This is a genomic window from Nocardia sp. NPDC041819 (assembly GCF_055590505.1).
Genome location: NZ_JBVJAP010000006.1, coordinates 288,358 through 345,059, shown reverse-complemented (window position 1 = coordinate 345,059; position 56,702 = coordinate 288,358). Strand labels below are relative to the sequence as shown.

Below are 56,702 nucleotides of genomic sequence, written 5' to 3'. Positions count from 1 at the left end.
GCGCCCGACTGGGCAAGGATTTCCGAGGCGGCGAGTACATGAGAAACGGACATGACATGCTCCTTCTCCAACGACTGGGACGTGGCCCATCCTCTCCGCCGCACCCGCTTCCGTCGTCCTGCGCGCGCAGGCACTTCACGCTGCCGCCGAGGGCGTAGGAAACCAGAGGGAGTACCGCCCGCGCAGTAGACGGTGATCATTCCCGTGCACGACGTCCCCACGCGGACATGGGGTTAGGGTGCACCCATGGAACGGCTTCGGGACTGGGCGATCGCCGTGGGCATCGCGGTATTCCAGCTCGTCTCGGGGTTGTCCGGGCCCGCGGTCGGGTGGGTGCTGCTGGTCGCAGGCGGGCTGTCGTCGGCCGCGAGCCGCCGAGCGCCGGTCATGGTGCTGGCGGTGACGGGGCTGACGGCGTTGGCGTACCAGGCCCTCGGGGTCGACGTGCCCGCGGTCGCATTCTTGTTCGCCGTGTACGCGGCGTTCCGTGCGGGGCACCGGGTGGCGGCCGTGGCGGGATCGGTGATCATGGTGCTCGTCATGCCCTTCGCGTTGCTGATCTCGCCGCGCGGACTGCTCATGGGCGAGGCGTTCGCGGAGACCCGGGGCGTACTGCAACTGGCGTGGCTGGTCGCCGCGGGCGCGGCGGGTGAAGCGCTGCGGCAGGCCGAGCGGCGGGCCGAGGAGGCCGAGCGCACCCGTGAGGAGACCGCACGGCGGCGGGCCGACGAGGAACGGCTGCACATCGCTCGCGAGTTGCACGACTCGTTGACCCACCAGATTTCGGTGATCAAGGTGCAGGCCGAGGTGGCCGTACACCTGGCCCGCAAGCGCGGCGAGCACGTGCCAGAGGCGCTGCTGGTGATCCTGGCGGCCGGTCGCGAGGCATCCCGGGAGCTAAGGGCCACCCTGGAGGCCCTGCGCGACGATCGCGCACCGTTGCACGGGCTCGATCACGTGCCGGAGCTGGTGGAAAGGGTCCGCGCGACCGGCCTGGACGCGAGATTGACGGTCGAGGGGCAGCGTGCGGCCCTGCCTTCGGCCGTGGACCGGACCGCCTACCGGATCGTCCAGGAGTCGCTGACCAACATCACCCGGCACGCCGCCGCCGACACCGCGTCGGTCCATATCGAACACCGCCCCGACGCCCTGGTGATCCGGGTGGACGACGACGGCCGAGCCACACCGGACACCATGCCGGTGCCGGGTGTGGGGCTGCTCGGAATGGGAGAGCGGGTCACCGCCCTCGGCGGCCGGTTACACACGGCGCCCCGCGGCGGGGGCGGTTTCACCGTCTGTGCCGAGTTGCCCGTGGAGCGGGCGCCTTGATCCGCGTCCTGCTGGTCGACGACCAGCCGCTGATCCGTAGCGGTTTCCGTGCACTGCTCGGCGTCGAGGACGATATCGAAGTGGTGGCCGAGGCCGCCGACGGCGCGCGGGGCGTCGAGCTGGCCCGCGAACTCCTGCCCGACATCGCACTGATGGACATCCAGATGCCTGTCGTGGACGGCATCGAGGCGACCCGGCGCATCGCGGCCGACCCGGCCCTGACCGGGGTGCACGTGGTGATACTGACCAACTACGGCCTGGACGAGCACGTCTTCGACGCCCTGCGCGCCGGTGCGGCCGGGTTCCTGGTCAAGGACATCCATCCGGAGGACTTCCTGCACGCCGTCCGGGTCGCGGCCCGGGGTGACGCACTGCTCGCGCCGTCGATCACGCGCAAACTGATCAACCGGTATGTCAGCCGGCCACTGGATTCCGGTGAGGCTCCCGGTCTGGCCGGGCTGACCAACCGCGAGCGGGAGGTCGTCACGCTTGTTGCCCGGGGCCTGTCGAACGACGAGATCGCCGAGCACTTGGTGATCAGCCCGCTGACCGCCAAGACCCACGTCAACCGGGCCATGACCAAGCTCCACGCCCGCGACCGCGCTCAACTGGTCGTCCTGGCTTACGAATCCGGCTTGGTGACCCCGCGCCGAGCCTGACCGCCGCGTCGCCTCGCTCGGCCGTCCGCTGAGCCTATGCCTCGAAGCCATCGCTGTTCGGGGCCACATACGGCCGGGCGTTGCGACCGCAGGCGTTCGCTTCATCCGGCCGTCCAGGGCTGCAATTTCTCCGGATTCCGGATCGCCCAGATGCGGGTGATCCGGCCGTCGGCGACGTCGAAAGCGTAGACCGTGACGATGGCGTCATCGAGCCGTGCCACCAGGCCGGGCTGGCCGTTCACCGTGCGCTCCAGCAGGGTCACCGCAGGGCCGTGGGTGGCGATTTCCATCCAGGCGCGGGCGATCTGCTCGCTGCCGTGGATCGGGTCGAGGAAGGCCAATGCCAGGCCGCCGCCGTCGGCCGTCGCGGTCGCCTGTGGATCGAGCAGCCCGATCAGGGCCTCGATGTCCCCTGTCTCCCATGCTCGTTTGAAATCCCGGACCACCTCGGCGCGTTCGGTGCTCGACGGACCCCGCGTGGTGTCGATGCGGCGCCGGGCGCTGGAGGCGAGCTGGCGACAGGCCGCGGGAGTGCGCCCGACGATCTCGGCGACCTCGGCGAAGGAGTAGCGGAAGACGTCGTGCAGAACGAACGCCACGCGCTCGGCCGGAGTCATGGAATCCAGCACGACGAGAAAGGCCATGCTGATCGACTCGTCGAGGGTGACCCGGTCGGCGGGATCGACCGAGTCGGGACCATCGAGCCATTCGGACCGGCCGGGTACCGGCTCCGGAATCCATTCGCCCACATAGCGTTCCCGCCTGGCGCGCGCCGAGCCGAGTAGATCGAGGCAGATCCGGCTGGCAACCGTCGTCAACCACGCGCCGGGCGCCTCCACCTTCCCGCGTTGCGCCTCCGACAGCGCGTACCAGCGCGCGTAGGTCTCCTGCACCACATCCTCGGCCTCGGCCAGGGAGCCGAGCAGACGGTAGGCGAGGTTGATCAGCTGTCGGCGTTCACTGATCACCGCGCGCAGGTGCGGGTCGGTCATGGTGGTCTCCTTCGGTATGTGCGTCCTCACCGAAACCGACGAATCAGCGAACCGATTTGTGAGGCGGCCTGACATTCCGGACGGCTGCGTCGTCGGAAGTTTGTGACACCTTCAGCAGAGCAGGAGTTCCGTAAATGACCAGGATCGGCATCATCCTCGGCAGTACTCGACCCAACCGCAACGGCTCGCAGGTCGCCCGGTGGGTCCTGGAAACGGCATCGCAGCGTGGCGACGCCGAGTTCGAACTGATCGATCTGCGCGACCACCCGCTACCGCATCTGGACGAACCGGTGGCGCCGATGTTCGGCCCGTCGAGCAACGCCCATACCCGCGCCTGGGCCGAGCGGATCGCCCCGTTCGACGGCTTCGTGGTGGTGACCCCGGAGTACAACGGCGGGGTCCCCGGTGTGCTGAAGAACGCCTTCGACCACCTGTTCGCGGAGTGGACCGACAAGGCGGTCGGATTCGTCTCCTACGGCGCGGGCGGCGGCGCCCGCGCGGTGGTGCAGTTGCGGACGGTCTGCGGCACGCTGGGCATGGCCGACGTTGGCTATCAGGTCACCATCTCGGTGCTCACCGATTTCGAGAACTACACCACCTTCGCACCCCGCGACCACCATGGTGCCGCCCTCGACAAGACGCTGGATCAGCTCATCGCCTGGAGCACCGCATTGGCGCCGCTGCGGACCGGCACCGAAACCACTCTCGTGAATTCCTGAGGAGCCGATTATGACCGGAATCAACAACTTTCAGTCAGCTGACACCGAGGCGGATGAAGTCGAGCTTCGCCGAACCATCGACAAGGCGGTCGAAGGGCTGCGAGTCAAGGATCTCGAGGTCTTGAAGCAGCTGTACACGCCCGACGTCGTGTCCTTCGATGTCGAGCCGCCGCTCCAGCATGTCGGGATAGCGGCGAAACTCGAGAACTGGGCGAAGGTGTTCCTGTTCTTCGAGAGTGTGACCTATGAGGTCCGCGACCTGACGTTCAGCGTAGGCGGGGATGTGGCGTTCGGGCACGCCTTCGCTCGGCTCAGCGGCACGCTGAAGAACGGAGCGGCAACCAGCGGTATGTGGGTCCGGGTCACGTACGGCATGCGGAAGATAGACAACACCTGGCTGATCGCTCACGACCAGGTCTCGGTACCGCTCGATATCTCCAGCGGCAAAGGCGTGGTCGACCTCGAGCCATGACGGTCGCAGAAACGTTGTCGAGAACCTGACGCATCGCTCGAGACGTTGCGGTGCGGATATCCGGTCGCATCGAAGGCCCGGGGCCGCCCACCACAGCGGCCCCGAGCCCCGCCCGACGCCTTGCTTCTTCTGATCGGCCCCCGCAGCCGGCGGTGTCGCTGCCCGCCGCGACCAGTGGCGTCGGACGAACCGGCCGCCTCCACGGAGAGCCCGCGTGGCGGATGCCGGATCGGACAGCAGGGTGCCTGCGGGTGATCGGATGACGTAGCCCTAGGTGAGCGCAACCTATTCGATCGCTTTGGAGATGATGTCGTCGGCGAGGGGAGCGACCGCCGCGATGATCTCGGCCGTGATAGCCGGTGGCGTACCAGCCGCTTGGAGGGACTGTGTCAGATGTTCGGCGACGCGGTCGAAGTGGTGCCGGGTTATGCCTCGCCCTTGGTGGACCTGCTTCATCCGCGGTCCGGTGTACGGTGTCGGTCCTCCCAGTGCGGCGGCGAAGAACTCGACTTGGCGGCCCTTCACTCGCGGCATGTTGACGCCGGTGAAGAACGGCGCCAGTTCCTCGTCGGCCAGGATGCGGGCGTAGAGGTCTTCTACGACGATTTCGAGGGCAGCGTGGCCCCCGGCCCGGGCGTACAGGGTGCGGTCGTAGGGCGTGGCCGACGTTGTGTCCACGGTGGGCTCCTCGGATTGCGGGCGATCAGATGTGCGTTCGGAGACGGCGACTCGGCATCTCGGCAATGACGACGGATTCGGAGCTGACGAACGGCGGGGGCCGGTCAGGGTGACATCTCGCTGAATCCGCTGGGGAACTCGAAGATTCCGTAACACCTTCGGTTCTGACGCCACCGCTCAAGCCAACCTCCGTACTCGCACGGCGCCACGGCGGTCGCACACCAGAGCGCTGCCCTGCTCGCTTCGCCGCACTCGATGCCGCCCAGATATGTTAATGCATATTCTGCAGAATAGTCGACTGTCCCGGGCGCTGATCATCCGGCGTGACACTCGATTTCAAACCACACGAAAGTGCAGTTAGAACGACGTGAACTGCATGGTTCGGCGCCTATCTCACAGATGGCAAGCCAGTCAAGTAAGTTATTTACTATGCTGCTGGGGAAGGCCGGTGCTGCGGGCGACGAAATCACGATGCCCGACAGTAGGGTGATACCCGCTGCCGGCCGGGCTCGGCGGGACCGCAGCGCAGGGTGCCGCGCCATCCGGTGTCCGGTGTCGAAGCGCGAAGTCGTCCACGCTAGGTACCCGGCGGCACTGGCCACGGCGGCGCGAGGACTCGGACGGCAGTGTGGCGAAGTGACCCGCTCCGTGGGCGGTGGTGACGGACTTGCGATCGCCGCGTGGACTGCGGAGGACCATAACGCCCCGGCATCGGGGCCGCGCGATCGGCCGTCCGCGTGGTGCTCGCTCGGTAGGCTCGCGCGTGGTATCGGCAGACGATATCGGGAGGCGAGCGCCGATGGCGGGAACGGATCGCTGGTCATGGCGGCGTGCCCTCGGTGCGGATGGCCCGGCGGCAGCGATCTGTATCCGGTTGGCGGTGGGGCTGGTATTTCTCAGTGAGGGGATCCAGAAGTTCCTCTATCCGGACAAATTGGGCCCCGGCCGGTTCGAAAAGATCGGTATCCCAGCGGCGACCTTCTTCGCGAACCTCGACGGCGTCGTCGAGATCACCTGCGGCCTTCTGATCGTCATCGGACTGCTGACCCGCTTTGCCACGCTGCCGTTACTGGTCGATATCGTCCTGGCGATCGTGCTGACCAAGTTGCGTGAGCTGCGCCCGGGCGGGTTCCAAGGAGTAGAAGGCATTTGGGGGATGGCCCACGACGCGCGCACTGATGTCGCAATGCTGCTCGGGCTGATCTACCTGCTGTGGGCCGGGTCCGGCCATTGGTCACTGGACGCCCTGCTCACACGGCCGCAACCACCAGGCCGCCGACGATCGAACCGGTGACCCCGAGGCAGTCCCTCGCCAGGTCCCGCAACCTTGCCTCAACGAAGCAAGGTGATCATGACAGGATCTTGATCATGCCGATTTCCACCAGTTCGTTCGACCATGTTCGCTTGACAGTGACCGACATCGACAGATCCCGGGCCTTCTATGACGCCGTCTTCGGTTGGCCGATCGCGTGGGAGTGTCCTGCGGATGCGGACGAAGCCACCCGTGCGCGATTCGGGTTCCTCTTCGGCGGTGTGATCTACCAGATGGGTGATGCACTGCTCGGGCTTCGCCCTGTCGCCAGCGACGAGTTCGACGAAGATCGAGTAGGACTCGACCACCTCGCCTTCGCCCTCGCCACTCGGTCGGATCTCGATTCGGCGGTTGCCTTGCTCGACGAACTCGGCATCGCACACGAGGGGGTGAAAGATCTCGGTGCCATGTACATTCTGGAATTCCGCGACCCGGACAACATCGCGCTGGAGTTGGTCGTACGCAAGAAGTGATCGCTCCTTTCCCGGAAAGCCTCGGCCTGGGGATCCGCGGTGGCACGGCGCATGGAAGTCGTCTCGGTCTGAGCCGTCTCAACAGGTGGCGGGGACCGTGTCGCCCGCGAGCCGGAACTCGAACCGGATCGCGCCCGGACTCTGCGCGGGCAGGACGATGGCCGCGCCGCGCCCGGGTGTCCAGGTCCAGGGGACCAGGATGTAGTGGTCACCGATGCGGCTCAGTGGCGCCAGCCCGTCGTAGCGGAACCGGTAGGCGGATCCGGTGGCGGGATCGGTGCCGCAGGACGCCATGCGGACATCAGGCCCGGAAAGGTGGAGCTCCTTTTCGCTGTAGATGACGACCTGGGAACTGGTGGGCAGTTGCGCGGCCCATTCCCGCGCCCGGGTCTGACCGACCGCGACCGAGTAATCGGTGGCGATCCAGAACAAGTTGATGCCGACCATGAGGAACAGGATCACCCACTCGGCGACCGCTGCCGCCTGTGACGGCGGCGGTGCTGTCGCGGGGAGGCTTTCACGCAGACGCTGACGACGCAGCACGACCAGCAGCCAGAAGATCAGCACTCCAGCGATGATCGACACCGGTGCCACGCACAAGCCCTTGTTGAGCGGTGTCACGACATATATCCGGGAGACCCCGTTGAGGAGGACTGCCCCGGCGATCACCGCGATCACGGAGGTCGCCCACCGCCCGGGGCGACGGGCACGGACCGACTCAGGAAGCGCGACGTATCCCCACAGCACCGCCATGCCGATGAGACCGACGAGTGTCAACGGCACGAACAGCGCGTCGACGGTGCGCATCAGGTATTCGCGGATGCTCGGATTCAGCGTCGTCGAGTCGACACCGAAGTAGTTGAAGTACCAGTAGACATGCGCCCAGCCGAAGTAGAACAGCACAGCGGTCAGCAGTGTTGTCCGCGCGACCAGTTGCCCAATGGATTTCGCGACGTGAGCGAACCCGTCGAACACCGATACCGCCGCGGGTGTGGACGCCTGCTCATCTGGTGGTTGTGACATGTGGCTTGCTCGTCGCCGTCTCGGTTGGCGTTCGGGTTCGGGTGGTCGAGTCGGTTCCGGTGGGGGAGGCGGTCTCGGTGGAAGAATCGGTCTGCGATGTCGTCTTCGGTTCGAATCCTTCTGTGTCGCAGGGAAATTTCTGCGAGGGCAGTGTCCCGGTGAGAAGCGTCAGTGTCGAGCCGGACGCACATCTAGTCGCGTTTGCCGGTCCCCGAGTCGCGGTGGATTCGGACGAAAACGTCAGTTGTCGTGGATTTCGACCTCGCACATTCCGCACCACCGCCGAATCCGACCAATCCACAGAGTATTTCCGGCGAGGAACATGCCGGGTCAGGGATTGCGTGCTGTGGCGACGATCGTGGGCACGATGGCGAGTGCCAGGATGCCGCAGCCGATGGCCAGCGTGGGGTAATCGGCAGCGGCGACGACCAGTCCCGATGTCATGCCACCGGTGGCGCCGGCGATGGCGATGGTGACGTCGAGGATGCCTTGCGTTCTGGCGCGGGTCGCCAGCGGCACGGTCTCGGTGATGATCGCGGTGCCCGCGACGAGGCCGAAGTTCCAGCCGAGCCCGAGCAACGTGAGTGCGGCCGTCAACAGGGGGACGGAGTCGTCGGGGGCACAGGCGGCGACTGTTCCGGCGCCGAGCAGAGTCGGCGCTGAGGCCGCTGCGATGGTGAAGTGGCCGAAGCGATCTACGAGCCAGCCCGTCAGCGGCGATGGCAAGTACATCGCGCCGATATGGATGGAGATGACCAGACCGGCGGCGGCGGTGCTGTGGCCGTGGTCGCGCATGTGGACGGGTGTCATTGTCATGACCGCCACCATCACGAACTGAGTGAGCACCATGACAACTACACCGACCCACACGCCGGAGCCGCGCTTTTCGACCGCAGGACGCGCCGGAATGTCGGCATCATCAGGCTGCGCGACGACCCGGTCGGCCTCGCGCGTGCGGGCGAGTAGCAGCGGGTCGGGACGCAGCCAGATGGCCAGTACCACTGCCGCCGACGCGTATGCGGCGCCGGCGAGCAGGAACGGTCCGGCCAGGTGGGGGATACCGAGTTCGTGTGCCAGGTCGCTGGTCGGCGTGGTGAGGTTGGGGCCGGCCACGCCGCCGAGTGTCGTGGCGACCAGCACGGTGGACACGGCACGGGCGCGGTGGGCGGAGTCGGCCAGATCGGCTCCGGCATACCGGGCCTGCAGATTGGTGGAGGTTCCGGCGCCGTAGACGAACAGCGCGGCGAACAGCAGGGTCGGATTGTCCGCGATAGCGGCGGCGATAATTCCGACGCTGCCGATGGCGCCGGCCAGATAGCCGGCGACCAGGCCGGTGCGGCGGCCGCGGGCTTGCGAGATTCGTCCGACGGTAACGGCCGCCAGCGCGGAGCCCGCGGTGCCGAGCGCGCTGGGCAGACCGGCGAGGCTGGTCGAGCCGAGCATGTCCTGCGCGAGCAGTGCACCGACGGTTAGGCCCGCCGCCAGTCCCGCACCGCTGAGGGCCTGCGCGGCGACGAGGACGAACAGGGTGCGACGCTGCGCCCGGGCGCCGGGGGCATCGCCGATGTGGGCAGGTACCGAAGTCGTCACGACGGGCTCAGGCCCTCTCGCCGAGGTCGAGGCGGTCGCGGAGTCCGGCGGCGGTGAAGGCGGCGACCAGTTCGGCCCGGCCTTCGGTGAAGTGTGCCCATCCCTCGTAATGAACGGGAACAACCCGACGCGCACAAAGGATCTCGGCGGCCGCGGCGGTCTGGGCACTGTCGAGAACGATCGGCGCGCCGTCGAAGAGAACGGAGAAGCGGGGCGCTCCAGCGAAGAGGATGGCTGTGTCCACCGGCGCGAAACACTCGGCGATCTGCTCGACCGCGGTGAGTGAGGCGTTGTCGCCGCTGACATAGATGGTGGGCAGGCCGTCCCCGGTCAGCACGAATCCGACGACCTGGCCGGTGATCGGTTCGACCTCCTCGCGTGTGCCCGGCCCGTGGATCGCAGGCACACCCGTGACCGTGATCGTGCCGCCACCGGGGCGATCCAGCTCGATCGACTCCCAGTCGGCCAAGCCTTTCGTCCCGTTCCCGAGGCGTTGCGCGCCGCCAGGTGTGGTGAGGGTGAGCGGCACGTCGGCGAGCAGTGCACGGCCGGAGTCGTCGAGATTGTCGGGGTGCTCGTCGTGCGAGAGCAGAACCACGTCGACGCGACCGAGGTCGGCCGGGGCGGCGGAGGCCGGCACGGTCTTGGTCAGCAGGCCGCCGGGCTGCGAAAAGTCGCGGGGCGCATCGAAGGTCGGGTCGGTGAGGAACCTCAGCCCGCCGTATTCGAACAGGGCGGTCGGCCCGCCGAAGACGCGCACGCAGACATGCTGGTCGGTGGGGTTTGCGGGGGATGCCACGACGAACTCCTCACGGATGAAATTCCATCTATCCGTGAGGAGAGTAGGTTGTTCTCATGGATAAAAGCAACTTGTAACATGAGAGTTGTGGAAGACGTGCGAGAGATCTCGACCGGTGGGTCCGCCTTGCCGTCCGCACCGGGCGCCGAGCAGTACCTCGCCCTCGATTTCGCCGACAGCGCCTATGCGCTCCCCGGGGGGCACTTCATCGACCTGCTCGGCACTCCGGCATCGACGAACCGGTGGCTCGCCGAACGCGGCCTCGCCCCCGCCGATGCGGGAGTGCAGGAAATGTGCGCGACACAACTGCGCGCACTACGCGAACACATCAGGGCATTGTTCGCTGCCCGCGTCGCGCGCCAGCCCGCGCTACCGGCAGCACTGGCCGCCGTCAACGATGCGCTGAGCAGAACCCCGACAGCCCCTCTGCTGAAATGGGATGACACGAACGGCCCCTACCGCGCCGCGGTGTGTCCACCCGACGAGATCCTCGACCGCGCGCTCGCGACGCTCGCCGCAGACGCCGCCGACCTGCTCACCGGTTCAGACGCCGATTCCCTGACCACTTGCGACTCCATCCCGTGCAACCGCTACCTGATCCGCCACGGCCGTCGTCACTGGTGCTCCACGCGCTGCGGCGACCGCGCTCGCGCAGCCCGCGCCTACGCCCGCGCCAAAGCGAACTGAGCGTGCCGCCGATCTCCCGAGCATTCATTCATGGTCTTGACCAGTAAAGATATGACTGAAAGCGCTGTGCTCGTGCTGATTCGGCGGTAGCATCCTGGCCTGGAGAGGCGACTCCGAAGAGACCGTGTCCGGGGAGGAACGTGGATCTTATGACGACCAGCGATTTGATACCCACTCCGCGTCGCACGCTGCTGCGTATGGCAGTAGGCGTCGGAATAGTCGCTGCTGCCGGATGTCTGGTCATGGAGAACGCTGCGCCGGCTTCGGCCACACAGCGCCTTTGGAAGAGATGTGCGCGTTGCAGCGGTCTGTGGTTCTCGGGCAACAATACCCGCGGTGGCTGCCCAGCCGGCGACATCTTCGACGGCGGCCATCACGACGATGGAACCAGCGACTACATCCTGAAGGAAGACCCTGATGGTGGCCAGGGTCAGTCCGACTGGAGGTGGTGTCGGCAGTGTCAAGGGCTCTGGTTCGAAGGGAATTTCGGCTTTCACGGAATATGCCCTTCGCCTCAGTTCAGCGAACAACCCGGTCATGTGGCTTTCGGATCCGGCAACTATCGACTGGAAGATATGACCAATCGGGACGGGGTAGGAGGGCTACCCAAGTGGCGCTGGTGCCGCAAGTGTTCGGGTTTGTTTTACGACGGCCATACTCCGGCAGCCTCGGGTGTTTGCCCGGCCGACCATCAGCACCACGACATCATAGGCAGCGGTAACTACATTCTCCGCGCGGCGGATTCCACACGCCTACCGTCACCACCCTACTGATCTGTCAGGCGAACGCATGCGACGATGATCTTTTCCCGCACGGCGGGAATCGTCGGCGTCGAATCGGCCGAAGGCAATGAGCGAATTGCGGGAAGTCGCGGCGAATGCCGGTGGCGCCGCAGCCGGCCTACAGGCACCAGATTGTCCCGCATGGCCTCGGCATCGGTCGTTCGGTCGACAATGGGCGTGTCGAGATCTATGGGATGGCAGTCTGTTTCGCGTGCCCGGTGTGGAGACTGGTGTTGTCGTGCGCGTTGTCGCGGCACTGATCAAACCATTGACGATGTTGTGGCAGCTGTGGCGGCCGAGAACCGACAGAGTGTCGGTCGCGGCCTTGGTCGATGATCTCGCCGAGGCAGTGCGTCAAGAGGAGCAGCGGCTGCGGGAGGGGCTACGGGCGGGGCCGGGCTCGTTCATGCATGTCGGATTCACCGCCACCGCGAAGGCGCAGCCCGGTGAGGTGATCGAGTCGGCCGCTGTATCCGACATCGCGACCTATTTCGAGTTGCTGACGCCGCCACGGCGGTTGGTCGTGCTCGGTGAGCCGGGTAGTGGAAAGACCGTGGCCGCCGCCCATCTGGTGCTGGGTCTGCTGGAAACTCGACGAGACCTGGTCGACACCCGCCGTGCGGGACAGCCGGTACCGGTACGGGTCAATGCCGCGGGCTGGAACGGGAAGGAAGACTTCTCCGGATGGCTCGCCACACGGCTGAGATACGACTACCGCCTGCGCCCCAGGAGCGCTCGGGCCCTGGTCGATGCGGGGTTGATTCTGCCCGTGGTCGACGGCCTCGACGAGATGGACGCCCACGACAGCGAGGAGTCACGGGCACGGGCGGTGTTGAACCGTCTCAACGAAACCCCCTGGGGCAACCGGCCGGTCGTAGTCGTATGCCGCAGCGACGAGTTCGACGAACTGACCCGCCTCGGCGAGGACAACGGGCTGCACGGCTCGACAACCATCACACTGCGCCCCTTCACCCCCGGTCAGATCAGTGACTATCTCACCACTTACCAGCACCGGATCGGCGCCACCCGCCCGATTTGGACGGCGGTTACCACCCGGATCACCGCCGAGCCCGAGGGGCCGCTGGCGCGCGCGCTGAATACTCCATGGATGCTCGGGCTCGCCGCCACCGCCATGCACCACGACCCGCACACTGCCGGCCAGCTGACCGGCTGCTCCGACACCGACGCCGTGCGTGATCTGCTGTTCGCCGCGCAGATCCCGGCGGCGGTGGCCGGAACCGACCGCACCGGTCGATTTCGTGGCTACACCAGCGACAACGTCCGGACCTGGTTGCTGTCACTGGCTCGATGCCTCGACCAGCGCCGTGATCTCGGGCAGGACGGCACCACCATCCGTCTCGACGAGATCTGGGAGATCGCCGGATCTGTCCGCTGCCGCATACTGCACGGGCTGACCGTGGGCATCGCCGTGACGCTCGTGATCGTGGCCGCGGTGGGGCTCAGGCTCGGGCTCGTGTTCGGGCCCGCGATCGGGCTTGTCTTCGGGCTCTCGGCCGGGCTCAGTCGGTCTCCTCGAGCGAATCGGATGGCTTGGCGTGTGCCCGCACGGTCTCGATGGCGTGGCGGACTCACCTACGGGCTCGCGGCGGGACTCACTTTCGGGCTGACGGTCGAATTCGCGCTGGGAACCTGGCTCGGACTCGCAGCCGCGATCACGGCCGGGCTCACGGTCGGGCTCACGTTCGGACTCGAAGCCGATGCGGAAGACCAGTTGGGTCTCGCGGTCGATGAAAGGCGGCTGATCCGCGATGATGTTCGAGTCGCGGTCTTCACCGCCGGTGTGGTCGCATTCGCCATCGGGCTCGCGCTCGGGCTCCCGACCGGGCTCCTCGGCGGACTCTCGGGTGGACTCGTGAACGGACTCGCCTTCGGGCTCGCGGCCGGCGCCGTGGGTGGGCTCACCTTCGGACTCGCGCTCGGGCTCATGCGGGGGCTGGCGGCTACGCGATATCTCATTGCGATGCTGGTCTTCCGGTTCACCTCGCCGTTTCCGTCCCGGCCGGGATTATTCCTCGACTGGGCTCGTCGCAGTGGTCTCCTGCGCGTAACCGGCACCGGCTACCAGTTCCGGCACGAAACCTACCGACAGTGGCTTCAGCAACCCCGCATAGGACGCACAGAGCGATAACCTCCCTTCGGCCCGGACCGTTGGCACATCGGCATGCGCGTGCGTTCGGCGTCCATGCCCGCCCCATAGGGTGGTAGCCGACGGTCCGGTCCGTCGAGAGGAGTTGCCGATGGATGCCGAACACTTCCTGCCGTTCCGCAAGAGCGCGGTGATCTCTTTGTGCGCCGACGAGGTTCCCGCCGCGGAACGCGAATCGTTCGCCGAGTTCGCGCGGCTGCTGGCGGCGGTGGTGCATCACGAGTTCCATGTGCGTGGTGAGACGGTGCTCGACGCCTATCACCTGGTCGACCCCGCGGAGGATGAAAGGGCCATCCGTGCCGCAACTCCCGAGGACCGGGCGGCGGCACGGGCGCGGGTAGAGGCTGAGCTCGTCGCGCTGGCCGAGGCGGCGGATTTCACCCGCATCGATGCCGCTGAGATCGAGCGCGCGTTCACCGAGCACTCCCTGGTGAAAGTGCGGTTGGAACTCGACGAGGAGGACATCGATACCGCGATGTTCTTCCGGCGCGGGGTGTCACAGCGCACCGAACAAGTTCGGTGGCTGTTCGGGTTACGGCGGCGCAGCGTCGAATTCACCAGTTACGGTAAAGTTCTCGTATACATCGCGTTCGCTGAGGGTCCGGAGGAGGTCGCGGGTCGCCCCAACGGCGGTGTGCTGCTGAAGCTGTTCGGGAACGTCCCGAGAAACGACCTCGAGATGCTGTATCCGATCGTTCGGATCCGGATGCGACCACTGGACAAGCTGCTGATCGGCGTGCCCGCGGTGGTCTCCGGAATTATCGTGGTCGTCACGAAGCTGGTGGCTTCGCTGGGGCCGCTGGTTCTCTTGCTGGCGTTCTGGCTCGGGCTGCGCGAGGAATCCGTGCGGTTGGATCAGGCCACGCTGCTCACCTTGGGCGCCGGTGTGGCGGCCTTCGGCGGTTACCTGGTGCGCCAGTTCTCCAAGTTCAAGAACCGCAAGATCAAGTTGATGAAGACGCTGTCGGAACACCTCTACTTCCGCAATCTCGACAACGACGCGGGAGTGTTCCACCATCTGCTCGGCGCTGCCGAGGAATCGGAGGTGAAGGAAGCCGTCCTCGCCTACCACTTCCTGCGCTCCGCCGACCGGCCGCTCACCGCAACCGAACTCGATCAGCGGGTGGAGGAGTGGTTCCGTCGGCGGTGGGAGGCAACCTTCGACTTCCGGATCCGCGACGGGATCAGCAGGCTCCGGAAGTGGGAACTGCTCGTCGAGGACGAGCACGGCGCACTGGAGGCGGTGTCGCTGACCGAGGCGAAACGTCGGCTGGATCGTCACTGGGACAACTTGTTTCGAATCCAGCCCGAAACAGGTGACACCGCCGCTGCGCGGCGAGTCGGGGTCACCGCTGGCTGAGACGTTGCCCACGAATCGACTTCTCAGCAGCGAAGTGCGCTCGGTCGGCGGGCCTGTCTCACCGGTTCGCTCCGTTCACGGCCGAACGTCTCGAAATGCAGCTCCGAGCGCACGACGCAGTCCGTCACGCCAGTGGGGGAGTGGCATGAGGCCGCAGTCGATCCACGATGATTTCGACAGAACGGCATTCCGCGGCCGGGCTGCGGCATCTCGGAACTCCGATGTGCGGCAGGGCCGCAACAGGTCCGCATCGAGCCCCGCCACTTCGATGATCGCCCGAGCGAATCGGTATTTGGATGCGGCACCGCCTCCGGTCGCGTGGAGCAGGCGCGGTGGATTCGGGTGCGCGACGAGGTCGAACAGTGCGGATACGAGATCATCGACGTAGGTTGGGGAGGCGATCTGGTCGGTGACGACCGCGACGTGCTCGCCCCGGGAGCATCTCCGCACGAGCGCGGCCGGGAAATCCCGATCGGTCCCCGAGTACAGCCACATGGTGCGGACGATCCGCGCATCGGGCAACGCTGCTCGGGCGGCCTCCTCACCTGCCAACTTGGATCTTCCGTACACGCTCGAAGGATTAGTGGGCGACCAGGTTTCCCATGGAAGCGACGCCGTCCCGTCGAAAACGTACGCGGTCGAGATGTGCAGCAGTCGCGCTTCCTTCTTCGCGCAGGCTCGGGCCAGTAGTCCCGGACCGACCGCATTGACCGCGAACGCCTTATCGGCTTCGGTCTCGGCGGCGTCTACGCTCGTGTACGCCGCGCAGTTGATGACCACATCGCCGGAGCCGATGGTGTCGGTCACCGCCGTTTCATCGGTGATGTCGAGTTCTTTCGATCCAAACCCGAGCACCTGTCGATCAGCGCGACGAAATGGGCTGGTCACCTTCGTGATCGCGCTCCCGAGCAGTCCGTCAGCACCTGTGACCACCAGCCTGCTCACCGCTTGTCCTCGAGGGAGGTCCGCACGAGCCGGACCTGGGAGCGCCGGTAGCCGGAGACATACTCGCGGACCGAGGCGATCATGTAGTCGGTCATCTCGTCGGTTATACCCGGGTACACCCCGACCCAGAACGTGTTGTCGGCGACGTAGTCGCTGGCCGCCAGGCTTCCGGAGATACGGCACTCGATGTTCGAGTACGCCGGATGGCGGAGGAGATTTCCGGCGAACAGGCCTCGGGTCGCTATTTTGCGGCTTTCGAGAAAGTTGACGATGTCGATGCGGCCGAAGGGCGCGTCCGGCAGCACCGTGAGGGCGAATCCGAACCAGCTCGGATCGCTACCGGGGGTGGGTTCCGGCAGCCGGAGATGGTCGATCCCATCCAAACCTTCGCGAAGCCGACGCCAGTTGTGACGCCGGCGGGCGCAGAAATCGTCCAGTCTGGCCAGCTGGGAGAGTCCGAGCGCAGCTTGGATATCTGTTGTCTTCAGGTTGTATCCGATATGCGAATAGATGTACTTGTGGTCGTATCCGTAGGGAAGGTCGCCCAGCTGTTGAGTGAACCTCTTCCCGCATCTGTTGCTTTCGCCCGGCTCACACCAGCAGTCGCGTCCCCAATCGCGCAGCGACTTCACGACGCGAGCTGTGGTCAGGTCGTTGGTCAGCACACATCCGCCCTCACCCGTGGTCAAATGGTGTGCCGGATAGAAGCTGACGGTGGCCAGATCACCGAAGGTTCCGGTAGGGCGCGACTGGTATGCCGATCCGACTGCGTCGCAATTGTCTTCGATCAGGAACATGCCGCGCTCCGCGCACAACGCGGAGATTTCCGCCACCGGAAACGGGTTACCGAGCGTGTGCGCCAGTGCGACGGCCCGGGTTCTAGGGCCGATCGCCGCTTCCACGGCTTCCGGTGTCGTGTTGTATGTGGTGGAGTCGACATCTACGAAAACCGGTTTCAACCCGTTTTGTAGTATCGGGTTCACTGTCGTCGGGAAGCCGGCGGCAGCCGTGATGACCTCGTCTCCGGGGCGCAGCCGGGTATCACCCAACTCCGGGGCTGTTAATGCGCTGACCGCCAGCAGGTTCGCGGAAGATCCGGAGTTGGTGAGCCGCGCCTTGCGGAGTCCCATTTTTCGGGCGAATTCTTTTTCGAATCGATCTGCCAGGATTCCGGCCGCGATACGCATATCCAGCGCGGCCTCGAGGACTGCGACCCTGTCGTTGTCGTCGAGGCAGGCACCGGATGATTGGATCTCGGTGACGCCCCCGACGAAGTGGTGCTCGGTTTGCGAATTGTGGAATTGCCGGATTCTCGTGAGCAGATCTTCTCTATCGTTCACTCTATTTCTCCCGGTACGAGCCTGAAAATAAGATCTCCGAGGTCGTCGGTGAATGCGGACTGTGGCGGCAGTGCCCACATATGCCGCTTGAGTGCACGCGCGGCCTGCCGGTAGGCGGGATCGTCGAGTATTCGCCGGCAGGCGGTGAGAACATCCGAGGCGGTGACGGTCATGGGGTCGAGGTGGATGCCGGTGCCGAGGGCTTCGCAGCGTACTGCATTTCCGGGATGATCGGCGAAGAAGGGAAGTACCAGGTGCGGGACTCCGTAGGTTATCGTGTCGCGCATCGAATTCAATCCACCGTGTGTGATGAACAGGTCCACGTTCGCCAATACGAGCGACTGGGGGACGTACGGCAGAACATGGATGTGTGCCGGTAGCGACCGGAATATATCCTGGTACAGCGACGGCAGCGAGACGACGGCGGTACATCGGAGCTCGGCCAGAGCCGCGAAGACCTCCCTGTAGATTTCGGCCATCCGATCCCGGAACCTCGGTGAGAAGGGGCCGATCGAGCCCAGCGAGAGGTAAACGATCGGCCTATCACCAGGCACCGACGTGAACACGTCCGGAAGCAGCTGATCATTGTGGCGTACTGGTGGTTCGTGCCGGTAACGGACCAATGGAGCGCGGAGATCGGCGTTGTTGAACTCTTTCGGCGTCAGGGAGACCGTGAGATGCCGGAGTATTCCCGGTACCGCTGGTTCTTCCGGAAGTCCGAGTTTGGCCCGCTGAGTGGTCAAAGCGGGCCGGATCAGGTCTTCGTGGAGATCTCGCACAAGCTGCAGCGGGCCGATATCGACCGTGACGTGGGGTATTTCGAGCACTTCCGCGGCCAGGTAACCGCCGAATTCCGAGCACTCGTGCAGGACGACATCGGGCCGCCACCGGTCGGACAGATCCAGTACGTCTTCCGCGACACGCAGGGCGATCCGGTCACCGAGGAACGCCGTCATGTACATCCGGTCGAACGCGGCTATGTCCCGGTCGAGCAGAAGCCCGAAAATCGCTGCATCGAACTCGCGGTCGGCCCATCGTATTCCCACGTCCACGGTCTCGACGCCGTAGTTGCCGTGCAGCCAGGCGCCCCACTTCTCGGGTGCCGCAACGCGGACATCGTGGCCATGTCTGCTCAGCGCGTCGGCCAGTGTGACCAGTCCGCGGAAGTGGGATTCGAACTGGTTGACGGTCACCAGCACGCGCACGCGATCTGCCCGCGAAAATGCCATGTCCGCAGCGTGACACATTGGGGCACAATGCCGTAGGCGTTTCCGGGCAACTGGACCGGCGACGGTTTCAGCTCGGGCGGGTCGAGTGAATCGCCCGGTGGAAGCCGGGCTGCCACAGTGCGTCTCGGCGACTGCCGCGACCCGGTGCCCCGGGCTGGGCGAGCGCGGAAGAGCCGCGCGTCGAATCAGCCGAGCGGCGCGTGCGCGGTCCGGCACCCATCGGTGCGCTCGTTAGAACTTGCCGGTGTGGTGTTCGATTCGGTGCCCGAGGCGGGTGGCGAATTCGGTGATGAAGTCCTCGGTGAGGGGCGGCCAGCCCCAGAAGTCGAAGGCGAGGGCGCCCAGGGCGAAGCCGTCTGTCCATTGCCAGGTGGTGATGGGGCTCGGTGTGGCGCAGGAGGGGCAGATCGCCGATCCGGTGCCTGTTCGTTTCCAGGTGTCGATCGCGTTCGAGAACGGCTGCCATACGGCGGGATCGGCTTCCCATTGTTGCGGGTAGTCGATGATCACGGTGGTGGCCTGGCAGCGTGGGCATACCGCGGAGGTCGGTTCGATGCTGCCCTGGCCGGGATAGTGGTCGTGGCGGCCGGTGATGACGGCAACGGGGCCGGGGATCCAGTCGGCGCCCCATTCGTGGGTGATCTGCGGCCAGTCGGGGCCTGGCAGATAGCCTTCGTCGGCGTGGAGGCTGTACATCGCGTCGCGCGAAGTCTCCCGAAGCAGCCATCGCCGCGACACCATCCAGTCCACCATGTGCTCGGCCAGCGTGCTCGCGTCGGCCGAGGTCACCTCGAGGTCGACGATACGTTCGAAATAGTCACCCACACCCGCATCCTGCCACCGAGGACCGACGCCGGTACCCGTGTCGGATGGGCGCCCAGTGGCCTGCCTCTGGTCGGCCTGCCCTCCCATGCCGAAGCGACCTCGCCGTCCCGGCCCAGCCAGGCACGCGGCACCAGGTTTCCGGGGTGAGTTCGGGGGTGTCGGCCTTGCCGATCTCGTGAATGCGGGTGGAAAAGGTGCGGGCCCCGTCGGCGGGCGTCGGCACTCGGGATGAGAAGCTCATCGTTCATCCGCTGTCGCCCGAGGCGTGGCGGGGGAACGGATCATCGCCAGGTACCGTTGGGCGGTGAACCCAGCTGACACGCGAAGCCTCAAAGACGGCGATCTCGAGACTCGCGGAGCAAGTCTGCGGCGGCTGCTCGTGCGGGCCGCTGACGGGGACACATCCGCCAAGGAAGCACTGCGCGCGCTCGTCCGCGACTATCCCGACTACCACCGGTCGCTGTACAGCCGGGCGTTGAACCAGGCGGCGGTCTTCGGCGACGACACCCTGAAGGCACCCCTGCTCGCGTCACTGGCCGACACTCGGTATAACTGCCAGGCATGGGCGGCGATGGGCTGCGCGGCGCTCGGCTTCCGCGACGCGGTTCCCGGCTTGATCGCGATGTTGGACCATTCGCAGGAAATGGCTCGAGAGCAAGCGGTGATCGCTCTGGGCACCCTCGGCGACGAATCGGTCGTCCCGGCACTCACGCCCGTGCTGCGGGACCCGATCGGAGGAATGCGCGAACGGGCCGCCGAGGCCCTCGGCATGATCGGCGGTGATGCGGCCTCGGCCGCACTGTGGGACGAATTCGAGAACCGCCGGTACTTCCGCATCGGCTATATCGCCAGCGCGTTGGCCAAGTTTTCCCCGGACATCCTCCCGAGGCTGTGCGCGGCGGCCGACAGTGACGATCCGGACCAGCGATATTGGGCGGCTGTCGCGCTCGGTTCGACCGGCGATGATCGTGCCGTACCGACGCTGGAACGGCTGATTGCCCACGATCGGGGCTCCACCGTCTTCGACGGCATGGTGAGCGTCGCCGCGAAGAAGGGCCTCCGCACGCTACGACGAATCCAAGCCGCAATCGCAGCCCGCGAATCCTGAAAGGCCACCGGACCGCTCGCCGCCAACCCGACGGGCGATCGGTCCGAGAACGCACGACCGGCGATCGGTGGGTGTGCCACCGATCGCCGGTCTTACTCATGGATTTGTCATCGTGAGAGCGAGTTACGCAGATCGGTGATGGTGGCGCGGCGCTCGTAGGCGATCCAGGCGAAGATCGCGGCAAGCACCAGTGGGAATATCCCCATCAAGGGCTTGTCGGCGATGAAGGCCTGCGTCCCGGCAGCGAGCACGGTGAGAACGGACAGACCTGCGGCAGCCAGGGCACTGAGCCGTGGCACCATCAGGCCGATACCACCCGCGACCTCCGCGACTCCGATGAAGATGAGCAGCCCGAGGGGAATGGTGAGATTCTCGGGGGCGTTGTCCATCAGGGCGTTCGGCATAACAAGCTTCGGCCCGCCGGAAGCGATGATGAAGAACAGGCCGAGCAGGATCTGCAGGGTCCACAGGACGCGGTTGCGGACCTTGCCGGGGCGACCGGTGACGTCGTCGGAGAACTCGGCGGTGGGGTTGGCGGTGGTCATCTCTGGTCCTTCTGGTCGGTCGCGCCGGGTTGGTAGCGCGTTCAACGGATAGGACGGAGCGCTGTCCGAGAATTCATCGCTGTCGGCGAAGATTTCCTGGCGGTGCCTTCAGGAGGTCAATCCTGAGAAGCGCCGCCCCGATCGGTCGGTACCGCCGATGGCCGGTACCGCCGCGTCGGGGCGTTTGTGCATCTGCCAACCAACCGCCCTCGAGGAGGGCCGGGGCCTGTCCTCGATGAGCGGTGTCGGGCCGACAGTTCCTATCGTCTGCTGCCGGCCTGACGGCCCGGCCTCACTTCAGGTGCCGGGCGAAGAACCGGTTCGCGTCGTCTCCTTCGAACGCCGGAACGCCGGTGTGCCCGCCCATGTACCTCGGGTCGCGGCTGTCCGGCGGGTCCGCCGGGCAGCGGGATGACCTCGAGCGCCTGTACCGAGTGCCGCTAGCGAATTCCCGGTGTCGCCGGGTTGGGGCCGACGCAGCCGAGGATGAAACAACCCGCCGGCCAATTCGCGAACGGCGCGGACATGGGCTTGCCCAAGCAGGACAGCGGGTTGCATCCCGGGTAGGCCATCGGGCCGATACCGAGTGCGGCGAGAGTCGCGTCCGGATTCGAGATCATCGGATCGGACAGCTGGACATCCGATTGCTGTTCGTACGGTGCCGCGGCGGGTATGCGGGGTTCCAGGAAGGCGGCGCCGACCGCACGCAGGACATCGTGCGGGAAGCTCAACGCGCTCCCCGGAACCGTCACGCCGGTCCAACCGACCATCAATCCGAGGCTCGGCACGATGAAATTGTCCTGGCGCATCATTCCCGACATCTGCATCGCATCCGGCGGCAGACCAGGAAAGTAGTTCGCGCATTCCGGCCCGTTCACTACGAACAGGAAGCCGTAGCACGGGTTCGTCGGCGTGGGCCGGCCGGCCCACGCGAGATAATCCGCGGAAATGATCCGGTGACCGCCCCACCGGCCGCGATTGGTGAGCAGTAGACCCAGCTTGGCGAAATCGTCGGGCGGCAGCAGCAGATGCGCGTAACCGTAGGTGTTGCCACTGCGGTCCCGCCCCCAGAAGTAGTCGGTCGGCGGAATGCCCAACGGATCGAACAGCTTTCGTTGCGTGTACGCCTGGAAGTCCTCGTCGACCGCACGCTGGATGACGTACACGAGCAGATCGACGGCGCGCTGGCTGTAGCGCCACTCGATGCCTTGCTGTTGATCGATCGGCATCGCCAGCGCCTGGGCGACCACATTCGGGTCGATCTGCGCCAGTCCGGTGATGCCCTCGGAGGCCACCGCCACCCGCATGCCGCTGGCTTCGGTGAGCAGATTCCGCACGGTGATCGCGCGATGTGCGGCATCACCGAGTTCGGGCGGCAGATAGGCGCCGATCGGGTCATCGAGCCGCAGCCGCTGCTCGTCCACCGCGATCCCGGCCACCATCGAAACCACGCTCTTGGTGCTGCTCCAGAGATTCCACGGCACACCGGCGGCCCGCGCGTGGTTCGGGCCGGTCGCGATCAGGCAATTGTTCCGGAATATCTGCAGCGTCGTGCGCGTCGAATCCGCCGCGAGCGCCACCGCGCGGCGCAGCGCCGCCGAATCCAGTCCGACCTCCTCCGGCGTGGCCGTTTCGGGAACTCGTCCGCTGCTGACCGCGCAATGCTTCAGCCCGTCCGGCTCGGCATGCGCCAGCACAGGTGCACCAATCCCGAGCATCGACGCGGCCACCGTAATGGCAGCCACCGCAATGCTTCTCATACCTCGACCCACGCAGGCCTCCGCTCTCGACGAACTCCACCTGGCTCATCGCGCCCACCGCACACCCGGTTACTTCCTCGGGCGCCCCTACTTGTAGGGGGCGGACCTGCACCGTCATCGCAGCTGCCTGCTCAGAGCGACGTGGAGGTCCGGCTTCGAAAACATGACGGCACGCCCAGCACGCGTTCGCGGTCCCGAGCGAAGACCGCGACCGAAACGGTGCGCGACCGCGCAGTACTGTGAATCGTTCACCTGCGGCGACGGGTGTCCGGCTGGACGAGAGAACTGACTACACATGAGCGACGAGCAACAAATCCTCACCCCCGGCGACACCTGCTGGCAGATCGCGCGGGCCGATCGGCTGGCGTGCATTGTCGATGCGGCGGACTATTTCCGCCATGCCAAGTCCGCGATGTTGCAGGCCCGCAAGCGCATCGTGCTGATCGGCTGGGACTTCGATACCCGAATCAAGTTCGAACCGGGGGAGAAGACCCTCGAAGGGCCCGATCGGCTGGGTAAATTCCTGTCCTGGCTGCCGAAACAGCGACCAGATCTCGACATCTACCTGCTGAAATGGAATGTCGGCGCGTTCGCCGCGATCAGCCGCGGGATGACACCGATCTTCGTCGTCAATTGGATAACCGATCGGCGGTTGCACCTCGAGATGGATGGCGCGCACCCGATCGGTTCGGCACACCATCAGAAGATCGTGGTGATCGACGACGCGCTCGCGTTCTGCGGTGGTATCGACATGACCGTCGATCGCTGGGACACCAGCGACCATCGGGACGACAACCACTACCGAACCGAGCCCAACGGCCGCCGGTACGGACCATGGCACGACGCGACGACCGCCGTCGACGGCGATGCGGCGAAGGCGATCGGCGAATTGGCCCGGGCCCGGTGGAAGGCGGCGACGGGACAGCAATTGGCCGCGGTCGACGAGATCACCGGTGACACGCCGTGGCCGGAGGGGCTGGAGCCGACGATGCGGTCGGTGGATGTGGGTATCGCGCGGACCTTCCCCGAGCTCGCCGACCGCGCCGAAGTCCGGGAGGTCGAGGCGTTGTATCTGGCGGCGATCGCGGGCGCCAGGCGGTCGCTGTACATCGAGAGTCAGTACCTGGCCTCGCGCACTCTCGCCGAGGCGATCGCCGCTCGGCTGCGTGAGCCGAACGGTCCGGAGATCGTGCTGGTGCTGCCGCGGCACGCCGATGGCTGGCTCGAGCAACAGGCGATGGACGGGGCGCGTCGCCGCCTACTGCAGCTGTTGTGGAAGGCCGATACCGAGAACCGGTTCGGCGTCTACTATCCCGTCACCGAGGCCGGCGCGCCGATCTACGTCCACGCGAAGGTATTGGTGATGGACGATCGGCTGCTGCGGGTGGGATCGTCGAACCTCAACAACCGTTCGATGGGCTTCGATACCGAATGCGATCTGGCCGTCGAGGTCACCCCCGCCACCGCCGACGGTGACCTGCTACGGGAAACCATCCTCGGTATCCGCCGCCAGCTGATCTGCGAACATCTCGATGCCGAACCCGCGAAGTTCGACGCCACACTCGCCGAGACGTCGTCGCTTCTGCGTACCGTCGAGAGGTTGCGCGGCAACGGCCGGACCCTGGTGCGGTTCGAGCCGGGGACCGTCGAGGACGAGGACAGCCCGCTCGCGGAGAACGAACTGATGGATCCCGAACGCACGCCGCCGAGCCTGCGCGAGAACCCGTTGCTGATCCGGGGTATCCGCAGGCTGAAGACAGCGGTGGCGGTGCGCTGATCTACGGGGGACTCACAGGGCGTTCGTCGACCCTTCTTTCTCGCGGTCCTCTGGCGGTGTATCGGAAAGGGAGGCGAGCAGCTGCGTGAGTGCGCGGCGATCGTCGGCGCATAGCCGGTCGGTGTAGGGGGCCAGGGCCGCGCGGATCTCTTCTTGCAGCCGTCCGGCGAGTTCGCTGCCCGTCGGAGTGATGAACACATCGACCACCCGGCGATCCTCTGGCGATTTGCCTCGTGCCACGAGACCTCGGCGCTCGGCCCGCTCGACGAGCCCGGACATCGTGGACTTGTCCAGCCCAAGGAATGCCGCCAGATCGGTCATCCGCGGTCGGCGGTCGCGCAGGAAGCCGAGTAGCCGCAACTGTGTGAGGGACAGGTCGTGCTCCGAACCGATGCGGGTGAGCACGGCCGTCACCCGGAAGGACGTCCGAACGAGGGCATCCTCGAGCGCATCGTCAGGTCTCATGCCGTAATCGTACTTGACATAGTTTGTATTACCAACCAAACTCGGATTAGTTGGTAATACAAACAAACCGAGGAGTCGCCATGCACGCCGCCGTTGTCACCAGCTTCGACGCTCCACCCCGGTACAGCGAGTACCCCGCCCCGGTCGCCGAGGGGGAGAACGAGATGGTCGTGGACGTTCTAGCGGCCGGTTTGCACCACCTGGTCAGGGCTCGGGCCAACGGCACGCACTACAGCAGCACCGGCAGGCTCCCGTTCGTTCCCGGCGTCGACGGAGTCGTGCGCGACCGGCACGGAAACCTCAGGTACGCGGTGCTGGACGACAGCGACCTGGGGATGTTCGCCGAACAGACGGTGATCGATCCCCGTCGCAGCGTGGTACTACCGGGCGACGTCGACCCGGTGCACATCGCCGCCGCGATGAACCCGGCGATGTCGTCGTGGGTCGCCCTGCGCTGCCGCATCGCGTTCCGAAAGGGGCAGCGCGTCCTCGTCCTGGGTGCGACCGGCAGCGCTGGACGCATGGCGGTGCAGATAGCGAAGCAATTCGGTGCCGCATACGTGATCGCCGCCGGACGCGATGCTTCCCGGCTCGCCACGCTGCGCGACCTCGGCGCGGACGAGACGGTGACGTTCGAGCAGACCGACCGCGCCGCCGACGTCGACGTCGTCCTCGACTACGTGTGGGGAGAACCCTCCGCCCGTGCGATGACCGCGGTGATCACCGCACGCCGCGACCGCTCCGCCCCGCTGGACTGGATTCAGATCGGATCCGTCGCCGGCCAGGCGAGTCCCCTCGACTCCGCGCTGCTGCGCGCATCCCGGCTACAGATCTGCGGTAGCGGCATCGGCTCGGTCTCCTCCCGCGACATCCTCGCGGAGCTTCCGGAACTCGCCGTCGCGGTGCACACCGGCGCGATCGACGTGCAGCCACGTCCGGTGCCCCTCGCTCGGATCACCGAGACGTGGAGCGCGGAGACGGAAGACCGCATCGTCTACGTCCCCTGACACGAGGCCCGCCAGAATCCACCGACCCACGGAGAGTCCGCGCCGACAGCGACAAGCTTTGCCTCCGGAAGCGGTCTCCGCTGTCAGCGCTTTCAACCAACCACATGCCCCAGTGGCCGGCGATTGCCGCATGGAGTGCATGGTCGGCTCCGTATCCGGGTTGCTACTGGCGCAGATTGCGGTCGAACAGGGCCAGTAGTTCGCGGTAGTGCCGTTCGGCAGCTTCGGGGTCGTGGGCGGAGGTGTCGGCCTGGGTGTAGCCGTGTCGGGCCCCTTCGTAGACCTCGGTGCGGTAGCGGACGCCGGCGGCGGCGAGTGCCTTGTCGAACCGGCCGATGTGTTCGGGAGTCATGTGGTCATCCTCGCCGGCGTGGGCGAAATACAGCTCCGCGCTGATGTTTCCGACGACAAGGTGCGGACTGTCCGAGGTATCGGTGACGAGCGGGCCGCCATGGAAACCGGCCACCGCCGCAACCCGATCGGGGAACATGGCAGCGACCAGCACTGCCAGCCGCGCCCCCATGCAGTAGCCGGTGACGCCGACCTTCCCCTCGGAGACATGCGGCGAGGCTGCCAGCCACTCGAGGTAAGCGCCGGCATCGGAACGCAGAAGCTCCGGTGTCAACTCGCGGATCATCGGGAAGACCTGCTGGAAGATCTCCGGCCGCTCCGCCGGGTCGATAAAGTCCGGCAACTCGATTACCGGCGCCCGCCCGTGCCGGTAATAGGCGTTCGGAAGCAGGACGGTGTAGCCGTGGGCGGCAATACGATCAGCCAGCGTCCGCAGACTGGGCCGCAGTCCGAAACCGTCCTGAATCACCAGTGCTCCCGGATGGGCGGCACCATCGTCGGGGTAAGCGAGATATGCGTCGGCGACACCATCGGCTGTCTGCACCTCGACCGGCGTACCATGCGTTGCAGTCATCGTTGAATCCTTCTGTCGTGGTTGATGTCTTGTGATCAACACGACGAAGGCGGAGGCCGCGCAATACCGCGGAAGCCTCGATCGACAAGCCGGCCGACACCGGCTCGCGCGGCGTTCAGAACAGCGCCGGGTAACCAATCCGTGTGTGGCGCATCGCCGTCCCGGTAGTCATCGCCTCACACCGTAGCCCACCGGACAGGACATATGTCAACTCTGAGGTCGTCATCGCCACTCGGTGACCTCGCCGCCTGACTAGCGTCGACGGCCTCGCGGTGCGTCAGCGTGGCCCAGCCGGTCCGTCCACCCATGGAGAATCGGGACCCCCGCCGGGCTCCCCTTCGGTGCCTGATCCTTCGCCGCCACTTATTTCGATTCGCCGCGGTTTCACCATGCGCCGGATGCCGGCGGCCGGAGCATCGTCACCCGCTCGTTTCCGCCGCAGCGCGTCGAGATCGACGACATTCCCCTCAGGCTCGGCGCTGCCCGGATCACGCACGGCGGCGGGGTGGCGTGTCGCGCCTGGGTCGACCGGCCACCACCCTGTCTCCCGCTGCAGTTCCGATCGCAGTACGGGCTTGGTCGGTGCAGGATCATAGACGGAGCCACCTTCCGAGCGCCAAGTCTTCTGAAGACGCTCGCCGGCCTCTTCCGCTACGCGCCGCGGGCGACGCGGTAGCCGGGTGACGTTCGACGTGCCGTTTCCGGCTCCGGGGGTCTCCACAGCCCTGCTTCCTTCTTCCGACTTCCTGCGCGACTGTTCCAGCTCGTCGAATCTCTTCCCGCCGGGCCCTGTCGAGGATTCCCGTCCCGGCACCTCTCGCTCCGACATCGAACTAGCCGCCGACGAGTGCCACTGCACCCGTCGGCGCCATGACCGCTGGTAGGCCGAGCTGATGTTTCCACTTATCGCTGATTGCGTCGCTCACGTCCATATTCTCCCTCAATAGGAAACCACTGAGGGTTCTCGGGCACGCCGGGTGGCCCTGGCTTGCGGAGGGGAGGAGTGCGGGCTCCCGGAGGGACCGTCCGGTTCAGCTTCGGATGCCGAGCGTGCCGGTCCAGGTGGCCGTGTCGAGACCGGCACGCGCGGCCAGGGTGAACATGGCGGTGAGGTCGTCGTCGGTGCGTGGTCGGGGATCGTCCTCGGGGTAGTGCTGTGCCTTCAACCGCACCATCGTCTCGGCGAAGGATCGAAGCACGGTCTCGGTGACAGCGCCACGCTCGGCGTCGTCGAGCAGTTGATCACACAACTCCGGCATCCCGGTGTCGGTGTTGTCGAACTCCAGCCGTTCGGCGATCTCGCCGACGGCGCCGGCCCGTGTCGTCAGAGCCGAGATGCCACAGTCGAGCCCGTCGTCGACCAGATCGTCGGGGTAGGGGGCCCGGTGCCAGGCCCCCTCGTCGAACCAGTAGATACAGCCGACCATGTAGTCATCGATCAGGTCCCGCAGGTAGAGCCGAGGTAACCATTCCGGTGCTCCGGCCAGCAGGTCGATGGCGGGCTCGTACCCCTTGACCCGGCTCGACTCGTCCTCTCCGACGAGCACGGCACGGCCGTCGCCGAACCACTTCAGCACCCACCAGGTACAACCGCAGTCGTCCCAGTGCAGGCCGTCATCGTCGATCCAGTATCCCGAACGATGCTGCTGCGGCTCGCGCTCTTCGTCGCGATCGTAGGTAGCGACCGCTACGGCGGCCCACCGCGCCCACAGCAGCCGCGCATCCGGCAGATCCTCAGGACGCCCGGGCCGGTGTAGCTTCGCCAATATCGTTCTCCTGGTTCGTGTTCGATGTCAGCTTCCACGGTCGATGTCACGCAATCGGCTCCCCGGCACGGGGTTTCGTGTCGATTGATAATATTCGAGCCGCTGTCGGGCCACTGGATCGGCGGCGGGAAGGGGGCGTTGATGGAGGTGGAGGACGTCCACCACTCATACGGCAGACGGTCGGTGCTGCGTGGCATCGACATCGTTCTGCCTGCGGGGATGCTGGTGGGCATCGTCGGTGAGAACGGGGCGGGTAAGTCGACACTGTTGAAGGTTTTGTCCGGAGAGCTGCGACCGGACCGGGGTACGGTCCGGCATCGTGGGCGGTTCGGTTACTGCCCTCAGCAGGTGATCCTGAACGACGCCTTGACGGTGCGTCAGCACCTGAACTTCTTCGCCGCGGCCTATGCGATCCCGGACCTGCGCCGCGCCGAGGAGACCATGGAGATCTTGCGTTTCTCCGAGTATGCCGGTGAGCGGGTCGGGACGCTCAGCGGCGGCACGCGGCAAAAGCTCAACCTGACGCTGGCGGTGATGCATGATCCGCAGGTTTTGCTGTTGGATGAGCCGTATCAGGGTTTCGATTGGGAGACGTATCTGCGTTTCTGGGATCTGGTAGCGGAATTCCGTGACGCCCGCCGATCGGTCCTGGTTATCTCGCATCTGGCTCACGACATCGACAAGTTGGATCAGGTGTGGAGGTTGCGCGACGGCGTCTTGCGCGACGGACAGGAGCAGGCCGATGCGTGATAGTTTGCGACTGTTCGTGATCGCGACGCGCTACGACCTCATCCAGCATGCTCGTAACCGGTTCGCCATGCTGTTGGTGGCCGTCTTCCTTCCCATATTGATCACTGTGGTTTGCGTCGCCGTCACGGACCTCGAGGTGCCGTTCCGGCTTCGAGACACCGGTTTGGTTCTGCGCGCCAACGGTAATGAGCTCGCTCAGGTCAGCGGCGCCCTGATGGCGGTCTCGCTGATCATAGGGTTCATGATGTTCGCGGCCACTTTCGGCAGCGGCGCATTCGACCGGCGTCTGACGATGGCCGGGTACCCCCGGGTCGCTTTGGGTTCGGCGAAGATCGCCTGTCTGGTGGTGGCCTCGCTGGTGGTCTGCGTGTACGCCACGGCGGTCATCTGCTGCTACTGGTCGCCGCGGCAGCCTGCCCTGCTCGCCGCGGCGCTTTTCGGCGCGGCGATGACCTACGGGGCGTTGGGTGTTGCCCTCGGCGCTCTGCTGCGCCGCGAGGTGGAGGGGATGTTCGCCATCGCGATGATCAGCTGCTTCGACATGGCCGTACAGAACCCGATCGCCAGTGCCGGGGCCGACAGCGAATTCGTGCGCTGGCTGCCCTCCTATGGGGCAATGCAGGCTTCGACCACGGCTGGTTTCTCCGACGCCACGCCACTGACGGGATTCGCCGTACAACTGGCCTGGTTCATTGCGAGCGCCCTCGTCGGTCTGATCGCTTTCCATCGGCGCACCCGCTCCTCTCTTCGACCTACTACGTGGATGCGCATCCCCCGCCCGATGTGGTCCGGACAGCCGGCGAAGCACTGACGAGGCATCCCGCGCGACCAGACGGTGGAGGCGCGGGACATGACCCCGCTCGTGCCGGCTGCGGGCTTACGACGCCGTAGGAGCCGGTTCGGCGGCCGGGAGGTAGACCTCACGGCGCAAGCGTTCGAGATCCGGCGCTGCGGTAACGGAGGTTTGCGTGTACCGATCGCTCTCACGCCCCCAGAGCCCGACGCTCGTGATGTTCACATACATCTCCGCGTAGTCCTTCCCCTCACCCGCCAGGCCGGGAAGGACGCGCAGGAGCGCGGGGACGTAGTGGATCACCGCCTCGAGCTGGGCGCGTTGATCCGCCACTTGGCGCCGCACCTGGTCCACGGCTTCGCTGCGAGTGCACCCGGTTTCGTGATGGACTGCCCGCACCAGGTTGTAGGGAACTCGGTCTGCCTCGTCCTGATCCAGTCCCACCAGGTCGTTCTCCACGAAGGTGACCCAGAAGGCGAGTTCCTCGAGACGGCGGATCACAGGGTGTTCCCGCAGCGTCGATGGCAGTTCCCGGTCGTGGTACACCTCCATGCAGGCGATGGCGGTTTCGATCCCACTGGTCGACATCCGCATCGGCAGGTAGTCGGCCGTGGAAGGGATGTAGCCACTGATGCGATGGTGCGCTTCGCGTTCGGCGGCTTCGAACCACTGCTCGACACCGTCGAGGAAACGCTTCTGCCAGCGGATGGTCCGGCCCTCGCGCAAGCGCGGCCATATGCTCGCCCAAGCCGTCGGAATCGCGCCGGGCCGCCACGGTTTCTCCGGGTCCTGGCGCAGCGTCGCCACCATGCCACGTCGCAACGCGGTCACGGCTTCCGGGTCACTCAGCTGCGGATCCTCGAAAAGGTCATCCCAGGCGAGGACCAGCACGGCCATCGCGTAGGCGGTCTGTTCACGGACCGCATTCGCTGCTGGGGCCAATGTGTGCGTAGGGATCTGGATCGCCCCTGTCCACCGGTGGTAGTCCGCCTCGGCGGAGGAGGCGGCAAGGCCGGTGTCCAGCAGCCAGTTCCGCAACCATCGCGCGAGTTGCGGCGAAAGCCCATCGCCGTGAGTTCGAGGTGCCCGCGTCGACCGCCGGGGGACCGAGTGACCAGAAGTTCGCCGGTCGAGGATGGACCGGGCGTAGTCGGTGACCGCGCGGCGAGCGCGCGGGTCGACGGGCAGAGTGGCGAGCTGACCGGCGGCCCGGTCCATGAACTCGTCGGCCACCGCCTGTGCTTCGTCCACGGCGCCGCAGGCGATGACGAGCTCGCGGGCACGCGCAGCTTGCTCGAGCGTCATTCTGCTTTGCAACAGGGCAGCAAGGCTTCGGTCGCGGGCGGCCGCGCGGATCACGGGCAGTGTGTAAATGCCCGCGGACAGGTCCGCGTTGACGGGCTTGCCCATTTCTTCGGCGGTGGAGGTCAGATCGAGGATGTCGTCATACAGCTGGTAGGCCAGCCCGAAGTACCGGCCGAACTCGGCCGACGCCTCTTGCTGATCGTCAGGCCGGCCGGTCTGCATCGCGCCCACCCGGCATGCCAGCGAGAGCACCGCCGCCGTCTTGCCGTCGATCGCGTCCAGGTAGGACTGCTCGCTGCGGGACGCCACGTGGAGGTCGGCGGCCTCGATCACCATGCCCGCGCACATCTGCTCACCGGCGATTGCCCCCGACAGGACCTCGCGCCGACCGAGTTCGGCCAGCATGCGCACACTTGTGAGCATCACGGAGTCCCCACCCAGCACGGCCATATGCGAACCCCACACCACATTGGCACTGGGACGGCCTCGTCGCTCGTATGCGTGATCGATGACATCGTCGTGGTAGAGCGAGCCCAGATGCAGCAATTCGACGGCAGCGGCGGCGCGAACCACTCGCTCGTCGGCCGGGGCCGCGGAATCGGTGAGCAGGTAGTACGACAATAGGGTCAATGTGGGGCGGACCAGGCGGCGGGAGGTGTCCGGCCCTTCGTCTGTGAGTGCGGCCAGTTGAGGCCTACCCTCCAGCCGAACGGGTCCGAGAACGTCACGGACACGGTCCAAGTCCGCGTCCAGATGGGGGAAGACAGCCGAATCTATTTCACGTGGCACGCGGGCACTCCTGACTGGTCGCATCGGTCATCCAGAACACCGCCGATCAATGGCAATTCGACACCAGTCGCAGCGGAAGATGTTGGGATCGGCCAAAATTGACGCGTGCTCCGTGGTTGCGGTGCGGCTCGAATTCATTTTGATCGAAGACTCCGTCGACGGCGAAACGTTTGCCGCGGTGCGGCTCTGATCAGCGGGGATGCAGGGTAATCCTGGCGTTGTGGGCGGGGCTGAGGCCGGTGTGATAGCGACGTGGGGGTTCGACGGGACCGGTGGCCGCGCCGATGCGACGGTGCTCGAGGATGGTGCGGAAGAGGATGCGCGCTTCCGTCAAAGCGAATTGGGCGCCCAGACAGCGATGCGCGCCGGCGCCGAAGGTCAGCCAGGTGCGGCCGTTCGGTGGCTCGTCGAGGAAGCGTTCGGGGCGGAAGACCATCGGGTCCGAATAATGCCGTGGTGATTCGTGAATGAGGAGAATCGGGACTATGACGATGGCCCCCTTGGGCACGTGGACGCCGTTGACCACGGTGTCGCGCAGCGCGCGACGCCCGGTGAACGGAGACACCGGGCGGATTCGCATCGTTTCGGCGACCACGGCGTCGAGGTATGTGTCGAGCCGGGCGCAGTCGCCTGCGTCGACCGCCGCGTCGAGCTCGGCCATGGCTGCCGGGTGGGCGGCCAGCATGGCGGCGATCCAGCCGAGCGTGATCGCGGTGGTCTCGTAGGCGCCCAGCAGGATGCCACGCATATTGCGGGCCAACGCGGGGTCGTCGTGCTGATCCAGTTCGGTGCCGACATACCGCGACAGCACATCTTTCCGGCCGTCCCTGTCACCGGGCGTGGACCGGCGCGCGGCGATTTCCTCGATGATGAGGGCGTCGACCTCGGACTGGCGGCGGCTGAGCGGCGGGTAGGGCAACGTGTAGCCACCGACCAGCGGTGTGAGCAAGGTGACGGCGAGAAAACCGCGACTTTCGATTTCCCCGAACCACCGGATGATCGCCTCTTTCAGCCGGTCCTTGCGGGGCGGAGCCACGTCGCCGAAGACGACGCCGAGCAGCACCCCGATGGCCAAGTCGTAGCCGACCTTCAGAAACTCGAACGGTTCACCAACAGGCCAGGTCGGCAGTTCGCGCTGGACCACCTCCACCATGAGATCCTCGTAGGACCGGAGTGCCTTGCTCTGGAACGGCGGCGCGAACAGTTGACGTTCGCGACGATGGTCGTCACCGTCGAGGAAGATCAACGTCTGCTTGCCGAACATCATGTCGTGGCTGGAGAAGCGGCTCAGCACCTGCCCGACCGAGAAGTCGTCGTGGTTGGCGAACAGTCCTCGCACATCGTCCATGTCGTAAGTGACCAGCATGGTCGGAAATCCCGGCGGCGAGACGACGAACCGTTCGCCGAATTCCAGCAAGGGGGATCGGTGCGTACCGGGGCGCATCAGTCCACCGATTTGCGCGATGTGGCGGGTGCGTAGCCGTGGGAGTTCACGCAGAGATATCGGGGTATGCGACATGTAGCCATCCTTGACCCGTTGCTCGACGACTCGCAAACCTGAAATCCCCGCAGTGGCAATAGATACCGCTGACTCCGCGCGGCGGCCCCTTCCTTACGCTGCGAAGCCCAGACCGAGCGCGACGGCGACCGGAATCAGGTAGAGCATCGGAAACGCCACGGTCTTGTACGAGCGGGCCCGCAGCACGACGATCACCGCGCCTGCGAAGTACAAGATCAGGCCGATGGCCGCGGCGATTCCGATCGCGGGAATGAAGAGGCCGGCGATCAGCCCGAGCGCTCCAGCTGCCTTGGCCGATCCCAGTGGCGTCCACCACGATTGCGGCACGCCGTATTCCACCAGCGGGTCCACGACGAACGCGGCCCGGCGCAGCAGTGAGACCGCCGAGAAGCCGACCCAGGCGGCAGCGACGATGGTGACGACGATGTATGCGGTGTTCATGGGAATCTTCTCGGTTTCTCTTCGGTAAGTCCTGGCCCGGATGGGTTCGCCTCGATGACGACGCAGCGCGCCGGGGTGTGACATCGGGCAGCGCTCGTCGATGATTTCGCCGGTTCGCACGCAGGCATCGGCGGTCGGCGCCAGGGCTTTGTAGGAGACGCTGCTACAGAATCCGATACATCCGGTGGTCGATGCGGCCCGGGCCGTATTCGCCGTAGCCGACCACGACCAGACCGCACAGCCACGAATAGCGCTCGTCGGAGGTCTCGAATCGCGGTGTCGGTCGCACGTAGCTCTCGTCTACGGACAGCCGCTGCCCGTCGGCCAGACGCTGTCGGCCGTCGGGCGGGAACCGGAGCACGCCGTGGGACTCGTAGTGGATGAGGACGCCGTCGTCGGTGCGCAGGGTCGCGCGAACGTCCATGCGACTGACGCCGTCGGCGCCCAGCCGAACCCAGTCGCCACCGCCGGGCAGCATTTCGCCCCTGAAGCCGGGTCCGTCGAAGCGACCGCCCTTGGTCACGAAAGTCATGCGGGTGCCGAGCGGAGTCGAAATCAGCTGGGCGGGCTCCAAATCGATGCTGAGATCGCAAAGGTGCTCGACCGGCAGCGCATCCAGCAACGCCCGATCGAACAACGGCATGGTCGAGCCGAGGGCGGTCACGCTGCACCCCCGAACGCGGCTTTCAATTCGGCGAAATCGAAGAAGGTGTCCTTGCGGGCGACGAGTCCGTCCGATGCTACCTCGACGACGTCGAGGCAGTGGACCGCCCGGCGATCTTCAGCGGGCCGCTGGAAGGTCAACGTCCAGTCCAGCACCCAATGCCCGCTGCCGAACAGCACACGCCGCTCCTCGAAACCGAACCCCGGATAGAGCTCGAAGACCTTCGCGAACTCGTCGCGCAGCGCGTCGTGGCCATAAACCGCGGCGCCGCGGCCATGGGCTTGGAACTGCGAGTCAGGGGTGTGCAGAGCGACGATCGCGTCGACGTCGTGCGCCTCCCATGCGGCGAAATATCGTTTCGTGATCGCGGAAAGGTCCAGGGGCCTCGATGGGGTCGTCATCGGTATCTCCTCAAATCGGATACGCCGACGCTAAGACATACGATCGTATGTGTCAATGCGTATGGTCGTATTGTTCGATACGATCGTACGCATGACTCGAACAGGGGACGCCCGTCGCGCGGCGATTGTCGGTCGCGCGTTGCATGTCGCGTCGGTGGAAGGTCTGGAGGGGCTTACGCTCGGGCGTTTGGCGGAGGTCCTGCGCACCAGCAAGAGCGGCATTCAGACCCTTTTCGGCACCAAGCAGGAACTCCAACTCTCGATCGTCGGGGCCGCATCGCAGATCTTCGAACGTGATGTTCTGCTACCCGCCGAGCGGGAACCCGCCGGGCTCCCGCGACTACGGACGTTGATGTCGTTGTGGATCGACTACCTGGAGACATTCGAGGGTGGATGCCTTTTCGTCGCTGCCGCAAGCGAACTCGACGGCCGGTCCGGACTCGTCCGAGACGCGGTCGCCGACGCTGTCGGGCGGGCCGACGCTCTGCTTCGTCGCGACGTCGAACTTGCCCGTCGCCTCCGTGAGCTTCCGGCAGAAACAGATGTCGAGCAGCTTGTCTTCGAACTACATGCGATGGTGCTTCAGGCGAATCACGATCGCCAGCTTCTCCGCCGCGCGGACGCTCTGACCCGCGCTCGCAACGCGGTCAACCGTTTATTGGGGGTTGAACACGAACCGGGCGACGGAGCGTCGCCGACCCGATGAACTATCCCATTCGGCCAACTCTGAACAGCACACCGGTGTTTCGCGCCCGCGTCGGGCGTCTGCTACGCCCGGGGGCATGGCCCCTGTCGGCGTTGTCGTATTCGACCGGTAGGCATGGCGCTTCCAGGTGAGTCGAGTGTGAGTATTCCGCTGTCGGGTCGAGTTCGGTGATTGTCCGGTGGCCGCGGCTTCGGTCGCGAGTTCGGTTGTGGTGACGTGGTGGTAGCCGGCCGTCGGCGCAATCGGTGCAGATCGGCTGGTACGATTCCGGCTCAGTAAGGGCCGACGGCGAAGAAAACCGCGTTCGGTCTGCGGAATTCGAACGGCAACTCGTCATCCAACCAGTCCTGCTCGACGCCCCCGTCGAGCTGTCCGACGCCCTCACCCACGATCACACGCCATCTCAGTGGCTGCAGTTTCGCGATCACCCGACAGGGAAGACTTCCGGGCACCCGGGTCCGGTGGACTTCGTAACGCACGGCCGCCAGACTACCGAAATTCCGTACATTCCGGACCGCCCACAGCAGGTTGCCGAGGACCTCTTCCCTCGGCTGCCCGCCGCCGCGGCGGTTGACTCTGACATCGTGTGAGGCTGCAGACTCACTGGCGTGACCGACACCTCGAAGCTGATGTCCATCGGCCGCTTTTCCTCGTTGAGCAGGATCAGCGTGCGGATGCTGCGGCACTACGACTCGAGCGGTGTGCTGACTCCCGCCGTGGTCGATGCCAGCGGATATCGCCGGTATTCGCCCGAGCAGCTGGGTGATGCCGCCCGGATTCGGCAGCTGCGTGACGTCGGGTTCGGCGTGTCCGCCATCGGAGCCCTGCTCGCCGTGTTCGGCACTCCCGCGTATGCCGATGCGCTGCGATTGCAGCGCCGGACACTCGTGGACGAGGCCGCCTCGGCCAGGCATCGGCTGGCCCTCATCGAGCGCATGCTCGACCGGAACGAACTGGAGAACATCTTGTCCGACATCGAGGTTCAATTGATCGACATCCCCGCGCAGACGCTGGTGACACTGCGAGGGACAGTGGAAAACTATGCCGCCGAGGGGGAACTGTGGGAGCGATTCATGCCAGAACTCCAGCGGCAGAACATCGCGATCACCGGTGCGGGCGGCTGTATCGAACACGACGGGGAATTCCGGGAGACCGATGTCGACGAATCGGTTTTCGTGGAGACCGCCGCAGGTGTCGAAGCCCAAGGCCCGCTCGTGGCGCTGCACTTCCCGGTTCGCCGCGCGGTGTGCGCGACCGTGACCGGCGCGTTCGCCGAGATGATCCCGCAAGCACACGATCGAATCGCGGCCTTCATCAATGACAACGGTCTGCGAATCGCTCGTACCGACGACGACGTCTCGACCCACCACTTCAACGTCTATCGCAACGACCCCAACCAGGTGCCCGAGTCGGAGGCGATGATCTCGGTGACCGTCCCGGTCCTGTGAGCACATCCTCGCCTCACCGCCGTTGGTCGACTGCCGCGGCACAGGTGGCTCTGCCGAAGCGACAGTGCCGGTGACCGGCGGTGTCCGCGGACTGATCGACGCGGTGGCGGAGAAATCGCCTCCCCGCTGTTCGGTCGGCGCACGGCCGATACGTGTGGCTGCGGTGAGGCGGGGGTGCTGGGGCGGGCGGCGGTGCCACCCACACGGCCGCCGGGGCAGGGGCCGCCGACCCATCGGCTGATCCGCCGGTCGCTCCGGAGTCGCTGGACGGCTGGATACATATATCGAGCAACCGGGAACAAACCGGTTTGCTGGATACATATATTCTCCGTACGGGTGGCGACGACGAGTGGAGTGTCAGTGACTGAGCCGGATTCTGCACTGCTGGTGCGGGCGCTGCAGGCCGATGCTTCGCACACCCCCGAGTCGGTGCGCGCGGTGACCGCCCGGTTGATCCGGGACGGTGCGCTCACCGCGGGTGCGCGCTTGCCGACTATTCGCGAGGTCGCCCGGCGCTGCGGGCTGAGCACGCGCACGGTTGTCGCCGCCTGGAGCGCGCTGCGCGAGGAAGGTTTGATCACCACCAATCGACGCGGTGGCACGGTGGTAGTCGCGCTCGAGGAGGTCCCGGCGGGCCGTGCGCTCGCGGCCCGCGACCTGCTGACCGGAAGTCCGGACTACGCATTGCAACCCGATCTGGCGCCCGCCATGCTGGCCGGATTGCACACCGATCAGCTCAACCGACCCGGGCGTGACTACATCACCGATCAGCTGCGCGAAGCCGTCGTCGACGGGTGGCCGTTCGTGGCCGAGGCCTTCGCCGCGGCGGGCGGCGGTTCGGAGGGTTTGTTCCTCGCGGTGGACGCCGCCGCACCCGCGGGTTCCCTCGTCGCCGTGGAGGAGCCGGTGATGCCGGGCTTCCTCGACACCCTGGCGGAGGTCGGGTACGAGGTGCTCGGTATCGAATCCGACGAACAGGGAGCGCTACCTGGTGCGCTGGCGGCAGTGCTGCGGCGGCTCCCGTCGGTGGTGGTGCTCCAGCCGGAGGGCGGGTACGCGATGCGTGGCGCGCTGTCGGAGGACCGCGCCACGGAGTTGGCCGCCGTGCTCGCCGCGGCGGAGCAGGTGCCCTGGATTGTCGAGGACGACGCGGTGGGGCCGCTGGCCCTGGCGCAGGCGCCCTCGCTCGGCCGCTGGTTCCCGCGCCGCAGCGTGCGGGTGCGCAGCTATTGCAAGGCCTACGGCATGGATATTCGGACCTGTGTCATCGGCGGCAGCGCGGAATTGGTCGACCGGGCCATTCGTGCCCGGGTCCACGGCATCGCCGCCAACAGCCGGATCCTGCAGAACGCCTTGGCGCACCTCATCATCGACCCGGCGACCGCCGCACTGATCGATACCGCCCGCGATCGCTACACCGCCCGTCGCGAAGGGCTGCTCGCGGCGTTGCGCGAGCGCGGCGTCACCGCGTGTTCCGGTGTGAACAGCCTGGTGGTGTGGGTGGAGGTCGCCGATGAACAGGCGGCGCTGCTCGGGCTGGCCCGGCACGGGATCGTCGTCGGATCGGGGGCGAAATCGTATGTGGCACCGCCGCGTCCGGGCGTGGTGCGCGTCGCGGTGCCGCAGCTACCCGATGCGGCCGCCGGGCTCGCCGAGCTCGCCGGCCTGCTCGCCGAGGCCGCCGGTGCCACGCATCGGGAGTTCCTGGACTAGCGGACGGGCCGCGGATGCAGCCGCGGGGCTATCTCGGCGCTGACGCGGTGCAGGCATTCCGCGTATCGGGGATGGCCGACCGCGAGAGGAATGTGGAACAGCACTTCGGTGGCGGCGGCGAGGCTCCGGTCCGCGCGCAGCTGTTCGGCGATCTGCTCGGCGGTTCCGATCCGGATGCGGTTGTCCGCGAGGAACCGTCGCCGGTCGGCGGCGCTGGGCAGCTCCGGGTAGTAGGCCGGGCTCAGTCGGATGTCGGTGTCGAGCAGGTCGAGCGCGTCACGTTCGTTGTCACCGGGCAGCACCGTGATGGTCGACCCGATGCGCGGTGTGCCGCGGCAGGACGACAGATAGGCGTCGACGAGTTCGGCGACATCGCCACCGGCGCGCGCCTGCGAGTTGCCGTGCGGGAGGAGTCCGTCGCCCGCCGCGCCCGCCCGCCGCGCGGTGTCGATGTTGCCGGTGGACTGCCAGATCCGGGAACACAGGGTGCCCGGTGGCGGATACAGGGCGATGTCGTCGGTGACGCGGCCGTAGGCCAGTAGACGCCGCAGCGCGGCCATCCGGTCGGCGTACAGCGCCTCCCGGTCGGTGTCGGGAACACCGAATCCGATGTAGCTGGAGGCGGAATGGCCGAATCCGAGGCCCTTGCCGACACCGAGTTCGAGCCGTCCGCCGCTGAGCGCGTCGGTGACCACCGCGTCCTCCGCCAGACGCACCGGATGTTCGAACGGCATTGCCACCACACCGGTGCCGAGCCGGATCGTGGTGGTGTGCTGGGCGACCGCGGCGACGAACGGGAACACGGAGGGCAGTGCGGCGTGATGGGCCTCGAAATGCCGGGTCGCGAACCAGAGGGCGCCGAAGCCGAGTCGTTCGGCACGCCTGCCGATGTCGATGGTCTGCCGGTAGACCTCGGCGACCGGCGGACCGCTGCGCAACTGCACGAACAACGACGGCGCGCCGACCGCCGCTGATGAGGACGACGAAGTGATCACAGCCGGTAATGCCCTCTCAGGGTGGTGGTGTCGTATTCGGTGCGGAAGATGCCCCGCCGACGCAGCAGCGGGACGACATGATCGACGAAATCGACCAGCCCGCCGGGCAATTCGTCGATCATCACATTGAATCCGTCGACGGCGCCCGCCGAGAACCAGTCCGCGATGAATCCGGCCACCTGTTCCGGGCCGCCGACCACCTTGGCGTGCACACTGCCCGAGGCCAGCAGGCGCGCCGCGCCACGCGTGTCCGCGCCACTGGAGCGCACGTACTCGAGCAGTACCGCGCGTTGTCCGCGCGACCCCCCGTCGGTGTTCTCGTCGGGGATCCTCTCCCACGGGAACGGCGCGTTCAGGTCGAGATCGGCGGGGTCGAGGCCGAGCCGTTCGGCGAGGTTGACGAGTTGGACCTCGTCGGGAATGAGGTCGATGAGCTCGCGCTCGCGTCGCCGCGCCGCGGCTTCGGAATCGGCGAGCACGACGATCAGCCCCGGCAACAGCTTCACACTGTCGGGAGCGCGCCCGGCGTCGGCGGCCCGACGCCGGAGTTCTGTGCGGCGCTGTGCCGCCGACCCGGGATCGACGTGTGCGGAGTAGACGGCGTCCGCTGTCCTCGCACCCAGTTCCACGCCGTGGGTGGAGGCGCCCGCCTGGATCAGCACCGGCCTGCCGTGGGTCAGCGGCGGCGCCTTCAACGGCCCGGCCACCCGGAAGAACTTGCCGTCGTGGTCGATCGGCCGGACCACCGCCGGGTCGAGGTAGCGGCCGGTCGCCTTGTCACCGACGATCGCGTCGGCGGGCGCCGAATCCCACAGCGCGGTCACCACATCGAGGAATTCGGCGGCGCGGGCGTACCGTTCGGACTTCGGCGGGGCCTGGCTCAGGGAGTAGTTGCGGGCCGCGGCGTCGCCGCCGGTGACGACGTAGTTCCAGCCCACCCGGCCACCGGACACCGCCGACAGCGCGGCGAACGAGCGCGCCAGATTGTAGGGGTCGTTGTAGGACGTCGTGGCGGTGACGACCAGGCCGATGTGGCTGGTATGCGCGGCCAGCACGGACTGGGCGATGAACGGGTCGAGCAGCCGGCTGGGCGCGGTCCAGTCCTTGGCCTGGATGTCCGGTGAGTCGGCCAGGAACACGGCATCGAGCAGTCCGCGTTCGGCGGTGCGCGCCACGTCGAGGTAGTGCTCGATCCCGACGAAGTGCGCCGCGGGTTGTTCGGCGCGCCGCCACGGGCTGCCGAGGGTGCCGCCGGGTATCAGGTTGGCGTTGAGGATGACATGTCGTGGCTGGGCGGTCATGGCGGATCTCCGGGGATCAGGGTGAGGGGACGGGGCCGGGCGCGGGGGAGTCGCCGCGGACGAGGGGTCGTGCCGGGTCGGCGGTCCACTGCGAGAGCGAGCCGGGATACAGGGCGATCTCGATGCCGAGCGTGGTGAGGACGAAGACCTGCAGGGCCGCGGCCATCCCGCTGCCGCAGTGGGTGGCCGCGGGCGTCGCGGGGCCGAGGCCGAGGCCGCGATAGCGCGTACGCAGGGTGTGTTCGTCGCGGAGCAGTCCGTGCTCGTCGAAGTCGTCGAAGACCGGCGCGTTGACGGCATCGGGAATGTGACCGGCGAATGCGCCCTCGCCGCGATAGTGGCTGCGGGGGCGGGCATCGAGGAGGATGCCGCGTGCGGGCAGCGTCGCCACGGCGGCGGTACCGACCACGGGAAGTCCGCCGGGCCGCGCGGACACGGTTCCCGCCGCGACGGTTTCGGTGCCCGAGACGATGGGGCCGCCGGCCGCGCGCCACGCCCGCAGCCCACCGTCGAGGAGCCGGACGTCGGTCAGTCCGGCCCAGCGCAGGACCCACCAGGCGCGGGCGGCGGGTACCGAGCGGGAGTCGTCGTAGACCACCACGGTGCTGTCGGCGCGGATGCCCCAGCTCCGCAGCGCGGTGGTGAGTGATCCGGCTCCCGGCAGCGGGCGGGCGCCGGAGCGCGCGGTGGCGGTACCCGCCAGGTCGGCGTCGACGTCGACGAAGCGCGCTCCTGGCAGGTGTCCGCGCCGGAATGCGTCGGAGTCGGGCCCGCCTGCGCCGACCCGGACGTCGAGCAGCACCAGCTGTTCGGGTGGGTCGTCACGCAAGTTGCTCGCGGAGATGAGGTGGGCGGCACGGGCCCCGGACATCGCGATCCTTTCGACGCTCGGACTATGCGCGGTGCCGAGGATATGTATTCCGAGGCGGTGAAAACATAATTCGGGTCTGCGTGACTTTTTGTGTTCACAGTATCGCGGTGTGGCTCATATGTTTTCACCGCCGAGGTCGTCCGACCCGGCACATATCAGCGGGAGGACTGCTGTGGGAGACGTCCTGACGAGCCGAGTCGTCGACGCGGAATGGTTGCGGACCCGTCTCTCGGCACCCGGCGTCACCGTCATCGAGGTGACCAACACGCCGGGTGCCGAGTCGGACCAGAGCACCATCGCGGGCGCGCGCACCGTTTACTGGAAAGATCTGCTCTGGCACCACTCGCGCCGGGAATTCCCCGCGGCGCCGGTCCTGGTCGATCGTCTGCGCGCACTGGGTGCCGATGCCGAGTCGACGGTGATCTTCGCGGGCGAGCCGACCCAGTTCGCCGCGTACGCCATCTGGGTGGCCTCGGCCGTCGGGGTCGGTGGTGACCTGCGCTATCTGGACGGCGGATTGCCCGCGTGGCGCGCCGAAGCCGCGAACGGCACCGCGTCGAGCGCCGCCGCTGCCGCACCGATCGAACGCGCCGCCGACGCGGCCGAGCCCACCGACGACGCGCAGGCCTCCGAGTCGCCGGAGCCGCTGCCCCGGGTGGCGCCGCGCTACGACGAAATCGTCGTCGGCCGGGACGAGGTACGCGCGGCCCTCGGATCGTCCGTCGCGATCCTGGATCTGCGCTCACCGCAGGAGTATTCGGGTGTGCGGGTGTCCCCGCTCACCGAGCCGATCGATCACGGTGCCGAACGGGCGGGCCGGATTCCGGGCGCGCGGAGTTTGCCTGCGCAGGATCTGCTCGACGAGCACGGACTGCTGCGGCCGGTGTCCGAACTCCGGGAGCGGGTAGCGGAACTCGGTATCGACGGTGCCGAGCAGATCATCGCCTACTGCCGGCTCTCGCATCGCGCCGCGCTGGGCTGGCTGGTGTTCACCGACCTGCTCGACGATCACCGGGTCCGCGTCTACGACGGATCCTGGACCGAATGGGGCAGCTTGGTCGGCGCGCCCATCGAGGACTGAGCCGCGATGAATCCACACCGGCGCAAAGTGTTCGGCCGCATCGCGGGCGTAATCCTGTCCGCGGTGGCGATGATGTGGGCCGCGGTCACCCTGGCGTTCCTGGCCGTGCACATTGCCCCCGGCGATCCGGTCACCGCGATCATGGGGGAGTCCAGCGATCCAGGACTGCGTGCGCGGATCGAACAGGACTGGGGTCTGGACCGCCCGCTGCTCGTGCAGTACGGGCACCACCTGGGGCGGCTGCTGCACGGCGACCTCGGCTACTCATACGTGCGCGGCGAACCCGTGACCGACATCGTGTTCGGCGAACAATTGGGCAGCAGCGCCCAGCTCGCCGGATTCGCACTGCTCCTCGCGGTCGTCCTCGCGCCGCTGCTGGCCGTGCTCACCGCGGGAAGACGCGATGTACTCAGCCGGTCGATCACCACGGCCGAGATCGTGGTGGCCTCCGCGCCGCCCTTCTGGACAGGGCTGCTGTTGATCTGGGTCTTCGCCTTCACGCTGAAGGTGCTGCCGGTGACCGCGGGCAACGAGTTCCAGCGTCTGATACTCCCGGCCGTCACGCTGGCGCTGCCCATTGCCGCGGTGCTGGCCCAGGTCATGCGGGAGGGGATCGAGCGGGCGCTCGAGCAGCCGTTCGCGCTGACCGCTCGATCGCGTGGCATCGGCGCCACCCGCCTGCGCCTGCGACACGGACTGCGGCACTCGCTGATCCCGGCCGCGACCCTGGCCGGATGGGCCGTGAGCGGATTGCTCACCGGGACCGTCGTCGTCGAAGAGGTCTTCGGCCGGTCCGGCGTGGGACGGGCGACGGTCGAGGCCGTCGGCTATTCCGACGTTCCGGTGGTGCTCGGTGTCGCACTGCTGTCGGCCGCCGTCTATCTGATCGTCACGGTCGTCGTCGACATCGCCTATCTCTGGATCGATCCGCGCCTGCAGGAGGCCTCCGCATGACGACAGCCATTCTGCGGCAACGCTTCGCCCTCTCGGTGTCATACCGTCCCGTCGCCGTCCTGATCGCCGGCGTGGTGCTGGTTCTCGCAATGCTCGCCGCCCTTGTGCCCACCCTGCTCGCCTCCGGCGACCCGCTGCAAACCGATCTGGTCGCCGCGCATCGGCCGCCGTCGCTGTCGCATCCGTTCGGTACTGATCAACTGGGCCGCGATGTGTTCACCCGTGTCGTGCACGGCGCCCGGTTGTCGCTGTTCATCGGGGTGTCGGCGACGGCACTCGCGGTGCTGATCGGCGTGAGTGCCGGGCTGGTCGCAGGGATCGGTGGCCGGGTCGTGGACGCCATCGCCTCGCGCGCCTTCGATCTGCTCGGCGCGTTCCCCGAGGTGCTGCTGGCCCTGGTGCTCATCACCTTCACCGGCACCGGAACCGGCAATCTCGTTCTCGCCCTCGGCATCGCCGCGGCACCGCGATTCGCCAGGGTGATGCGGGCGGAAACCCGGGCGGTGCGCGCCGCCGACCATGTCGCGCAGGCGCGACTGCTGACCCGGTCACGCGCACGGATCGTCGTTCGCCACATCCTGCCGAACGCGTTGCGGTCGCTGCCGGTTGTGGTCACCCTCGGCCTCGGGACCAGCATTCTCGGCGCCGCCGCCTTGAGTTTCCTCGGCTTCGGCCCGCAACCTCCGGACCCGGAGTGGGGTTCCATGCTCGCCGAGGCGCACGGCGATCTGCGTATCGCGTGGTGGTCGGTCGCCTTCCCCGGTGCCGCCGTCACGGTCGTGGTCCTGGCCACCACGGTGCTCGGCCGCCACGTCGGCCACCGCTTCGAACGAAGGGCACAGCCATGACGCTCACCGCCGCCGCCGTGCCGAGCACGGACACCGCGACCGACACCGTGCTGAGCGTGCGGAACCTGCGCGTCGGTTTCCCCGGGAACGCGGGCGATGTCGTCGAAGGCGTCGGCTTCGACCTGCGGCGCGGCGAGATCCTCGCCATCGTCGGCGAATCGGGTTCGGGCAAATCGGTGACCACGCGCAGCCTCGTCGGTCTCGCGGGGGCAGGCGCCCGGGTGCGGGCCGACCGGTTCGAGTTGTTCGGTACCCCGGCCCTCGGACTGAGCGAACGGCAGTGGCGTGGGATCCGTGGCGCCCGGATAGGGCTGGTGTTCCAGGACGCGCTCGTCGCGCTCGATCCGCTGCGCACCATCGCCGACGAGATGGCGGAAGCGTTGCGCGCGACACCGCGCTCCGGCCGCGCGGCCCGCATCGACGAGCTGCTGATCTCGGTGGGGATCGCCGATCCCGAGGTGCGCAAGCGGCAGCGGCCGTTCCAACTGTCGGGCGGTCAGCGCCAGCGCGCGCTGATCGCCTCCGCCCTCGCGGGTGACCCGGACATCCTCATCGCCGACGAACCGACCACGGCGCTCGATGTGACGGTTCAGGCGCAGGTGCTCGACCTGCTGGTCCGGCAGGTCGCGGGCGGGCGATCGATGATCCTCGTGAGCCACGATCTGGCGGTGGTGGCCTCGGTGGCCGATCGCATCCTGGTGATGAAAGCGGGACGCGTCGTCGAGCAGGGGCCCGCGGAGCGGGTCATCGGTGATCCGCGGCACGAGTACACCAGGGCATTGATCGCCGCGGTGCCGCAGGGCCGGGCGGGCGCACCGCCGTCACCTTCGCGCGCACCGATCTTCACCGCGAGCGCGCTGACCAAGGCGTATCGGGTGCGGGGCCGTGCGGTGGCCGCGGTCGCCGGTATCGGCTTCGAGGTCAGGGCCGGTGAGGTGCTCGGCGTGGTCGGTGAATCCGGTTCGGGTAAGTCGACGGTGGCGAAGATGATCACCGGGCTGATCGAGCCGGACAGCGGCGAGATGTGCTTCACCGGAGCGCCGTTGACGCCGCGCACTCGCCGTCCCGGCCGGATCGGGCTGGTCGCGCAGGATTCGACCGGATCCTTCGATCCCCGCTACCGGGTGGGCGAGATCATCGGCGAAAGCGTCGCCCTGCGGGTCGGCCGACGCGAACGGCGCGCCGAGGTGATGGGTCTGCTCGACGCGGTGCGCCTGCCGGCCGACAGCATCGATCGTCACCCCCGCGAACTGTCGGGCGGGCAGCGCCAGCGCGTCAATATCGCCAGGGCGCTGGGCAGCAAGCCGGAATTGATGGTCTGCGACGAGCCGGTGTCGGCACTCGACATCTCGGTGCAGGCCCAGATCCTCGAACTGATCGCCGAACTCGCGCGCGAGCGCGGGGTCGGCATCATCTTCATCTCCCACGATCTCGCCGTCGTCCGGCAGATCTGTCACCGCCTGCTCGTCCTGCACAGCGGCGTGATCGTCGAATCAGGTTCGTCCGACGACATTTTCACGGCGCCGACCTCCCCATACACCCGTTCCCTGCTCGACTCCGTGCCGCGCCTGGCGGTACCGGACCCCACGGAAAGACCCTCGCGTGCGTAATCGCCTCACTCGACTGTTCACCGCACTGGCCGTCGGCATCGTCCTGGCCGCGGGCGCCTGCGCCTCGGACCCCGAACCCGGCAGCGGCCAGGGCGGACCGACATCGCCGGCGCAGCCGGGCGGCACCTTCACCATCGCCTTGCCGTCCTATCCGACCCGCGGCCTCAATCCCCATGTCGGCGCGGCATTCGACGCCTCCCAGGTGCTGCGCAACAGCTATGACAGTCTCATCGCCGAAGACCGCGACGAAAAGTTCCACCCGTGGCTCGCCTCCGAGTGGACCGTTTCCCCCGACGGCACGGTGTACGAATTCACGCTGCGCCGGGACGTGACATTCCACAACGGAGAGAAGTTCGACGCCGCCGCGGTCAAGGCGAACATCGATGTGCTGAGGAATCCGGACACCCCGTCCTGGACGGTGCTCGGCCTCCTGCAGTACTCGAGCGTCAGCGCGGTCGACGTGGTCGACCCCTACAAGGTGCGGATCACACTGAGCACACCCCGCGCGGACTTCCTGTCCACCCTCGCCGGACTCAGTGGCGCCATCGTGGCTCCCAGCACGCTGAACGTCGGAAAGGAGACCCTCACCAGCGGCATCGGGCTGGTGGGTTCGGGTCCGTTCATCCTGGACAAGGCGGTCCAGGGGCAGGAACTGCGCTTCCACCGGAATCCCGACTACCGGTGGGGTCCGGCCACCGCCGCGCATCAGGGCGCCGCATACGTGGACGATCTCGTCGTCGAGTACATTCCCGAAGCCTCCACCCGCGCGGGCCTTCTGCGCAGCGGCGAGGTCGACGCGATCGGCACGGTCAAAGCCACCGACATCGCCCTGTTCGACGGGATCGACGGATTCCAGTACGAACAGATCGGCTCGTCGGCCGCGCCCACGGTGATCATGCTCAATCTCACCAACGGCCCGACCACGGACGTGCGGGTGCGGCGGGCCATCGCCGCGGGCGTCGATATCGCCGCGGTGGTGGACAGTCTGACCAAGGGTTCCCAGCAGCGCGCCTGGAGCCTCATCTCTCCGGATAGCGCCTATTACGACGCCAAGTACGAGACCAAGGGCAAACCCGATGTCGCCGCCGCCCGTGCCCTGCTCGATCAGGCGGGCTGGACCGGCAAGGACGCCGACGGCTACCGCACCGACGCGGCGGGACAGCGCCTGACCGTCCGTCTGCTCGCCACCACGCCGACCTATCCGGAAGACGATTTCCTGAAGGCCTGGCAGGCCGAGCTGCGCCAGAATCTCGGAATCCGGGTCGACCTGCAGTTCGTCGAGAACGCCCAGGTCTACGATCTGCTGGCCCGCAACCAGTACGAGGCGTTCCCGCGTCAGGTCGGCGGACTCGACCTGTCGCTGCAGTTCAACCGCGCCTACGGCTCAACCACACCCGATCTGAAGTACGGCCAGATCGACGGCATCACCCTCGGTTCCATCGTCGCGGGCGCCAAACTCGCCGACCCGCAGGTGGACCGGTGGCTCATCGAATCGACCAAGGCGACCGACCCGCAACAGCGCAAGCAGCTGTTCGACACCATCACCGCGTACTTGCTCGACAACGCCGTGGCGATCCCGCTCTACACCGACCGCAACAGTGTCGCGGCGAGTTCCGCGATCCACAACGTGACCGCACTGTTCGACCCGCCCCGCAACACCGTCAACGCCTGGGCATACGACATCGCCGTCCGCTGACCAGTCTGCCGCCAACCCCTCGTTCCAGGAAGGCTCGATCATGACCGCCGCAACGCAAACCCTGACCTTCGATCGCAACATCCCGCGAGGCATCGTGCACCGGGAATCGATCGCCGAGGTCTTCCTCACCGACGCGCAGCCGATTCCCGACGGTGCGGTGTTCGCCGCTCAATTGCCCCGCAACCACTCGTATTTCAGTGACCATCGGGGTACCGCGACCACCTACGATCCGCTCCTGCTCATCGAGGTGTTCCGGCAGGTCGCGATCTATTACGCGCACACCTTCCTCGGGGTGGCTCGCGCGGAGAAGTTCATCTTCGGTTCGGCGGATTTCACCATCGCCGACTGCGACACTCTGCGGATCGGCAACTGCCCAGGGCACTGCGTCATCGAGGCACGGGTGATCGACGAGAAGCGCCGTGACGATCAGATCATCGGCCTGTCGCTCGAGATGGTCGCCGAGATCGAGGGCAGGGAAGCCGCCAGGGAGGTGATGGTCTACCAGTGGATGCCCGCCGCGGTGTGGAACCGGATCAGGGTGCGCGGGCGCGAAGCGCTGGGTTTGCCTGCCCAGCACGCCATTCCGGGGCAGATACCGGTCGCGCGGATGCGGCCGGGTTCGGTCGGCAGGCACAACCCGCGCAATGCGATCCTGGCGAATCCGGTGCTGTCGGGCAGGCACGAGCTGACGGCGTTGACCATCATCGACACCGACCATCCCTCCCTGTTCGATCATGCCCTCGACCACGTCCCCGGCATGTTGCAGTTCGAAGCGGCCCGGCAGGTCGCGATGGCGGCCGCGAACGCCGTCCTCGGCCTGGACACCAGCCGCATGGTGATGCAGCGGCTCGGGATCGAGTTCACCAAGTTCGGTGAATTCGAGCGCGAGACCATCGCCAGGGCCACCGTCGCTCCGCTTCCCGGGGCGGACGGCGGCGTGCGGGCGCAGGTGGACCTGACCCAGGGCGCGGATGTGATCGCCGTCGGCGAGGTGGAGCTGCGCTTCCGTCCGGCCGACGTCGGGACGATGGTCCAGTGACCGCCGCCAAGACGGCGGGGCCCTTCGTCTGGTTCGATTTCGGCGGGGTGCTCTCACCGCCGCTCGACGACCTGTTCGAGCGCTACGAGGAGGTCGCGGGCATTGCGCCCGACCTGTTGAAGTTCGCCATCGCCGAGGTCGGCGCCGAATACGGGCTCGCGCCGCTGGCGCCGATCGAACTGGCGCTGCTCGACGAACGCGAGTGGGTCGGCAAGCTGCACGCCGTGCTCAGGGCCAAGCAACCCGAGATCGACCTCTCGCGCAGCGAACCGGATTTCGGCAGGCAGTGGTTCGCCGGCCACCGGGCCAACAGCGCGGTTCGCGACTTCGCGATCGAGCTGGCCGAGGGCGGTACCCGGGTCGGGGTGCTCAGCAACAATGTCGTCGAGTGGGAGCCCTACTGGCACGCCATGATCGATCTGGACGGGGTCTTGAGCGCCCTGATCGATTCGTGCAAGGTCGGGGTCCGCAAACCCGATCCGGAGATCTTCGCCCTCGCCGCCGAGCAGGCGGGCGTCGCCTCCGGCCAGTGCCTGCTGATCGACGACCTCGCCGAGAACTGCGTCGCGGCAAGGCAATCCGGCTGGCAGGCGGTGCAGTTCCGGGATGCCGGGCAGGCGATCGCCGAGGTGCGCGAGGCGCTGGAACGATGGCCGGGCTGAGCGCCGTCTCACCAGGTGCCGGCAAGGTAGCCGTCCGGACGGACCAACGAACAGGTCCACGCCTGGTCCGGGGTCACCTTGCCGGTCACCGTGATCGCGCCGGCGGGGGCATGCGGTACCGGCATTTGCTCGTCGGGCCGGATCGCCACGAACCGGCCCGCCCGCAGCAGCTCGGTGAGGGTCCGCACACCGCCGTCTGCCTCGGTGACCACCAGATCGTGCTGGAATCCGGACTGGAACTGGCCGCTGATGAGCTGGGCGACGGCGTCGTGGATCGCCGGGATCGCGAGCATTGCCAGAATCGCCGCACGCAGCTCGGGCTCGCGGGGGTTCATCATCCGCGATTGCAGCACGGTGTTGGCGACCACCGCCGCCGCGACGGCGACCCGTTCACGCGAGTACTCGTCGAGGACGGCGGGCCGCTCGTGTCCGGTGATCACTCGGGCCAGCCGCCAGCCCAGCGCGAACGCGTCCTGCATGCCGGTGTTGAGGCCCTGGCCGCCGAGGGGATAGTGGCTGTGCGCAGCGTCGCCTGCCAGCAGCAGCCGTCCGTCCCGCAAGCGGGTGCGGTAGCGGCCGTGGTCGCTGAACCGGGTGAGGTGGCTGATCCCGCTCAGCGCGGGCGGTGCCCCGAGTACATATTCCAGGCGTTGCCGGTACTCTCGCGCGTCGGGCTCGGGCCGGTGGTCGAGGGCGCCGCTGAAATCCATGGCGATGATGCGCGCGGGGCCGTGGGGATTCGGATTGTGCAGGGTCCATCCGGACGGCGTCGGATGCCAGCCCGGCGGAATCCCGCCGTCCGGGGTCGTGACCGCCAGTCCGGCAATGGCGTTCATGGTCGCCGGGTACACCTGCGCCGGGAAATCGCCGATGCGGGCGACGAGGCTGCGGGCGCCGTCGGCGCCGACGGCGTAGCGGGCGCTGATACGCAGCGAGCGATGTCCGGCCTCGGCGGCCACATCGGCCACCACCGCGTCGTCGCCGGTCTCGAGTCCGGTGACGGTGTGACCGCGCAGGATTCGTGCGCCGAGATGGCCCGCGCGCTCCTCGAAGGCCGCCTCCAGTCGTGCCTGCGGAATGCCCGCGATCGGGCCGGGCTCGACGCTGGGCGCGCTGATCATCAGCACCGGTTGCGCCGCGAACTGGAACGGGGACCGGCGCACGCCGTGCGGATCACGTTGTATCGCTTCGGAAGTCGCGGAAGGCAGATATCCGCGGCGCGCCAGCAGCGACAGCGACCGGGCGTGCACCGTGCCCGCCCGCGGGCGCTGGTCGAGTTCGGTGCGGGTCTCGACCACGACGACCCGGATGCGTTGCAGCGCCAGTTCCGCGGCGGCCAGCATGCCGACCGGCCCGCCACCGACCACCAGGACATCGGTGTCGATGTCGGTGTCGACCGGATTCGGTCGGGGCCGGTGCGCCGTGCTCATCACATGCTCCTGGGGCGAGGTCTGGTCCGCGGCAGCGGTTGTACGAAGCTCGAAATAGATACTAGGATCATAGTACCTACTAATTATGTAGTACCTGTCGTACGTCTCGAAGTCCTCCCAGCCACCGTCCGAGTCCATTCCGACCGCCCCAGGGGGTATTCATGTCGACCGTCACCACCGAAACCGAAACCCGCGGCGCGCCACCCAGCGGTGCCACACTGCCTGTAGTGCTCACCGCCCAGTTCGTCACGCCGATGGCCATCGCGGGCACCGCCATCGCCCTTCCGCTCATCTCGCAGGACCTCGGATCCAATCCCGCCGCGCTGCAATGGGTCGTCAACGGATTCAATGTCGCCTTCGCCCTCACCACGCTGCTGTGGGGCGCGATCAGCGACCGCATCGGACATCGGCGCACCTTCGGGATCGGTACCGCGCTCGTCGTCGCGGGCAGTATCGGCAGCGTCGCCGCACCGAACCTGTTCGTCCTCGACCTGGCCCGCGTCGTCGCGGGCATCGGCGCCGCGGCCATCCTGACCGGCGCCACCGCGCTGCTGTCGGCGGCCTACGAGGGGGCCCGCCGGACCAGGGCGTTCGCCGTCTTCGGCACCGTGAACGGGCTCGGTCTCGCGCTCGGCCCCACCATCTCCGGCATCCTCATCTCCCTGCTGGACTGGCGGGGCGTCTTCCTGGTGCACGCGGTGATCCTCGCGGCCGCCGGGGTCGGCACGCGGGTGCTGCCCGCCGCGAAACCCGCTGTCGTCGAACACGGCCCGATTCTCGATCTCGGCCTGCTGCGCAATCGGGAATTCCTGGCCATGTGCCTGGTTCCGGTCGCCGGATCGATCGGCTTCGTCACCCTGCTGACCTACCTGCCTTCGGCGTTGAGCGGCATCACCGACCTCTCGGCGGGCGCGTCCGGATTGCTGATGCTCGCGATGACCATTCCGGTCTTCATCGCGCCGGTGGCCATCGGCCACCTCGTCACCCGCTTCCCGGCGCTGACCGTCGGCAGGGTGGTCTACCTCGCGCTGGGCGCCGCGATCCTCGGCAACGCCGGTGTGCTCGTGCTCTCCCAAGACCGTTCGGTGGCCTGGATCATCGTGCCGATGGTGTTGCTCGGCCTGGGTTTCGGCCTGCCCATCGGCCTCGTCGACGGTCACGCGCTCTCCGTGGTGCCCGCCGAACGCGGCGGCACCGCAGCGGGTCTGCTGAACTTCTTCCGCATCGGCAGCGAAGCGCTGTTCGTCGCCGGTTACGCCATCGTGCTCGCTACGGTCGTCGGCACCCGGCTCAGCGGGAAGGCCGCCGACGACACCGCCGCGGGCCAGTTCGGTCATCCCGACGTCTACCGCTCCGCCTTCACGATCACCGTCGGCGTCCTCATCGCCCTACTCGTGGTGCTCACCATCCTCATCGTCGCGGTGCGCGGCAACACACGAGCCACCGTGAACCGGGACATCGGTTCCAGTCCAGAAGGAGTCACCTCATGACCCACGCACTCGACGCCGTCCGGGTCGATCTCGACGGCATCGCCAATATCGCGCCGCCACTCATGATCGAACCATTACCGCAACAATCCACCGGCGGCTTACCGCAGGTGAAACTGCCCAGCGGCCACACCGCCGTGCACGTGACCACCTACCGCGACGTGCACGCGGTCCTGACCGACCTCAGCTTCGCGCGCGCCGAGACCAACGTCGAGGACGGGCCGAGCTTCCTGCCGACCATCATGCCGACGGAAATGCTGCTCAATCTCGACCACCCCGGTCACGGGCGGCTCAAAGGCTTCGTGGCCTCCGCCTACAGTGCCGCCACCATGGCCCGGCGAGCGCCCGCGGTGCACCGGGTACTCGACGACGCGCTCGCCGAACTGCGCGAACAGCACGAGCGCGGATCGGCCGATCTCGTTCGGGCGCTGCTGGATCCGGTGACCATCGGCGTCAACGTCGACTATCTCGGCATACCGACTGCCGACATCGGCTATTTCCGGCATCTGTCGCGGGCGATGCAGCTCGGCGACGGCAGCGATGTGGACAAGCTGCTGGGCGAGTTCTGGACGCTGTACCACTACATCGAGGATCTCGTCGCCCGGCGGCGTGAGCTGCGGCCCGGCCTGATCCTCGACCTGCTCGCGGCGCGCGATTCCGTGTCGCCGCCGGTCACCGACGCGGAGTACGCGGCCATCCTGCTCGGCTCACTGGTCGGCGGCGACCAGAATATCCTGTCGGTGATCACCAAGATCGCCTACGTGGCACTCGCCAGGCCGGAGCTGTGGCAGTACCTGGTGGACAATCCGGACGCCATCCCCGCCGCGGTGGAAGAGTTCCTGCGGTTGCTTCCGCTGGGACGGATCTCGACCTTCCCGCGCGTCACCACCCGTGAACTCACGCTGTCACAGGGGACGCTGTATCCCGGCGACATCGTCTACGCCGACGCGCATTCGGCCAACCGTGATCCCGAGGTGTACCCGGACCCGGCGGTGATCGACCCGGCCCGTAACGGTAGGCGGCACCTACAATTCGGCTACGGCATGCATCACTGCATGGGTGCGGCCATGGCGCGGCTGGAGATCACCGAGGTGCTGCGCAGGCTCGTCACCGAGCTGCCGACGCTCCGGCTCGCCGTACCTGAGGACGGAATCCCTTGGGAGACCGGCATTCTCGTCCACCGGCCGACATCGCTGCCGGTCACGTGGTAGCCGGCGCGGCCGGATGACGACCCCTGTCGGCGTCGAGAATCGCCGCCAGCAGGCCGGGAAAAACCTTTTCCATGTCCTCGCGTCGCAGGCTCGTCATCCGGCCGTTGCCGACATCACGCTGCCGGATCAACCCCGCCTTGCGCAGCACCCGGAAGTGATGCGTGCGCGTCGATGGCGCCCACGGCATCCCGAACACACTGCAGAACTGCTCGGTTCCCTCCGGCTCGGCATATAGTTGCGCGATCACACTGCGCCGATTGTCATCGGCGAGCGCGGCCAGCACCGTGGAGAGATCGAACTCCTCGATATCGGGATGCCCATCCGCATCGGTCACGACCCACTCCTTTCCACCGCACCAGCCCGCGAGCGGCGCCGAAGGTATGAGATCTATAGTACCTATGGTTCGGGGTTTCAGACCTGGCGGGTTGGGCCCGTCCTCGGTTCGGATACTCGGACGTTCCAGGAGTCGTTCGTAGGTCGGCGCCGAGCTGACCAGCAGGCCTGCATCGCGGGCCTACTCACCGGCTTCTCCGGAAAAGCGAGAAACCCGCGCCGTAGCGCGGGTTTCCGGTTTGTCAGCTCTCAGATGGCGCGGACGCTCTGAGCCTGCGGGCCCTTCTGGCCCTGCCCGATCTCGAACTCGACACGCTGTCCCTCATCGAGGGACTTGAATCCGGAGCCGGAAATCTCGGAGTAGTGAACGAAAACGTCGGGACCGCCACCGTCTTGCGCGATGAACCCGAAGCCCTTTTCGCCGTTAAACCACTTCACACTGCCTTGCGTCATGTACTTTGTATTACTTCCTGTAGTAAGCCGAGCGATCACTTCGACAGCCCGTGCTCGTCATCAAGCATGCCACATCCCCGGCTCCCCATCACCACGACCATGGCCTCACACGCCAACGCCGCGGCCGGAGACCGCTCCAAGTCGGCACATACCGGCACCTTGACCGACCGCGGAGCGTGCCGTGCCCAGCGATCACTGGACACGGCACCCGCGCTCAGCTCAGTGTGAACGTCGCCGTGCCCGAGATCTGCTCCATCTCCCTGTTGTTCGAGTCCAGCGCGACGATGCGAGCCTCTACCCGGCCGACGCCCGGCGCCGTGCCGAAACCGACGATCACGCCGTCCACCGTGTCTTGGACGACACCGTTCACGACGCGGTGCTGCTGCCCGTCCGCGTACCCGGTATCGAGGTTCTTGAATCGCACAGCAACTTTCCAGTCCGAGCAGCCCTCCCCGGTCTGGGTGACGTTCACCCGCACGCCGAACGTGCCAGGCTGCTCCTGCCGCACGGTGACCGCGTCGACGATCGCGGAGCAGCTGGTCGGCACCAGGCGCGTCAGGGTCGGCGTGAACGGAAAGCCCGGGTCATGCGGTATGGCGGTAGACGGCGCTGCGAACCCGACCATCCCGGCGGCGGTCACCGCTGCGACGACACCCGCGTGAGCCAAAAAGCGTTGCGGCTGCTTGTGATTGAGAGGCATGCCCGGTTTGTCGGGTCACCGGCGGCCGGTGTTACAACAGTCGTCGCGTTAGCAGAATCACTGTAACGTCTGGCGTGGATGCTGATCGGGATCCGATCGTTCCAGGACCGAAAGCCATTCCAGCTCCTGATATCTCAGGTCCATCGCCGACCCGACGGGGGAATGCGGTAGCGAGCGGTGGACGTCCTCGGACCAGTCCGGTCGAGATCCCGTGGCGGGAGCCAGTTCGACCTTCCAGTCGTCAGGACGAGGGCTGGTCCGTTTTCCGGTCGCGTGGGGGCGGGAGCCGGAAGAGGCCCTCGAGCCTGCGCAAAGCCTCGGTGTCTCCGGACACCGAGGCGGCACCGATCTCGATCGCGTCGGCGAAGGTCTGACCCTGGCTGGTGACATCGAGGAACGCTGCCTCGTTGATGGTGATGGTCGCGTCGGGGTGCTGGGCAGGCCCGTGTAGCGCCTCGATCGTCCCGTCGTCGATCCGGGCGTGGAAGACCTCGTCATCGATCCGGAACTCGTACACAGCGCGCAGCCCTGCCGCGGCCTCGGCGTCGAAGCAGGCCCGGAGACCGAGCACCGCCCACCCGGGATGGAACGCCTCGGTCTCGCGCCGTTCGCCCATGGCCCACTTCAGGCCCCAGCGGGCCAGTCCCAGGATCGGTGGTCCGAGTTCCTCGCCGGCCTCGGTGAGGGCGTACGCCGGGGTACGGGCGGGCGGTGGGAGCGTGATCTTGTGCGCGAGTCCCTCGCGTTCGAGGTGTTTGAGGCGGGCGG

The 56,702-nt window shown here is 66.9% G+C and carries 56 protein-coding genes (2 of these 56 only partly in view); 28 read left to right on the top strand and 28 right to left on the bottom strand.

Features of this window, described 5'->3' with window-relative positions; all coding sequences use genetic code 11:
- A protein-coding gene (locus ACZ6DL_RS20540; RefSeq protein WP_466053188.1) for a DUF6223 family protein crosses the window boundary here: on the bottom strand, positions 1 to 53 show its 5' end (the start). It extends 292 nt beyond the left edge of the window; 53 of the gene's 345 nt are visible here — the first part of the coding sequence; it begins with the start codon at positions 51 to 53; its stop codon lies off the left edge, out of view.
- Between the two features lie 193 nt (positions 54 to 246).
- Here ACZ6DL_RS20540 and ACZ6DL_RS20535 point away from each other — a divergent pair, with 193 nt between their 5' ends.
- Complete coding sequence (locus ACZ6DL_RS20535) at positions 247 to 1,329, top strand: sensor histidine kinase (protein WP_466053187.1); 1,083 nt, start codon at positions 247 to 249, stop codon at positions 1,327 to 1,329.
- Positions 1,326 to 1,988, top strand: a complete 663-nt coding sequence (locus tag ACZ6DL_RS20530; protein WP_466053185.1) for a response regulator — start codon at positions 1,326 to 1,328, stop codon at positions 1,986 to 1,988. The genes ACZ6DL_RS20535 and ACZ6DL_RS20530 overlap by 4 nt, the downstream gene beginning before the upstream one ends.
- A gap of 101 nt (positions 1,989 to 2,089) precedes the next feature.
- Here the strand turns inward: ACZ6DL_RS20530 and sigJ are convergent, their stop codons facing one another.
- Positions 2,090 to 2,980, bottom strand: a complete 891-nt coding sequence (sigJ, locus tag ACZ6DL_RS20525; RefSeq protein ID WP_466053183.1) for an RNA polymerase sigma factor SigJ — start codon at positions 2,978 to 2,980, stop codon at positions 2,090 to 2,092.
- A 134-nt stretch (positions 2,981 to 3,114) separates the two neighbouring features.
- Between sigJ and ACZ6DL_RS20520 the strand changes: the two genes are divergently transcribed.
- Both ACZ6DL_RS20520 and ACZ6DL_RS20515 read left to right on the top strand, forming a co-directional pair.
- Positions 3,115 to 3,699, top strand: a complete 585-nt coding sequence (locus tag ACZ6DL_RS20520; protein ID WP_466053182.1) for an NADPH-dependent FMN reductase — start codon at positions 3,115 to 3,117, stop codon at positions 3,697 to 3,699.
- Between the two features lie 10 nt (positions 3,700 to 3,709).
- Complete coding sequence (locus tag ACZ6DL_RS20515; RefSeq protein ID WP_466053180.1) at positions 3,710 to 4,171, top strand: YybH family protein; 462 nt, start codon at positions 3,710 to 3,712, stop codon at positions 4,169 to 4,171.
- A 285-nt stretch (positions 4,172 to 4,456) separates the two neighbouring features.
- Here ACZ6DL_RS20515 and ACZ6DL_RS20510 read toward each other — a convergent pair whose 3' ends face one another.
- A complete protein-coding gene (locus tag ACZ6DL_RS20510; RefSeq protein WP_357118927.1) occupies positions 4,457 to 4,849 on the bottom strand; it encodes a group I truncated hemoglobin in 393 nt (130 codons plus the stop codon).
- A 799-nt stretch (positions 4,850 to 5,648) separates the two neighbouring features.
- Between ACZ6DL_RS20510 and ACZ6DL_RS20505 the strand changes: the two genes are divergently transcribed.
- Positions 5,649 to 6,143, top strand: coding sequence for a DoxX family protein (locus tag ACZ6DL_RS20505; protein ID WP_466053178.1), 495 nt, complete (start codon positions 5,649 to 5,651; stop codon positions 6,141 to 6,143).
- A gap of 74 nt (positions 6,144 to 6,217) precedes the next feature.
- On the top strand, positions 6,218 to 6,634 hold the full coding sequence (locus ACZ6DL_RS20500; RefSeq protein WP_466053177.1) for a VOC family protein: 417 nt from the start codon (positions 6,218 to 6,220) through the stop codon (positions 6,632 to 6,634).
- Between the two features lie 78 nt (positions 6,635 to 6,712).
- On the opposite strand, the gene ACZ6DL_RS20495 is transcribed toward ACZ6DL_RS20500, so the two are convergent.
- The 3 genes from ACZ6DL_RS20495 to ACZ6DL_RS20485 all read right to left on the bottom strand — a co-directional run bounded on the left by ACZ6DL_RS20495 (position 6,713) and on the right by ACZ6DL_RS20485 (position 10,046).
- Positions 6,713 to 7,657 carry a hypothetical protein gene (locus tag ACZ6DL_RS20495; protein WP_466053176.1) on the bottom strand — a complete coding sequence of 315 codons (945 nt, stop codon included), beginning with the start codon at positions 7,655 to 7,657 and terminating at the stop codon, positions 6,713 to 6,715.
- 330 nt (positions 7,658 to 7,987) lie between these two features.
- Positions 7,988 to 9,247, bottom strand: coding sequence for an MFS transporter (locus tag ACZ6DL_RS20490; protein WP_466053174.1), 1,260 nt, complete (start codon positions 9,245 to 9,247; stop codon positions 7,988 to 7,990).
- 7 nt (positions 9,248 to 9,254) lie between these two features.
- Positions 9,255 to 10,046 (bottom strand): MBL fold metallo-hydrolase, encoded by a 792-nt coding sequence (locus ACZ6DL_RS20485; protein WP_466053172.1) that lies wholly within the window; start codon positions 10,044 to 10,046, stop codon positions 9,255 to 9,257.
- A gap of 87 nt (positions 10,047 to 10,133) precedes the next feature.
- Here ACZ6DL_RS20485 and ACZ6DL_RS20480 point away from each other — a divergent pair, with 87 nt between their 5' ends.
- From ACZ6DL_RS20480 to ACZ6DL_RS20465, 4 genes are all read left to right on the top strand, one after another.
- The gene (locus tag ACZ6DL_RS20480; protein ID WP_466053171.1) at positions 10,134 to 10,733 is read left to right on the top strand and encodes an ABATE domain-containing protein; all 600 of its coding nucleotides are present in this window, start codon (positions 10,134 to 10,136) and stop codon (positions 10,731 to 10,733) included.
- A 149-nt stretch (positions 10,734 to 10,882) separates the two neighbouring features.
- Positions 10,883 to 11,506, top strand: a complete 624-nt coding sequence (locus tag ACZ6DL_RS20475) for a hypothetical protein (RefSeq protein ID WP_466053170.1) — start codon at positions 10,883 to 10,885, stop codon at positions 11,504 to 11,506.
- A gap of 229 nt (positions 11,507 to 11,735) precedes the next feature.
- Positions 11,736 to 13,664 (top strand): NACHT domain-containing protein, encoded by a 1,929-nt coding sequence (locus tag ACZ6DL_RS20470; protein ID WP_466053169.1) that lies wholly within the window; start codon positions 11,736 to 11,738, stop codon positions 13,662 to 13,664.
- A gap of 109 nt (positions 13,665 to 13,773) precedes the next feature.
- A complete protein-coding gene (locus ACZ6DL_RS20465; protein WP_466053167.1) occupies positions 13,774 to 15,042 on the top strand; it encodes a TMEM143 family protein in 1,269 nt (422 codons plus the stop codon).
- Positions 15,043 to 15,117: 75 nt separating this feature from the next.
- Here the strand turns inward: ACZ6DL_RS20465 and rfbD are convergent, their stop codons facing one another.
- The 4 genes from rfbD to ACZ6DL_RS20445 form a co-directional block, all read right to left on the bottom strand.
- Positions 15,118 to 15,987, bottom strand: a complete 870-nt coding sequence (gene rfbD / locus ACZ6DL_RS20460) for a dTDP-4-dehydrorhamnose reductase (RefSeq protein WP_466053166.1) — start codon at positions 15,985 to 15,987, stop codon at positions 15,118 to 15,120.
- Positions 15,984 to 17,327, bottom strand: a complete 1,344-nt coding sequence (gene rfbH, locus ACZ6DL_RS20455; protein WP_466053283.1) for a lipopolysaccharide biosynthesis protein RfbH — start codon at positions 17,325 to 17,327, stop codon at positions 15,984 to 15,986. The genes rfbD and rfbH overlap by 4 nt, the downstream gene beginning before the upstream one ends.
- Complete coding sequence (locus ACZ6DL_RS20450) at positions 17,324 to 18,526, bottom strand: glycosyltransferase (protein WP_466053164.1); 1,203 nt, start codon at positions 18,524 to 18,526, stop codon at positions 17,324 to 17,326. Before ACZ6DL_RS20450 ends, rfbH begins: the two co-directional genes overlap by 4 nt.
- A gap of 261 nt (positions 18,527 to 18,787) precedes the next feature.
- Complete coding sequence (locus ACZ6DL_RS20445; protein WP_466053162.1) at positions 18,788 to 19,381, bottom strand: hypothetical protein; 594 nt, start codon at positions 19,379 to 19,381, stop codon at positions 18,788 to 18,790.
- Between the two features lie 304 nt (positions 19,382 to 19,685).
- Here ACZ6DL_RS20445 and ACZ6DL_RS20440 point away from each other — a divergent pair, with 304 nt between their 5' ends.
- Entirely contained in the window at positions 19,686 to 20,489 is an 804-nt protein-coding gene (locus ACZ6DL_RS20440; protein WP_466053160.1) for a HEAT repeat domain-containing protein, read from the top strand.
- Between the two features lie 107 nt (positions 20,490 to 20,596).
- Here ACZ6DL_RS20440 and ACZ6DL_RS20435 read toward each other — a convergent pair whose 3' ends face one another.
- Positions 20,597 to 21,034 carry a DoxX family protein gene (locus ACZ6DL_RS20435; RefSeq protein WP_466053158.1) on the bottom strand — a complete coding sequence of 146 codons (438 nt, stop codon included), beginning with the start codon at positions 21,032 to 21,034 and terminating at the stop codon, positions 20,597 to 20,599.
- A gap of 440 nt (positions 21,035 to 21,474) precedes the next feature.
- Complete coding sequence (locus tag ACZ6DL_RS20430; protein ID WP_466053157.1) at positions 21,475 to 22,779, bottom strand: serine hydrolase domain-containing protein; 1,305 nt, start codon at positions 22,777 to 22,779, stop codon at positions 21,475 to 21,477.
- 310 nt (positions 22,780 to 23,089) lie between these two features.
- Here ACZ6DL_RS20430 and ACZ6DL_RS20425 point away from each other — a divergent pair, with 310 nt between their 5' ends.
- Positions 23,090 to 24,571, top strand: a complete 1,482-nt coding sequence (locus ACZ6DL_RS20425; RefSeq protein ID WP_466053155.1) for a phospholipase D-like domain-containing protein — start codon at positions 23,090 to 23,092, stop codon at positions 24,569 to 24,571.
- A 12-nt stretch (positions 24,572 to 24,583) separates the two neighbouring features.
- Here the strand turns inward: ACZ6DL_RS20425 and ACZ6DL_RS20420 are convergent, their stop codons facing one another.
- Positions 24,584 to 25,036 (bottom strand): MarR family winged helix-turn-helix transcriptional regulator, encoded by a 453-nt coding sequence (locus ACZ6DL_RS20420; protein WP_466053153.1) that lies wholly within the window; start codon positions 25,034 to 25,036, stop codon positions 24,584 to 24,586.
- 80 nt (positions 25,037 to 25,116) lie between these two features.
- Here ACZ6DL_RS20420 and ACZ6DL_RS20415 point away from each other — a divergent pair, with 80 nt between their 5' ends.
- Positions 25,117 to 26,043 carry a quinone oxidoreductase family protein gene (locus ACZ6DL_RS20415; RefSeq protein ID WP_466053151.1) on the top strand — a complete coding sequence of 309 codons (927 nt, stop codon included), beginning with the start codon at positions 25,117 to 25,119 and terminating at the stop codon, positions 26,041 to 26,043.
- A 163-nt stretch (positions 26,044 to 26,206) separates the two neighbouring features.
- On the opposite strand, the gene ACZ6DL_RS20410 is transcribed toward ACZ6DL_RS20415, so the two are convergent.
- On the bottom strand, positions 26,207 to 26,938 hold the full coding sequence (locus tag ACZ6DL_RS20410; protein WP_466053150.1) for a dienelactone hydrolase family protein: 732 nt from the start codon (positions 26,936 to 26,938) through the stop codon (positions 26,207 to 26,209).
- Between the two features lie 1,061 nt (positions 26,939 to 27,999).
- On the bottom strand, positions 28,000 to 28,734 hold the full coding sequence (locus ACZ6DL_RS20405; RefSeq protein WP_466053148.1) for a hypothetical protein: 735 nt from the start codon (positions 28,732 to 28,734) through the stop codon (positions 28,000 to 28,002).
- A gap of 141 nt (positions 28,735 to 28,875) precedes the next feature.
- Here ACZ6DL_RS20405 and ACZ6DL_RS20400 point away from each other — a divergent pair, with 141 nt between their 5' ends.
- Together ACZ6DL_RS20400 and ACZ6DL_RS20395 are read left to right on the top strand one after the other, a co-directional pair.
- Positions 28,876 to 29,484 carry an ABC transporter ATP-binding protein gene (locus tag ACZ6DL_RS20400; RefSeq protein WP_466053147.1) on the top strand — a complete coding sequence of 203 codons (609 nt, stop codon included), beginning with the start codon at positions 28,876 to 28,878 and terminating at the stop codon, positions 29,482 to 29,484.
- Between the two features lie 4 nt (positions 29,485 to 29,488).
- The gene (locus ACZ6DL_RS20395; RefSeq protein ID WP_466053145.1) at positions 29,489 to 30,295 is read left to right on the top strand and encodes an ABC transporter permease; all 807 of its coding nucleotides are present in this window, start codon (positions 29,489 to 29,491) and stop codon (positions 30,293 to 30,295) included.
- Between the two features lie 66 nt (positions 30,296 to 30,361).
- On the opposite strand, the gene ACZ6DL_RS20390 is transcribed toward ACZ6DL_RS20395, so the two are convergent.
- The 5 genes from ACZ6DL_RS20390 to ACZ6DL_RS20370 form a co-directional block, all read right to left on the bottom strand.
- Positions 30,362 to 32,371: a polyprenyl synthetase family protein gene (locus ACZ6DL_RS20390; protein ID WP_466053143.1), complete on the bottom strand. Its 2,010-nt coding sequence runs from the start codon at positions 32,369 to 32,371 to the stop codon at positions 30,362 to 30,364.
- A gap of 190 nt (positions 32,372 to 32,561) precedes the next feature.
- A complete protein-coding gene (locus ACZ6DL_RS20385; RefSeq protein WP_466053141.1) occupies positions 32,562 to 33,890 on the bottom strand; it encodes a cytochrome P450 in 1,329 nt (442 codons plus the stop codon).
- Between the two features lie 93 nt (positions 33,891 to 33,983).
- Entirely contained in the window at positions 33,984 to 34,331 is a 348-nt protein-coding gene (locus ACZ6DL_RS20380; RefSeq protein WP_466053140.1) for a DoxX family protein, read from the bottom strand.
- A gap of 163 nt (positions 34,332 to 34,494) precedes the next feature.
- Positions 34,495 to 34,995, bottom strand: a complete 501-nt coding sequence (locus ACZ6DL_RS20375; protein WP_466053138.1) for a DUF3237 domain-containing protein — start codon at positions 34,993 to 34,995, stop codon at positions 34,495 to 34,497.
- Positions 34,992 to 35,396, bottom strand: a complete 405-nt coding sequence (locus ACZ6DL_RS20370) for a nuclear transport factor 2 family protein (protein WP_466053136.1) — start codon at positions 35,394 to 35,396, stop codon at positions 34,992 to 34,994. The genes ACZ6DL_RS20375 and ACZ6DL_RS20370 overlap by 4 nt, the downstream gene beginning before the upstream one ends.
- A 91-nt stretch (positions 35,397 to 35,487) precedes the next feature.
- On the opposite strand from ACZ6DL_RS20370, the gene ACZ6DL_RS20365 reads away from it, so the two are divergent.
- The 4 genes from ACZ6DL_RS20365 (at position 35,488) to ACZ6DL_RS20350 (ending at position 39,263) form a co-directional block, all read left to right on the top strand.
- A complete protein-coding gene (locus tag ACZ6DL_RS20365; protein WP_466053135.1) occupies positions 35,488 to 36,102 on the top strand; it encodes a TetR/AcrR family transcriptional regulator in 615 nt (204 codons plus the stop codon).
- A 245-nt stretch (positions 36,103 to 36,347) separates the two neighbouring features.
- A complete protein-coding gene (locus ACZ6DL_RS20360) occupies positions 36,348 to 36,692 on the top strand; it encodes a hypothetical protein (RefSeq protein ID WP_466053133.1) in 345 nt (114 codons plus the stop codon).
- An 18-nt stretch (positions 36,693 to 36,710) separates the two neighbouring features.
- The gene (locus ACZ6DL_RS20355) at positions 36,711 to 37,550 is read left to right on the top strand and encodes a MerR family transcriptional regulator (RefSeq protein WP_466053131.1); all 840 of its coding nucleotides are present in this window, start codon (positions 36,711 to 36,713) and stop codon (positions 37,548 to 37,550) included.
- 360 nt (positions 37,551 to 37,910) lie between these two features.
- The gene (locus ACZ6DL_RS20350) at positions 37,911 to 39,263 is read left to right on the top strand and encodes an aminotransferase class I/II-fold pyridoxal phosphate-dependent enzyme (RefSeq protein ID WP_466053129.1); all 1,353 of its coding nucleotides are present in this window, start codon (positions 37,911 to 37,913) and stop codon (positions 39,261 to 39,263) included.
- Here the strand turns inward: ACZ6DL_RS20350 and ACZ6DL_RS20345 are convergent.
- From ACZ6DL_RS20345 to ACZ6DL_RS20335, 3 genes are read right to left on the bottom strand one after another with little or no spacing between them, the layout of a single operon-like run.
- Positions 39,260 to 40,258 (bottom strand): LLM class flavin-dependent oxidoreductase, encoded by a 999-nt coding sequence (locus ACZ6DL_RS20345; RefSeq protein WP_466053127.1) that lies wholly within the window; start codon positions 40,256 to 40,258, stop codon positions 39,260 to 39,262. The two genes, ACZ6DL_RS20350 and ACZ6DL_RS20345, sit on opposite strands and share 4 nt — an antisense overlap.
- Positions 40,255 to 41,559: an NtaA/DmoA family FMN-dependent monooxygenase gene (locus tag ACZ6DL_RS20340; RefSeq protein WP_466053125.1), complete on the bottom strand. Its 1,305-nt coding sequence runs from the start codon at positions 41,557 to 41,559 to the stop codon at positions 40,255 to 40,257. The genes ACZ6DL_RS20345 and ACZ6DL_RS20340 overlap by 4 nt, the downstream gene beginning before the upstream one ends.
- Positions 41,560 to 41,575: 16 nt before the next feature.
- Positions 41,576 to 42,430 carry a sulfurtransferase gene (locus ACZ6DL_RS20335; RefSeq protein WP_466053124.1) on the bottom strand — a complete coding sequence of 285 codons (855 nt, stop codon included), beginning with the start codon at positions 42,428 to 42,430 and terminating at the stop codon, positions 41,576 to 41,578.
- Between the two features lie 172 nt (positions 42,431 to 42,602).
- Between ACZ6DL_RS20335 and ACZ6DL_RS20330 the strand changes: the two genes are divergently transcribed.
- Genes ACZ6DL_RS20330 through ACZ6DL_RS20300 form a run of 7 tightly spaced genes read left to right on the top strand, consistent with a single transcriptional unit; the run spans position 42,603 to position 50,320 of the window.
- Entirely contained in the window at positions 42,603 to 43,511 is a 909-nt protein-coding gene (locus ACZ6DL_RS20330) for a sulfurtransferase (protein WP_466053123.1), read from the top strand.
- Positions 43,512 to 43,517: 6 nt separating this feature from the next.
- On the top strand, positions 43,518 to 44,465 hold the full coding sequence (locus tag ACZ6DL_RS20325; RefSeq protein ID WP_466053121.1) for an ABC transporter permease: 948 nt from the start codon (positions 43,518 to 43,520) through the stop codon (positions 44,463 to 44,465).
- Positions 44,462 to 45,313, top strand: coding sequence for an ABC transporter permease (locus ACZ6DL_RS20320; protein WP_466053119.1), 852 nt, complete (start codon positions 44,462 to 44,464; stop codon positions 45,311 to 45,313). The genes ACZ6DL_RS20325 and ACZ6DL_RS20320 overlap by 4 nt, the downstream gene beginning before the upstream one ends.
- Positions 45,310 to 46,923 (top strand): ATP-binding cassette domain-containing protein, encoded by a 1,614-nt coding sequence (locus ACZ6DL_RS20315; RefSeq protein ID WP_466053117.1) that lies wholly within the window; start codon positions 45,310 to 45,312, stop codon positions 46,921 to 46,923. Before ACZ6DL_RS20320 ends, ACZ6DL_RS20315 begins: the two co-directional genes overlap by 4 nt.
- Positions 46,916 to 48,619, top strand: a complete 1,704-nt coding sequence (locus ACZ6DL_RS20310) for an ABC transporter substrate-binding protein (RefSeq protein ID WP_466053115.1) — start codon at positions 46,916 to 46,918, stop codon at positions 48,617 to 48,619. The genes ACZ6DL_RS20315 and ACZ6DL_RS20310 overlap by 8 nt, the downstream gene beginning before the upstream one ends.
- A 40-nt stretch (positions 48,620 to 48,659) precedes the next feature.
- Positions 48,660 to 49,658, top strand: coding sequence for a ScbA/BarX family gamma-butyrolactone biosynthesis protein (locus ACZ6DL_RS20305; protein ID WP_466053113.1), 999 nt, complete (start codon positions 48,660 to 48,662; stop codon positions 49,656 to 49,658).
- Positions 49,655 to 50,320, top strand: coding sequence for an HAD family hydrolase (locus ACZ6DL_RS20300; protein ID WP_466053111.1), 666 nt, complete (start codon positions 49,655 to 49,657; stop codon positions 50,318 to 50,320). The genes ACZ6DL_RS20305 and ACZ6DL_RS20300 overlap by 4 nt, the downstream gene beginning before the upstream one ends.
- 8 nt (positions 50,321 to 50,328) lie before the next feature.
- Here ACZ6DL_RS20300 and ACZ6DL_RS20295 read toward each other — a convergent pair whose 3' ends face one another.
- Positions 50,329 to 51,888 carry an FAD-dependent monooxygenase gene (locus ACZ6DL_RS20295; protein ID WP_466053109.1) on the bottom strand — a complete coding sequence of 520 codons (1,560 nt, stop codon included), beginning with the start codon at positions 51,886 to 51,888 and terminating at the stop codon, positions 50,329 to 50,331.
- A gap of 23 nt (positions 51,889 to 51,911) precedes the next feature.
- Between ACZ6DL_RS20295 and ACZ6DL_RS20290 the strand changes: the two genes are divergently transcribed.
- Positions 51,912 to 53,240, top strand: a complete 1,329-nt coding sequence (locus tag ACZ6DL_RS20290; protein ID WP_466053107.1) for an MFS transporter — start codon at positions 51,912 to 51,914, stop codon at positions 53,238 to 53,240.
- Positions 53,237 to 54,448 carry a cytochrome P450 gene (locus tag ACZ6DL_RS20285; RefSeq protein WP_466053105.1) on the top strand — a complete coding sequence of 404 codons (1,212 nt, stop codon included), beginning with the start codon at positions 53,237 to 53,239 and terminating at the stop codon, positions 54,446 to 54,448. The genes ACZ6DL_RS20290 and ACZ6DL_RS20285 overlap by 4 nt, the downstream gene beginning before the upstream one ends.
- Here ACZ6DL_RS20285 and ACZ6DL_RS20280 read toward each other — a convergent pair.
- From ACZ6DL_RS20280 to ACZ6DL_RS20265, 4 genes are all read right to left on the bottom strand, one after another.
- The gene (locus ACZ6DL_RS20280) at positions 54,438 to 54,782 is read right to left on the bottom strand and encodes an ArsR/SmtB family transcription factor (RefSeq protein WP_393237814.1); all 345 of its coding nucleotides are present in this window, start codon (positions 54,780 to 54,782) and stop codon (positions 54,438 to 54,440) included. The two genes, ACZ6DL_RS20285 and ACZ6DL_RS20280, sit on opposite strands and share 11 nt — an antisense overlap.
- Positions 54,783 to 55,030: 248 nt before the next feature.
- Complete coding sequence (locus ACZ6DL_RS20275; RefSeq protein ID WP_040871014.1) at positions 55,031 to 55,234, bottom strand: cold-shock protein; 204 nt, start codon at positions 55,232 to 55,234, stop codon at positions 55,031 to 55,033.
- Between the two features lie 214 nt (positions 55,235 to 55,448).
- Complete coding sequence (locus ACZ6DL_RS20270) at positions 55,449 to 55,934, bottom strand: hypothetical protein (protein ID WP_466053102.1); 486 nt, start codon at positions 55,932 to 55,934, stop codon at positions 55,449 to 55,451.
- A gap of 241 nt (positions 55,935 to 56,175) precedes the next feature.
- Positions 56,176 to 56,702, bottom strand: partial view of a winged helix-turn-helix transcriptional regulator gene (locus ACZ6DL_RS20265; protein ID WP_466053101.1) — the 3' portion only. The gene runs 160 nt beyond the window's last position; 527 of the gene's 687 nt are visible here — the last part of the coding sequence; its start codon lies beyond the right edge, outside the window; the stop codon is at positions 56,176 to 56,178.

Coding starts and splice junctions, on each gene's coding strand:
- ACZ6DL_RS20535 (WP_466053187.1), top strand. CDS start 247: ATGGAACGGCTTCGGGACTGGGCGATCGCCGTGGGCATCGCGGTATTC.
- sigJ (WP_466053183.1), bottom strand. CDS start 2,980: ATGACCGACCCGCACCTGCGCGCGGTGATCAGTGAACGCCGACAGCTG.
- ACZ6DL_RS20520 (WP_466053182.1), top strand. CDS start 3,115: ATGACCAGGATCGGCATCATCCTCGGCAGTACTCGACCCAACCGCAAC.
- ACZ6DL_RS20515 (WP_466053180.1), top strand. CDS start 3,710: ATGACCGGAATCAACAACTTTCAGTCAGCTGACACCGAGGCGGATGAA.
- ACZ6DL_RS20505 (WP_466053178.1), top strand. CDS start 5,649: ATGGCGGGAACGGATCGCTGGTCATGGCGGCGTGCCCTCGGTGCGGAT.
- ACZ6DL_RS20500 (WP_466053177.1), top strand. CDS start 6,218: ATGCCGATTTCCACCAGTTCGTTCGACCATGTTCGCTTGACAGTGACC.
- ACZ6DL_RS20495 (WP_466053176.1), bottom strand. CDS start 7,657: ATGTCACAACCACCAGATGAGCAGGCGTCCACACCCGCGGCGGTATCG.
- ACZ6DL_RS20475 (WP_466053170.1), top strand. CDS start 10,883: ATGACGACCAGCGATTTGATACCCACTCCGCGTCGCACGCTGCTGCGT.
- ACZ6DL_RS20465 (WP_466053167.1), top strand. CDS start 13,774: ATGGATGCCGAACACTTCCTGCCGTTCCGCAAGAGCGCGGTGATCTCT.
- ACZ6DL_RS20435 (WP_466053158.1), bottom strand. CDS start 21,034: ATGACCACCGCCAACCCCACCGCCGAGTTCTCCGACGACGTCACCGGT.
- ACZ6DL_RS20425 (WP_466053155.1), top strand. CDS start 23,090: ATGAGCGACGAGCAACAAATCCTCACCCCCGGCGACACCTGCTGGCAG.
- ACZ6DL_RS20420 (WP_466053153.1), bottom strand. CDS start 25,036: ATGAGACCTGACGATGCGCTCGAGGATGCCCTCGTTCGGACGTCCTTC.
- ACZ6DL_RS20415 (WP_466053151.1), top strand. CDS start 25,117: ATGCACGCCGCCGTTGTCACCAGCTTCGACGCTCCACCCCGGTACAGC.
- ACZ6DL_RS20400 (WP_466053147.1), top strand. CDS start 28,876: ATGGAGGTGGAGGACGTCCACCACTCATACGGCAGACGGTCGGTGCTG.
- ACZ6DL_RS20385 (WP_466053141.1), bottom strand. CDS start 33,890: ATGTCGCATACCCCGATATCTCTGCGTGAACTCCCACGGCTACGCACC.
- ACZ6DL_RS20380 (WP_466053140.1), bottom strand. CDS start 34,331: ATGAACACCGCATACATCGTCGTCACCATCGTCGCTGCCGCCTGGGTC.
- ACZ6DL_RS20370 (WP_466053136.1), bottom strand. CDS start 35,396: ATGACGACCCCATCGAGGCCCCTGGACCTTTCCGCGATCACGAAACGA.
- ACZ6DL_RS20365 (WP_466053135.1), top strand. CDS start 35,488: ATGACTCGAACAGGGGACGCCCGTCGCGCGGCGATTGTCGGTCGCGCG.
- ACZ6DL_RS20340 (WP_466053125.1), bottom strand. CDS start 41,559: ATGACCGCCCAGCCACGACATGTCATCCTCAACGCCAACCTGATACCC.
- ACZ6DL_RS20335 (WP_466053124.1), bottom strand. CDS start 42,430: ATGTCCGGGGCCCGTGCCGCCCACCTCATCTCCGCGAGCAACTTGCGT.
- ACZ6DL_RS20325 (WP_466053121.1), top strand. CDS start 43,518: ATGAATCCACACCGGCGCAAAGTGTTCGGCCGCATCGCGGGCGTAATC.
- ACZ6DL_RS20320 (WP_466053119.1), top strand. CDS start 44,462: ATGACGACAGCCATTCTGCGGCAACGCTTCGCCCTCTCGGTGTCATAC.
- ACZ6DL_RS20315 (WP_466053117.1), top strand. CDS start 45,310: ATGACGCTCACCGCCGCCGCCGTGCCGAGCACGGACACCGCGACCGAC.
- ACZ6DL_RS20305 (WP_466053113.1), top strand. CDS start 48,660: ATGACCGCCGCAACGCAAACCCTGACCTTCGATCGCAACATCCCGCGA.
- ACZ6DL_RS20295 (WP_466053109.1), bottom strand. CDS start 51,888: ATGGACTCGGACGGTGGCTGGGAGGACTTCGAGACGTACGACAGGTAC.
- ACZ6DL_RS20290 (WP_466053107.1), top strand. CDS start 51,912: ATGTCGACCGTCACCACCGAAACCGAAACCCGCGGCGCGCCACCCAGC.
- ACZ6DL_RS20285 (WP_466053105.1), top strand. CDS start 53,237: ATGACCCACGCACTCGACGCCGTCCGGGTCGATCTCGACGGCATCGCC.
- ACZ6DL_RS20275 (WP_040871014.1), bottom strand. CDS start 55,234: ATGACGCAAGGCAGTGTGAAGTGGTTTAACGGCGAAAAGGGCTTCGGG.
- ACZ6DL_RS20270 (WP_466053102.1), bottom strand. CDS start 55,934: ATGCCTCTCAATCACAAGCAGCCGCAACGCTTTTTGGCTCACGCGGGT.